This is a genomic window from Micromonospora sp. NBC_01638, assembly GCF_045209745.1.
Lineage (GTDB): Bacteria > Actinomycetota > Actinomycetes > Mycobacteriales > Micromonosporaceae > Micromonospora.
In genome coordinates this window covers 2,517,158-2,571,473 of record NZ_CP109273.1, presented here as the reverse complement: position 1 = coordinate 2,571,473, position 54,316 = coordinate 2,517,158, and the positions used below count along the sequence as shown (strand labels likewise).

Sequence of the window (54,316 nt, the reverse complement as noted above, 5' to 3'; positions counted from 1 at the left end):
ACCTCGGCGGACGTGCCGGGCGACTGGGTGCCGCTGATCGAGCACACCCCCGGCACCCGGCTGGAGGCCGTCGACGCCTTCGCCAATTACCTGGTGGTGTCGCTGCGCACCGACGGGCTCACCGGGCTGCGGGTGCTGCCGGTGGGCAGCGACGACGCGTACGACATCGACTTCCCCGAACCGCTGTACAGCGTCGGGCTGGACGCCAACCCGGAGTACCGCACCGGGCAGGTCCGCCTGCGCTACTCCTCGCTGATCACCCCCGACTCGGTGTACGACTTCGACCTGGTCACCCGGCAGATGGTGCTGCGCAAGCAGAAGCCCGTGCTGCCCGGGCCGGACGGGCGGCCGTACGACCCGGCCGAGTACGAGCAGCACCGTGACTGGGCACTCGCCGACGACGGCACCCGGGTGCCGATCTCACTGGTCTGCCGCGTCGGCACGCCCCGGGACGGCTCGGCCCCCTGCGAGCTGTACGGCTACGGCTCGTACGAGGCCAGCATGGACCCGTGGTTCTCGGTGGCCCGACTGTCCCTGCTGGACCGGGGCGTGGTCTTCGCGGTGGCACACACCCGGGGCGGCGGTGAGCTGGGTCGGCGTTGGTACGACCAGGGCAAGCTGCTGGCCAAGAAGAACACCTTCACCGACTTCGTCGCCTGCGCCCGGCACCTGGTCAAGGCCGGCTGGACGGCCAGCGACCGACTTGTCGCCCGGGGTGCCTCGGCCGGCGGCCTGCTGATGGGCGCGGTCGCCAACCTCGCGCCGGATGCGTTCACCGGGATCGTGGCGCAGGTGCCGTTCGTGGACGCGCTGACGTCGATCCTCGACCCGTCGCTGCCGCTGACCGTCACCGAGTGGGAGGAGTGGGGCAACCCGCTGGAGGACCCCGAGGTGTACGCGTACATGAAGTCCTACACGCCGTACGAGAATGTGGCCGCGGTGGAATACCCCGCGATTCTGGCGGTGACCAGCCTCAACGACACGCGGGTGCTCTACTCGGAGCCGGCGAAGTGGATCGCTCGGCTGCGGGCGGTCGCCCCGGGCGGCGACTACCTGCTCAAGACCGAGATGGGTGCCGGGCACGGCGGCCCGAGCGGTCGTTACGACGCCTGGCGCGAGGAGGCGTTCATCAACGCCTGGATCCTGGACCGCATCGGCTGCGGCTGACCCATCGGGTCGACATCATCGCGCCCGATCCTGGAAGTAGTGGCCTCAATCGTCCGTCGAGGCCACTACTTCCAGGGAGCTGGGCGATCAGGCCACCTAGACTTCCGGCGTGAGCGACGAGGCCGGCAATCGGGACGGATCGAGGACCGATGCGCCGGGTGCAGCTCGGCGCATGTCCGGTTGGATGATCCTCGGCGTGGTCGCCGTCGCGTTGCTCGTCTGTTGCTGCTCCGCGGCCGTCGGGCTGCTGATCTCCTGGTCCGCGGGCCTCTTCCACCCCCCGACCTGATCAGTCAGCCGCGCTCAGGTCGTGCGCAGCTCGTCCACGGCCGTGCTGACGCGCAGGAAGAGCAGGCCGACGCCGACCGTCACCAGCACCGCGACCAACGCGCCGGCGCCGAGCCACGCCAACTGCTCCAGGGGTACGGCAACGGCTCGCTCCATCTCGGGGATCTTCACGAGCCGGGTGTACTGCGCGCTAGTGGCCGGGTCGTCACAGAGTGCCGCCGTGGCGTCGCAGAACGACATCGACGATCCCCCCGTCCTCGCCCTCGGGAAGAGCCCTCGGCCGAGCAGCGTGCCCACGGTGAGCGCGAGCAGGATCGCCGGCACCGCCGGGGCCAACGCCTGCCAGGCCACCGAGCGGCTCAGCGTGGCCCGGGGCACCCCGGTGGCGACCAGTGCGGCGTAGGCGCGTCGACGGGCGACGATCCCCTCGACCAGCGCGACGATCAGCCCGCCTGCCGCGATCACGATGGCCACCGCAACTGCCGCGTCGACCAGCTCCATGGTGGACAGGAAGAACGGGTCGGCTCCGCCCCCATCCGCGCCGGCGAGCCGGCTCTGCTCGCGGTCGAGCTGGTCCTGGGTGGCGAACTGGGCGCGCAGCGCCGCCGCACCGCCACCAAAGATCAGGGCGGCGAGCAGTGCCGCGAACGTGCGGCTGCCCGCCCATGGATCGGCCATCAGCCGGCCCGCCGCGAGCATGGCCGAGGGCCGACGGGCGTGCCGACGCAACAACCGCCCGCAGTGGTACGAGATCCAACCGGTGCCGATCACCACCCCGAGCATCGCCGCGAGTGAGCTCGCCCCGAACAACAGTGGCACCAGCCAGGCCAGCACCTCATCGTTGCCGTCAAAGTTGTAGATCACCGGACGGACCGCTACGAACGAGGCCACGCCGAGCCCGATCAAGATCCCGGCCCACGGCCCTGGACCGCGCTCGCGGGTGGCCTTGCGGCTCACCCCGAGGGGGCTCATGGTGACCGTACGCAGCATCAGGGCGGTGGCCAGCGCCGCGACGACCGGCAGACCGAGCACCACCGCGGCCAGTGCGCCGGTCGACGGCAGCACGTCGGTGGGCAGGGCCAGTTGACCTCGCTCGTCCGGTCGGTGCAGCAGCTCGCGGCCGACCAGATAGGCACCCAACCCGGAAAGCGTGCCGAGCAGGGCGGCCACGCCGGTCTCCAGCACCACCAGCCTGGTGACCTGGCCGGGGGTGGCGCCGGCCAGCCGGAGCGCGGCCAGCCGGCGGTCCCGTGCCGGCGCGCCGAGCCGGGCGCACTGACCGGCCAGCGCCAGCACCGGAATCATCAGCATCACCAGCGCGAACGCCGTTCCGCCGCGCAACCCGGGCTCCCGCAGCAGCGCGTTGCGGTACTGCTCGGACTGCGCCCAGGCGTCACCGGCGGGTTTCTCGATGGCCAGCACGGTGAGCGCCGCGAGCCCGGCCAGGGTCGCCAGCAGCGCGCTGAGCGCGGTGAGCACCACCCGGGCGGTGTCGGTGCGGGTGCCGGCGAGCGCGAGGCGGACCAGCGTCGCCGGTCTCACCGCGCGCCGCCGACCAACGGCACGTCGAGCCCCAGGCCGGTGTGGTCCACCAGGCCGTCGCGCAGCACGATCTCCCGATCGGCGTACGCGGCGATCCGCGGCTCGTGGGTGACCAGCACGACGGCGGTGCGCTGCTCACGGGCGAGCCGGACCAGTTGGGTGAGGACCTGCTCGCCGGTGAGCGTGTCCAGTGCACCGGTCGGCTCGTCGGCGAAGAGCACCCGAGGCTCGGTCACCAGCGCCCGCGCGGTGGCGCACCGTTGCTGCTGACCGCCGGACATCTCACCCGGCCGCACGTCGGCCACCTCGGTCACCCCGAACCGGTCCAGCCAGGTGAGCGCCGCCGTCCGTGCCTCTCGCCGCCCCGTGCCGGCGAGGAGCAGGGGCAGGGCGACGTTCTCCGCGGCGGTCAGCTCGGCAACCAGTTGCCCGAACTGGAACAGCACCCCGAACTCGGTGCGCCGCAGCCGGGACCGGGCCGCCTCCGACCAGGTGTCGATGCGGTGCCCGCGCCAGGTGACCTCGCCGGCGTCCGGGCGGAGGATCCCGGCCAGGCAGTGCAGCAGGGTCGACTTGCCGCAGCCGCTCGGACCGGTGACGGCGACGATCTCGCCCTCGGCCACGTCGAGCGTCACACCGCGCAGCGCCGGTGTCGGGCCGTACGCCCGAACCACGCCGCGAGCCTGGAGTTGCGTCACGGATGCACCTCCCGGTGCCAGTCGGCGACCCGGCCCAGGGTGGCGTGCAGCCACCGCAGATCCGCGTCGAGGTGGGCGGTCGCGAAATCGGCCGCGACCACATCGCTGAGGGTGGCGGCCGGGTCGGCCTTGACGGCGGTCAGCTCACGCAGCCGTGCGGTGTGCGCGGCGCGCTGGGCGATCAGATAGGACCGGGCCCGATCGACGTCGGCGACCAGCAGCGCCACCACGACCTTGGCGAAGAGCGTGCTGGCCACGTACGGCATCGGCGGCTCCACGGTGGACAGCCACTGGTCCAGCGTGGCCCGCCCCTGATCGGTCAGCGCGTACGCCGTGCGGTCCGGCCCGGTTGCGCGGTCCTGCCCGGCGGCGGCCACCAGGCCGTCGCGTTCGAGCCGGCCGAGAGTGGCGTAGACCTGCCCGAAGGCCAGTGGCCGCGCCCGGGGCAGCCGCTCGTCGTGCGCACGCTTGAGCTCATAGCCGTGCCGGCTGCCCTCAGCGAGCAGCCCCAGCAGAACGTGCGGCGTGGACACGCCCCTCACTATTCACCAAGCGAATACCCAAGTCAACAACCCACCCACCCCCACCACACCCCACCCCCCACGCAGTTGATCATGAAGTTATTGCCACGACACGCCGGGCGCGCTGGCAATAACTTCATGATCAGCGGTGGACGGGGGGTGCCGAGGGGCAGTGGGTGGTAGGGACGGTTAGGGGGTGGGCCAGGTGGGGGTGCGGCCGGTTTGGGACAGGAGGTGGGCCAGGTCGGGGGTGGGAGCCGCCGTGGTGGGGGTTCGGATCGGGTCGGCGAAGACGCCCATCTTGCGGGCGGTGGGACCCAACTGCTCGACCAGCTCGTGCAGCTCGACCAACGCCGCCGGGGCCGGGGTGTACGGCTGGCCGGTGGCGACGGCGAGATCCCAGCCGTGCACGGTCAGGTCCAGCAGAGCCATACCGCCGACGACGGTCTGCGGCATGCCCATGCCCGGTGACACACCCTCCAGGGTGGACGGGTCCGACCAGGCGGCGACCAGACGGTCGGTCTCCGCCTCGAACCGGTCCCGCCAGCCGTCGCTCAGGTGGTCGGGCTTCTCGGCCCACTCCACCGGTTGCTTCACGGCCAACACCTGAAAGTTGACCACCACGGCGAAAAGGTGATTGAGCAGGTCGCGGACCACGTAGTCGCGGCACGGCGTGGGCAGGTCGAGCTGGTCGTCGGCGATGCCGCGCACCACATCTACGGTTCGCGGCGCGGCAGCGGCCAGCAGATCGCTAGTCTGAGTGGGCATAGGGCCAGCGTATGAGGGTGGTCTTGAATAAATGCGACAGCAACCGCGTGGCGACAGCCGGGGAATCCTCGATCCCGGCCGCATGCTGCGTGAGGTGCGCTTCCGTCGGCACCTGCCGGCGGAGTCGCTACGCCCGTGGGTTGAGCACTACTGGTTGATCGACTGGGCGTTGAGCACACCGTTCGAGCAGCGGGTCGTGCCGCACCCGGCGGTGAACGTGGTCTTCCGGCGTGACGGCGACGGGCCCGAGTCCGGCGAGGTCGCCGGGGTGTGCCGCGACCTGTTCCGGATAACGCTCACCGGCACCGGCCGGGTGGGCGGGGTGCAGTTCCGCCCCGGTGGCTTCCACGCGTTCTGGCGTCGGCCGGTCACCGAGCTGACCGGCCGCCGGGTGCCGCTGCCAGCCGGGCGACTGACACGCCCAGACTTCCCGGTCTGCGCGGCCACCGACGTCGAGCGCTGCCGCGCGTTGGACGCCCTGCTCACCGCCTGGGAACCGGAGCCGGACCCGTTGGCCGCGGAGGCTGTCCGGTTGGCCGAGGCGATCCGTACCGACCGGATGGTCCTGCGGGTCGACGACTTCGCCGCGCGGCATGGTGTTCCGGTCCGCCGGTTGCAGCGGCTCTTCACGGAGTACGTGGGGGTCGGGCCGAAGTGGGTGATCCGCCGCTACCGGCTCCAGGAGGCCCTCGAACAGGCCGCTGGCAGCCCGCTGAGCTGGGCGGACCTTGCCGCGGACCTCGGTTACAGCGATCAGGCCCACCTGGTCCGTGACTTCACCGCCGTGGCCGGGGTGTCACCCGCCGCCTACGCCCGCTCGGTCCACTGAGGCCAGCAACGCACCGAGTCGGCAACGCACCGAGGCCAACAGTGCGCGTGCGCCGTCGCCAGCACCGGGCTCAGCGGCGGCGCAGGACGACCACGGCGACGTCGTCCTGGATCTCCGGTGGAGCCAGCTCCACCAGCAGTCGGGCGCAGAAGCGGTCCAGGTCCTCGTCGACCGTGGCGGAGATCGCGGCGAGCGCGGCCAGCCCCTCGTCGATGGTGGCGTCCCGTCGCTCGATCAGCCCGTCGGTGTAGAACACCAGCGTGGCCCCGGCCGGCAGGACGAACTCCAGGTCGGCCGGGCGAGGCGCGCGGACGCCGAGCAGCGGCGCGGAGTGCTGCACGAACTCGACCTTCCCGTCCGTGCTGAGCACCGGCGGAAGATGCCCGGCGCTGGCCAGCCGGACCCGCCCGGTCGGCGGGTGCAGCAGCAGTACGCAGAGCGTGGCGATCTCGTTCGGCAGCAGTGTCCGCATCAACTCGTTGACCCGGTGCAGGATCTCGCCGGGCTGGTGGCCCTCGACCGCGTACGCCCGCACCGCGTGCCGCAGCTCGGCCATCACGGTCGCGGCATGCAGCGAGTGGCCGGCCACGTCCCCGATCGCCAGCAGCAGGTGCCCGTCGAGCATCACCAGTTCGTAGAAGTCGCCGCCCACCTCGGTCTGCGCGCTGGCCGGCTCGTAACGCACGGCGAGGTCCAGTCCGGCCACCGTGGGCAGCCCGCGCGGGAGCAGGCTGCGTTGGAGGGTGACCGCGATCCGGTGCTCCTCGTCGAACGAGCGCTGCGCCTCCACCGCCGCCGCCACCGCCTGGGCGAGCTGCACGAGCACCGGGGTCCGAGCGGTCTGGGTGGCGGTCGGGACCACCACGTACAGCGGGGCCCGGTCCTTTCGCAGCTTGGCGGCGGCGACCGTCACCGAGTCGTCCGTCGGCCAGTCCACCAGCGCCCAGTTGGCCGGGGTCTCCACCCGGACCGTGGCGCCGGTCGGCACACCGGTGTCGTCGACGACCCACGGCACCACGGCGGCCACCGCGCCCGGACCGGCGCAGATCCCCGCGAGACAGTCACCGTCGAACGTCTCGGCGATCACCGCCGCCGGGCTCTTGAAGATCTGTGCCGCACCCTCGGCGGCGGCTTCCAACAGGCGTAAGAAGGTAGGCGCGGCGTGCACCGCCACGGTCGTGTCGGCCAGCCCGAGCAGCCGCTCGGCGAGCAGTTCGGCGCGCTGCCGGGCCTGGTAGTAGCGCAGCACCGCCCTCGTGGTGGCGATCAGCTCTTCCGGCTCGATCGGCTCGGTCAGGTACGCGTCAGCACCCCGGGTCAACCCCTGGGCACGGTCGGCCACGTCCACGGCGTGCGCCGACACGTGGATCACCGGCAGCGCCGGATGCCGCGCCTTGATCTGTTCGCAGACCTCGTAGCCGCTCAGGTCGGGCAACCGGACGTCGAGGACCACCAGGTCGATTCGCTCCACCTCGACCCGATCCAACGCCTCAGCGCCGTTCTCGGCCTCAAGCACGGTGAACCCGGCCCGGGTCAGCCAACTGACCAGCAGGTAACGCTTGGTACGGCTGTCATCGACCACCAGGACGATCGCCGGCATGCCGTCCACCCCGTCACGCCCCGCCGGTGGGCAGGGAGACTGTGAACGTGCTGCCCCGGCCCGACTCGCTGCTCAGCTCCAGGGTCCCGCCGAGCAGCGTCACCAACCGCCGGGCGTACGGCAGGCCGAGGCCGGTGCCGCCGACCCGGGTGGCACCCGGCACCTGGTAGAACTCCTCGAAGATCCGGTCGTGCAACTCGGGAGCGATGCCGGGACCGGTGTCGCTGACCTCGAAGTTCCACCGGTCGCCGTGCTGGCGGGCCTGCAGCCGCACCTCGCCGCGCTCGGTGAACTTCAACCCGTTGTGCAGCAGGTTGCGCAGCACCTGGCCGAGCAGCACCTCGTCGCTGCTCAGCAGGGCCGGCGCGGTCGGCTCCTCCACCACCAGCTTCACCTCGGGACGGGTGGCCAGCGCGCGCATTGTGCCGCGCAGTTGGCCGAAGACCGAGCGCAGGTCGACGTCCGCCAGCTCCGGCTCGATCCGGCCGGACTCCGCCTTGGCGAGATCCAGCAGTTCGTTGACCAGACCGAGCAGATCTGCCGCCGAGGAGCGGATCAGGTCGACCTGGCGGCTCTGCTCGTCGGTGAGCGGGTCGGAGGCCGAGTCGGTGAGCAGCCGCGCCAACCCGATGATCGCGGTGACCGGGGCGCGCAACTCGTGGCTCACGTTGGCCAGGAACCGGCTCTTCGACTCGCTCGCCGCGCGGAGTTGGGCCGACTTCTCGTCCAGCTCGGCGTAGAGGGCGACGACGCCCCGGTTGGTCTCCTCCAACTCCTCGGTGAGCTCGTTGTAGAGCGCCAGCACACCGCGGTTGGTCTCGGCCAGCTCGTCGCGCTGACTGCGCACCTCGTCGAGTGCGGCGATGAGCTGCCCGTTCTGCACGGTCAACTCGTCCAGCGCGCTGGACGCCACGGTACGGCCGAGTTCGGTGCGGAACTCGGCGAGCCGCTCCGGCGTCGGCGTCGGCGCGCTGGCCGGGACTCGTCGGGACATCCTCACGACGGTAACCCCCTCGACGGTCGACACGCTCAGTGTGTCGACCAGTCGGGACACCGCGCCGGACTGCGGCTGGTAGCGACCGTCCGGGAGCGGGGTCACCGGGGCCAGGTCGGCGCGCAGGTGGAACCGACTGTCGGCGCCCGCGTCGATGTGGAAGGAGACGTCCGCACCGCCGGTCGTCTGCAGCAGGTCCCGGGCGACCTCGCTGAGCGCGGTGGCGATCCGAACCTGGTCCTGATGTTCGAGGCCGACCACCGCGGCCACCTCGCGGCCCCGCTGGCGGATCACGAAGATGTCCTGCTCGACCCGCAGGGCCATCTGCAGCAGCGGCAGCGCGGCCGGCTCGCCGGTCATGCCCAGGACCTCGCGACCAGTACGCAGGCGTCGTCGCGTCGCACACCGGCGTCGCGCAGGAGGGTCGCCGCCATGACCAGCGGGGATCGCTCCGCCAGGCCCGGGTAGTCGGTCAACCGCCAACGGTCGACCACCCCGTCGCTGTGCATCACCAGTCGGGCCCCCGGACCGAACGGGTAGTCGTACTCCCGGATTGTCGGCCGCTGGTGACCGGCGATGCCGGGCAGCGACACCAGCCCTCGGCGGTGTCCGTCACCCTCGACGACCACGCCGGAGATGTTGCCCAGGCCGGCGTAGCGCAGCACACCGGCCGTCGGGTTCAATTCGGCGACCGCGAGCGCGCTGCCACGGGTGTGCGGCATGCTCCGATGCAGGTGACCGACCACCACCGCCGGTGGGCCGGCCGGGGCGTCACGGAACGCGGTCAGCGCCGCTTCAGTGGCGGCGGCTGCCAGCGGGCCGTGTCCCAGCCCGTCGCTGACCAGCACCTGGTGCCGCCCGTCGGCGACCCGGACTGCGTACCCGTCGCCGCTGACCGTCTCGCCGGTCAGCGGCCGGGAGAGGGCGCCGGCCCAGGACGGCCGCGCCGGCTCCGCCGGCCAGACCTGCACGGCGAGGATGGTGCCCCGGCCGGGCAGGGAGTAGCCGTCGAGCCAGCTGGCCTGCCGGACGATGGCACCCAGACCGATGCCGAGCGTGCCGGTGGTGGAGTGCCCGTCCTGGGACGAGACGGTCAGGTCGGCCATGCCGGGCCCGGAGTCGATGGCCACCAGTTCCACGCCGGCCTCCCCGGCGCGGCGCACCGGCCGGAGCAGCAGGGCACCGTCGTCGGCGTGCTTGACCAGGTTGCTGGTCAGCTCGGCTGCGACGATGGCCAGGTCGGCGATACGCGCCGCACCGATCTCCACCTGCGCACCGAGGCGCTCGGCGGCGCGCCGGACAGCGCTCGCCGCGCTACTGGCCTCCACCCGGAACCAGATGCCACTGTCGGTGACCGCGTCGGCGTTCACCGGGACCACTTGGTGACCGTGATACGCGTGCCGGTTTCCTGGGAGGTCTCGATCTCGAATTCGTCGACCAGTCGGCGGGACCCGCTGAGCCCGAGGCCGAGGCCACCGCCGGTGGTGTAGCCGTCGGTCAGGGCCAGATTGAGGTCGGCGATGCCCGGCCCGGAGTCGGCGAAGACGATCCGGAGGCCCTTTCGTCGGCCGTTGTCCACCGTCGCCACCTCGGCCGAGCCGCCGCCGCCGTACACCAGGGTGTTGCGGGCCAACTCGCTCGCCGCGGTGACCACCTTGGTCTGGTCGACGAGGGACAGCTTGACGGCCACCGCGACGGCACGGACCAACTGCCGGACGCGCACCACGTCCTCGTCGCTCTGGATCGCCTGTGCTTGCGGGTGGGCCAGGTCGACACCCGTGGTCACGGCGTGGCCGTCTCGGCGTCCGGATCGTCGTCGAGCTGGTAGTCGAGCTCATCGGTGTGGGCCGCCGCGATCAGCTCCATGCCGCGCTCGACGTTCAGCGCGGTACGGATGCCGTTCAGCGACAGCCCCAGTTCGACAAGGGTGATGGCGACGGCGGGACGCATCCCGACCACCACCGTCTCCGCGTCGAGCACCTTGGAGATCGACGCGATGGTGGAGAGCATCCGTCCGACGAAGGAGTCGACGATGTCCAGCGCGGTGATGTCGATGATGACGCCGTGGCAGCCGGTGTCCACGATCCGCTCCGCGAGATCCTCCTGGAGCTGGACCGCAGTCTGATCGGACATGTCCAGCTGGATGGAGACGAGCAGGATGTCGCCGATCTTGAGGATCGGTACGCGTTCCATCAGACGCCCCGGCGCGGCTGGCGGTGGACGGTCTCCACCCCGTTGAGCCGCAGCACGTGGCGCAGCGCGTCGGCGAGGCTCGCCTTGGTGGCGATGTCGCCGAACTCGATGCCCAGCGCCACGATGGTCTGCGCGATCTGCGGGCGGATACCGGAGATGATGCAGTCGGCACCCATCAGCCGGGCGGCCACCACGGTCTTCAGGATGTGCTGGGCGACCTGGGTGTCCACCGCCGGCACACCCGTGATGTCGATGATCGCGTACGGGGAGCTGGTGTCGACCAGGGTCTGCAGCAGCCGCTCCATCACGACCTGGGCGCGGGCCGAGTCCAGGGTGCCGACCAGCGGGACGGCGACCACGCCCTCCCAGAGCTTGACCACCGGCGTGGAGAGCTCGAGCAGCTGCTCGGCCTGGTCGGCGATCAGGCTCTCCCGGGTGCGTACGAAGCTCTCGAAGGTGAACAGGCCCAGCTCGTCGACCAGCTTGGAGAAGGCGACATAGTCGTGCAGCGCGTTGGCGCCGCCGGCCTCCTGCACCAGCTCGGCCAGCACGTCCTTCAGCGCGAAGATGCTGATCGTGGTCTCGGTGGCGGAGAAGCCCTGGCGGGCCCGCCCACGAGACAGTTCGGAGAGGGCGGCACGCAGCTCGGCGGCGTTGTCAGCGGACAGGTCGATGTCACCCTGCTCGACGGTGGTGACGATGGCGCTGTGCAGATCCTGGACCTGCCGGCGCAGCTCAGCCTGGCTCAGCCGGCCCCGCAACGAACTGGTGACGATCTCGGTCCACCGAGACATCACCCGTTCGGCCTGCCCGTTGAGCAGCGCGGCGAGCCGATCACTTTCTTCGGTGCTCAACGCCATTTTGACCCCCCTTGACCTGGACCGGGCGGACTCTATCACCGGGGCCCACCAACTACTTGCCCCGTAGCAACTGAATGATGATGGTCACCGGATCCCGGCTCCCGTTCGACGTGGAAGCCCGGTCGTGGGATACCGTTCCCCCGATAACAGCAGGAGGTCTGGCGAATGTCGTTGACGGTGCATACGGAACAACGCGGCGACGTGGTCGTCGTGTCAGTCGCGGGCGAGCTGGACATGGCTACCGCACCGCTACTGCAGGACCAGATCACCGACCTGCTCGACAAGGGTCACAACCGGCTGGTGTTCGGCCTGGCGGACGTCTCGTTCTGCGACTCGACCGGTCTGTCGGTCTTCGTCCGCGCCAAGAACAGCTGCGACGAGGCCGGCGGCGTGGTCCGGCTGGCCGCTCCGCAGCGGGGTGTGCTGCGCATCCTCGAGGTGAGTGGGCTCGTCGAGGTGCTGCACACCTACCCGACGGTGGATGAGGCAGTCGCCGGCAAACCGACGCCGGCATCCTCCTGACCGCTGCCGTTCGTCACTCGTCCTCGACGTAGCGGGGACGAGCGATCGCCAGGCCCGCCGTCGTCTGCACCGCGAGCGCAACCAGCAGGAACCCGATCGGTGCTTTCCAGCCGCCGGTTGCCCCGTAGAGGATGCCGACCATCAGCGGGCCGAGGGCGGCGATCACGTACCCGGTGCTCTGTGCGAACGCGGAGAGCGCGACGGTCCCCTCGGCGGTGCGGGCGCGCAGACCGATGGCGGTCAGGATCAGCGGGAACGCGCCCTGACCGATCGCCAGCAGGGCGACCCAGAGCAGAGCGGCACCGTGCGGGGCGAGCGCCAACCCCAGGTAGGCCAGTGTCGACGCGGCGGTCAGCCCGAGCACCAGCGGGCGCAGGCTGCCCAGTCGGCCGGCCAGGGTGGGCATCACCAGCGCGATCGGCACACCGAGCACGGTCACCCCGGCGAGCAGCAGCCCGGCCGACTCCGGCTGGTAGCCGGCGTCGCGGAACAACTGGGCCAGCCAGCCCATGATCGCGAACCCGCTGAGCGACTGCGCCCCGAAGTAGACGGCCATCGCCCAGCCGAGCCGGGTCCGCGCCGGCCGGATCCGCGTCGGTGCGACCTCGACCGCCGTCGGGGTCGCTCGCCGCGCGGCGGCGCGAGCCCGCAGCGCCAGCGGCACCCACGGGAGTACGGCCACCGCGGCCATCGCGGCCCAGATGCCGAGCCCGGCCCGCCACGAGCCGAAGGCGTGCGCGATCGGCACCGCGGAGGCGGCGGCCACCGTCGTGCCCACGGTCAACGCCATCGTGTACGCCCCGGTGACCAGGCCGGTGCGATGCGGGAAGTGCTGCTTGACGAGCATCGGCAGCAGGATGTTGGCGACCGCGATGCCGGACAGCGCCAGCGCGCTGGTGAGCACGAAGATCAAGGCCGAGTCGGTGACGACCCGGAGCACCTGGCCGACGGCGAGAGCGAGCATGGCGACCACCAGCACCCGGGCCGGCGCCACCCGGCGGACCAGCCACGGGGTGAGCGCGCCGAGGCCGGCGAACGCGATGGTCGGCAGGGTGGTGACCAGACCGGCCATGGTGCCGGAGAGACCCAGCCCGTCGCTGACCTCGTCGAGCAGGGCGCCGAGGCTCGTCACCACGGCGCGCAGGTTGAGCGCGACCAGCAGCATCCCGACCAGCACGAGCGCGCCACCGGTCGCTGGGTGCGTCCGCCGGCCCGCACCGGGTTCGCGCGTCGGGTCAGGGTCGACGGCGATGGGAGCGGGCGGCGCCGGAGCGGCGGTCGGTGGCGGAGTCATGACCTCTAACCTACAATCATGGGATGAATTTGGGTCCGGTGATGTAACCAGTGCCACCGTCGGTTGATTCCGCCTCCCCGCCGCTGGTGCCGCCCCGCGGCCACCGGGTCCGGCAGACCACCGAGCAGCTCCGCGCCCGGATCCTCGGCGGCGAATGGCCCGTCGGCGGGCGCATCCCCACCGAGCCGCAACTGGTCGCCGCGCTGGGCGTGGGGCGCAACACCGTCCGCGAGGCGGTCCGCGCCCTGGTGCACGCCGGGGTGCTCGAGTGCCGGCAGGGCTCCGGCACGTACGTGGTGTCCACCGACGAACTGGCGCCGGTCGTCGCCCGCCGGCTCGGCAACGACCGGATGGCCGAGGTCATCGAGGTGCGCCGCGCCTTCGAGGTCGAGGCCGCCCGGCTCGCCGCGCTGCGGCGCACACCGAAGGACCTGGCGGCGCTCGACGACGCGCTCGCCGAACGCGAGGCCGCCTGGCACGGCGGCCGGGTCGACGCGTTCGTCGAGGCCGACGCGGCGCTGCACACCGCGGTGGTCGCCGCCGCGCACAACGCCATGCTCGCCGAGCTGTACGCCTCGGTCGGCACCGCCCTGCGCAGCACGGTCGCCGAGGCGATGGGGGACGTGCTCACACCTGAGCGCTACGTCGACCACGCCCGGCTGGTCGAGGCGATCCGGGCCGGTGATCCGGGCCGGGCAGCGCTCGAAGCCGGCGCTTTTCTGGAGCCCGGAGGGGCATAGGTTGTCCGCGACAGAAAACCGGACACCTCGGGAGTACGGATGCTCAAGGGCTTCAAAGACTTCATCATGCGCGGCAACGTCGTCGACCTGGCGGTCGGCATCGTGATCGGCGCCGCGTTCACGGGCGTGGTCACCCAACTCACCAAGTCGTTCCTCGAACCACTGATCAAGGCAATCGGCGGGGGCAGCGGCCTCTCGGCCGGGACGTGGAGGCTCGGCGGCCAGGTCTTCGACTGGGCGGGGTTCATCAACGCCCTGATCACCTTCCTGCTCACCGCGGCGGTGCTCTACTTCTTCGTGGTGTTCCCCATGAACAAGCTGGCCGAGCGGCGGCAGCGGGGCGAGGAGCCGCCGCCGGCGGCGCCGAGCGAGGAGGTCAAGCTGCTCACCGAGATCCGGGACGCCCTGGTCTCCGCCGGTCACACCACCCCGGGCCAGCAGCGCGGGGCACTGGACGACGTGCTGGGCCGCCGCACCGAACCGCCGGCGCCGCGCTGACCCCAGCGGATGCACATCGGCCCCTGCGGGAATCCCGCAGGGGCCGCATCTTCTCGTACGTGTGTTCGATAGAGTCCCGCCATGGAGCAGCGAAAGCACTGGTGGAACGGGAAGTGGGGGCGGCTGGCCCGGCGGGACGTCTTCCTGCGGGTGGACGCCGACCGGTGGCACGTCGAGCAGCGGGCCGGCGGCGCCGAGGGCATCTCCCGCTTCTACGAGTACGGCAGTGCGGACGAGGCCGAGGACACCGTCCGGGCACTGCTCGACGGCCCGGACACCTGGCGGGAGTTGTCCCCACGCCCGCCGGGCAGCTGGGCCCTCCCAAACAGCTGACCAGCCGGGTGTTGTGTGCCTCTGGCGTCGGGGTCCGTCGCCTGCCAGCGTTGCTCCGGGCCCCGGAGGCGGTATTGCTCATCACGGTGATGACTCTGAGGCATATTTATGCCACAGAGTCATCACGCTCTCCGGGGCCCATTGCCTCAGGCCGCGGCCGCTGTTGGGCGAGCGGAGGGTCGGACAGGCGGACGGTCGGGCCGGCCGGCGACGGCGTTTAGCGGCGTGCCGCCCCGGGAACCGCAGTGGGATGGACCAGCAGGACGCGCAGCAGGCGACAATCTCGCGGATCACCACCGGGATGCCGGTGATCGACTCCGCCGGCACCGAGATCGGGACCGTGGACCTCGTCCAGCGAGGCGACCCGAACGCGGTGACCGTGCAGGCGCCGGCCGCCGACCCCGGCAGCAGCCTGAACGAGCTGATCGAGGCGACCGCGGTCGAGGAGCCGGACGTTCCGGCCGATCTGGCGGCGCGGCTGCTGCACAGCGGCTACCTGAAGGTCTCCACCGAGTTGACCCGGACCGGCGCGGTCTACGTACCGGCCGACCGGATCGGGTCGGTGGCCGACGGCCGGGTCCTCCTGGCCGTGGGCGTGGCCGACCTGCCGCCGGAGGAGTGACCCAAGCCCGGAGATCCACGCCGGATCAGTGAGGTTGGGGTGTCCGGCGCGGCGGGTGGGCGGCGGTGGAAGAGCAGCAGCATCAGGCAGCCCGCGACCAGACCCCAGAACGCACCGCCCACGCCGATCAGTGTCACCCCGGAGGCGGTCACCACGAAGGTGACCACGGCGGCCTCGCGGGTCGTCGGGTCGGTCACCGCCGAGGCGAGCGCGGCGGCGAGGGCGCCCAGGAGGGCCAGCCCGGCGACCGCCTCGATGAGGATCGGCGGGGCGACCGCGACCAGCGCGGTGGCTACGCCGGCACCCAGGCCGAGCAGGGCCAGCCCGAGGCCGGCGGTGACCGAGGCGACCCACCGGCGCTCCGGGTCCGGGTGCGCGTCGGGGCCTGCGGCCAACGCGGCGGTGATCGCCGCGAGGTTCACCGCGTGCCCACCGGCCGGGGCGGCGAGCAGGCTGGCCAGGCCGGTGACCCGCAGCGCGGCGCCGAACGGCGGCCGGTAGCCGTAGCCAACCAGCACCGCCATGCCGGGTACGTTCTGCGCGGCCATGGTCACCAGGAACAGCGGCAGGGCGAGGCCGACCAGCGCGGACGCGTTCCAGGCCGGTGCCGTCAGCGTGACCGACGGTGTCAGCGCGGCGCCGCTCAGACCGGCTGGCGGTGCGGTCAGCGCGATCGCCACCACCGCCACCACCAGTGCGCCGGGCACCGCCCAGCGGCGGGCGAACCGGTGCAGCAGCAGCCAGCCGACCACCACCGGACCGGCCACCAGGGGCAGCTCGACCAGCGCGCGGACGGGGGCGGTGCACAGCGGCAGCAGCACCCCGGCGAGCATCGCGCCGGCCACCGGCTTGGGGATCGCGGCCACCGCACGGCTGAGTGGCGGGAACAGCCCGGCCGCGACGATCAACACACCGGAGACGAGGAAGGCGCCCACCGCGACCGGCCACCCGCCCGGCGGCGGCCCGGTCGCCACCAGCAGCGCCGCGCCCGGTGTGGACCAGGCCACGCTCATCGGAATGCGGTGCCGCCAGCCCAACCAGGCGGCGGCGAGCCCACACGCCACGCAGAGGGCGAGCAGGCCGGAGGCCGCCTGCGCGTCCGACGCGCCGACCGCCCGGAGCCCGGCCAGCACGACGGTGAACGAGCTGGCGAAACCGACCAGCGCGGTCACCGCCCCCGCCAGCAGCGGTTGTACGCGTCCGGTCATCCCACCCTCTCGACTGTTCCGTTTATGGAACAACAGCGTGTAGCACGATAGTCGGGTGCTGCACCCACCACCAGCCCGCCGTCCGGGCCTCGACGTGGATCCCGCCGTCGTCGGCCGCCGGGTCCGTGCCCTACGCGAGGAGCGGGGGATCTCGCTGTCCACACTGGCCCGGCTCGCCAGCGTCGGAAAGGCCACCATCTCCGGCCTGGAGAACGGCACCCGCAACCCGACCCTGGAGACGCTCTGGGCGGTCACCGCACAGCTCGGCGTACCGCTGACCGCCGTGCTGGCCGAGCCCGCCGCCGAGCCCACCGTGCACGGCACCGCGGTCAGCGCCACCCTGCTGGAGGTGTTCACCGACACCGACGCGACCTACGAGCTGTACCGGTTGCGGATCGCGCCCGGCCCCGGGCAACTCTCCCCCGGCCACCAGCCGGGGGTCACCGAGCACGTCACCGTTTTCGCCGGGGTGTTGCGCGCCGGCCCGGCCGACGCGCCGCTGACCGCCCCGGCCGGCGGTCACCTCCGCTGGGTGTCGGACGTGCCACACAGCTACACCGCGGTGGGTGACGAGGAGGTCGCCGCCAGCCTGCTGTTGCGGTATCCACGCCGCTGAGACCCAGCCGATCGGCCCATATCGCAATCATTTCTCGACCTACGCAGTAGGCGTAGAGACGAATGCGGGGTGTTCTTGGCAAGCTTGACCCCATGACGCTGATCCTCCGCTCGGTCATCCTCAACGACATCGGCCTGGTACGCACCAACAACGAGGACTCCGCCCTCGCCGGTGACCGCCTGATCGCCGTCGCCGACGGCATGGGCGGGCTGCCCGCGGGCGAGGTGGCGAGCGAGATCGTGATCCGAATCCTGGATGAGCTGGCTCCGCCCACCGACCCCGACGGCGCCGCCGACGCCCTGCGTGCCGTGGTCAGCACCGCCAACCAGCGCATCCACGCCGCCATCACCGTCGACCCGAGCCGTGACGGAATGGGCACCACACTCACCGCCGCGCTGCTGGCCGGGGAGACGCTGGTGCTGGCCCAGGTCGGCGACTCCCGCTGCTACCTGCTGCGCGACGGAGAGCTGACCCAGCTCACCCGGGACGACACGTTCGTGCAGGCGCTGGTCGATCAGGGCACGCTCACCCCCGAGCAGGCCCGCCACCACCCGCAGCGGTCCCTGGTGACCCGGGCTGTGCAGGGCGCCGACACCCCACCGGCGGTCGGTGTGCTCACCGTTGCCCCCGGCGACCGGCTGCTGCTGTGCAGCGACGGCCTGTCCGACTACGTCGAGAACGAGGCCATCGCGGCGGCTCTGGGTATGTACGCCGACCGCCAGCAGTGTGGGGAACAGTTGGTGAAGCTCGCCCACCACGCCGGCGCACCGGACAACGTGACCGTCGTGGTCTCCGACGTCGTCGCCCGCTGACCCGCACGGCCCGCTCGGCGTTGCGCGGATCGGGCCAATCCGGTTGCTCCGATCATCCGGGCAGGTTGAGATGGGCGAATGACCATCCGCCGGGTGACCGCCGACGACCGTCTCACCACCAGCTTCCCGCTGGCCGCGTACGCCTTCGAGTCGTCGCCGCTCGGTGCGGCGCGGGTCGAGCAGTTCCGCGACTACCTGCCCTACAACCGGGGCAACACCACGCTGGCCGTGGAGGAGGACGGCGAAACGCTGGCCGCCGTCTCGGCCATCCCGATGCGGCAGAACCTCCGCGGAGTGGTGCTGCCCATGGCCGGCGTCGCCGGGGTGGCCACCCATCCGCTGGCCCGCCGACAGGGGCACGTGCGGACGCTGCTGCACCAGCTCCTCGACGAGATGCGCGACCAGGGCTTTCCGCTCAGCGCGCTCTACCCGTTTCGGCCCAGCTTCTACGCCCGGTTCGGCTACGTCGGGCTGCCCAAGCCGCGCACGGTCACCTTCACCCCGGCCGACCTGGGGTCGCTGCTCCGCGCCGAACTGCCCGGCGAGGTGGGCTGGGAGCGAATCGCCGCCGGCTACCCGGTGTGGCGCGCGTTCACCGAGCGCTGCCTCCAGCAACGGCACGGCTTCTCGACCTTTCCGGACCACCGGGCGGTCGGGTTGCGCGACCGGGACGAACACTGGCTGCTGACCGCCCGGGTGGACGGCGAGACCACCGGCGCGGTCACGTACCGGATCGACGAGCACGGCGGCACGCTGCACGGCAACGACCTGCTCGCCGCCGACCCGCTCTCCCGGACACTGCTGTTGCAGTTCTTCGCCCGGCACGTCGACCAGGTCGAACGGGTCACCGTGCAGGTCCCACCCGACGAGTTGCCGGAGCTGTGGCTGACTGACCTGGACGTGCACGTCGAGGCGCGGGCGGGCCGGCCGGGCTCGTCCGCACCGATGGCCCGGCTGCTGTCGCTGGACGCGTTGAGCGGGCTCCCCGCCGGGCCGGGTCGGGCCCGGATCGAGCTGACCGGGGACCGTTGGTTGGCCGGCACCCACCTGTTGGATGGCACGACCGGCGCGCTGGAGCTGGTCGCCGACCCTGCCGGCCGCGCGCCGACCGCCACGCTCACGGCGGCCGGGCTCTCCGCCCTGGCGTACGGGGTGCTGGACCCCGCCGAACTGCCGTTGCGGGGGTTGGGCGAGGTGCCAGCGGATGCCGCCGTCGAGCTGCGCGGCATCTTTCCCCGCCGGGTGCCGTACCTCTTCGCCGACTTCTGACCTCTCCTGGCTGGGAATGAAACCGGCATGGCGGATTCGTCGCGACGCCGTCAGGGCTCATAGCATCACGGGGTGCGCATGACGTCGCTTGCTGCTCTGCTCGTCCTCGGTGTCGCCACCGCGACCCTGGCCGCCTGCGCGCCCAACGACCCTGCTCCCACCTTCCAGCCCGGCTCGTCCGCCGAGCCGGAGGCGCTGTCGACCGGTGACCAGGGCGACGCACCGGCTGACCGGGACGGCCTCGGTGGCCCGGGGGCCAGTGCGAGCCCGAAGCCCGCCGACAAGGTGCTCGCGGCCGGCAACCCGAATGGCAAGGCCACCGTGCCGGCCGAGGCACGGGCGGTGGACACCTCGAAGCCGACCCGGACCATCGGCACCGGCACTCCGGCGAGTTGCACTTCCGCGGCGGTCGTGAAGGCCGTCGCGGCCGGCGGGGTCATCACGTTCAACTGTGGACCGGCCCCGGTGACGATCAAGATGACCGCCACCGCGAAGGTCCGCAACGCCAACGGGCCGAAGGTCGTGCTGGACGGCGGCGGCAGGGTCACGCTGAGCGGCCAGGGGCAGCGCCGGATCCTCTACATGAACACCTGCGACAGCGCCCAGGGCTGGACCACCTCGCACTGCCAGAACCAGGACCACCCACAGCTCACCGTGCAGAACCTGACCTTCGCCGACGGTAACTCCACCGGCGACAAGGCCGAGGACGGCGGCGGTGGGGCGATCTTCGTACGCGGCGGGCAGTTCAAGGTGGTCAACTCGCGCTTCGTCCGCAACCGCTGCGACCGCAGCGGCCCTGACCTGGGCGGCGCGGCCATCCGGGTGCTGAGTCAGTACGACAACAAGCCGGTGTACGTGGTGGGCAGCACCTTCGGTGGCGCTGCCGGCCAGGGCGGCTCCTGCTCCAACGGGGGCGCGCTGAGCAGCATCGGCGTCTCGTGGGTGGTGCTGAACAGCGTGCTCAGCCACAACGAGGCGATCGGCAGCGGCGCCAACCCGGCCAAGTCCGGCACGCCCGGCGGCGGCAGCGGCGGCGCGATCTACTGCGACGGCAACGAGTTCACCGTGCGGATTGCCGGCACCATCATCGAGAACAACAAGGCCAACGAGGGTGGCGGCGCGGTCTTCTTCGTGAGCAACAACCGCACCGGCACCATGAAGATCGAGAACTCGACCCTGCGCCGCAACCCCAGCGGCAAGTTCGAGACCCGCGGCTTCCCCGGCATCTTCTTCCTGGGTGCCCGCAACCCCACGGTCACCGGCTCCAAACTGAGCTGACGCAGGCGTACCTCAGTAGGGGTTTCCTTGGCCTGGGGGGCGGGCTTGGAGGAGCGCCGCTGGGCGGCCGGGCAGGTGGGGTGCACCGGACAGCGGCGGGCTCGCCGTGTGGTCGCCGTCGGCCATTCCGACGAAGAGTTCCTTGAGCGCGGTGAGCGCGTCGATCTTGGGCTGCCAGCCCAGCTCGGTCTCCGCGCGCTCGCTGGACATCAGCGGGGCGTTCAGACCCAGCTCCACCCAGCCCGCGTCGACCGGCTGCAGCCGCGCCCGCCAGGTCAGCGCCGCCGCCACCCGCAGCACGGGCGCGGCGACCGGCACCGTCCAACCGTGGAAGTGCCGGGCCACCAGCTCCGGGGTGAGCACCGGGTCCGCGGCGACGTTGAAGGCGCCGCGCGCATCACCCAGCACCGCCCGGGTGTACGCATCGGCCACGTCATCGGCGTGCACCGCCTGCATCCGCAGCCGGCGGTTCGTCGGCACCAGCGGGATCCGGCCGAAGCGCAGCAGCCGCACCGGTGCCAGCGGGCCGAGAAAATAGCGGGTGATCTCCGTACCCGCAGCCCGCTGGAAGATCAAGCCGGGTCGCATCCGCACCACCCGTAGCGTCGGGTGATCCCGCTCGACCCCGTCCAACAGCGCCTCCACCTCGGCCTTGTGCTCGCTGTACGACGAGCCGGGCACACCGGTGGCCGGCCACCGCTCGCTGATCGGGTGATTCTTCGGGCCGGGCGCGTAGGTGCCGACCGACGAGGCGTACACCAGTGCCGGCACCCCGGCCCGAACCACCGCGTCGATCACCGCCCGACTGCCCTCGACGTTGGTCCGACGGAGCACCCGCTGGTCGTGGCTGGGCTGGATCTGCCAGGCCAGGTGCACCACCGCGTCCGCGCCCGCGAACACCTCGGCGAGCTGCCCCGCCGCGCCCGGCGTGCCGATGTCGCAGGAGTGCCACTCCACCTGGTCGTACGGCTCGCCAGCGCCGGGGCCAGGCAACCGCCGGACCACCCCGGCCAGCTCCACGCCCCGCTCCCGACGCAGCCGCCGCAGCAGCGCGGTACCGACGTTGCCGCTCGCCCCCACCACCACGATCCGCATGTCCGACCCCGTACCCGCCCAGCCGCAGCTCAACCACCCACCCACGCGCGCCCGATGGCGCGTCCCGCCAGCTCCGCACGTCCGCAGCGCCCGCCCGCACGACCCGCGCGCCTTGATCCACACGACTTCCCGAAAGTCGGGGCATCCGAGCGGCAGGACAGCCCGACTTCCGGTATCGCGAGTCGATCAAGGGCGCCGGGTTCGACTCAGCGCCAGCCGCAGGCATCGGCGGCTGGCCGGAAGCCGAGAATCGTCGACGCTCACCGTCGGGTAACCTGAGCGCGCGGGCCGCTAGCTCAATGGCAGAGCTGTGGACTTTTAATCCATAGGTTCAGGGTTCGAGTCCCTGGCGGCCCACCACAGAACCCCTTTGAGCTGCAAGAACTCTGACCGAAGATCATCCGGCACAGTCAGGGCACAACTCAGGTCGGATCTTGGCCGGTGGAAGGTTCCCGCCGCTTGCCGTCTGCCTTCCGCAGGAGGTCGCCGACCAGGCCGCGCGGGCGATCCTTCTTCGGCAACCAGTGGACGTAGGTCTCCAAGGTGATCCGCAGGTTGGCGTGCCTCAGCGCCTTCTGTACCTCTTGGGGCTCGACGCCGTTGCTCATCAGCGTCGTGGCGAAGAAGTGGCGCAGGGAGTGGAAGGTGCCTTCCTTCGGCCATCCGGCGGCCTCGCGCCAGTCCGCCCACAACTCGGACCAGTAGGTGTCTGTCAGCAGCTTTCCTCTGGACGAGGTGAACAGGACGGCCACCGAACGCGTCAGCCGCTCCCCCGAAGTGATGTCGGGAAGCTCGAACTCGACAGGTCCGACCTCGCTGACGTGAGCGGCTAGTTCCTCGGCGACCACCGCATCCAGGTCCACCGTCCCGGTGGAACCGCTCTTGGGCGTCGAGAGGTAGAAGCCGCCGAAGTGTTCTGGCGAGTGCCGCAACTGCTGGACGACGTGCAGCTCTGCCCGGTCGTAATCCGCGCAGCGCGACCCAGCTTCCATGCCCAAGACCTCTCCGAGGCGAAGCCCTTCCCCTGCCCCCAACCAGATAGCCGCCCGGAAACGGCGCGGCACGACCTCGACAAGCTTGAGCACCTGGTCGCCGCTCGGGACCCACTTCGGTGCCCGCGAAAGACCGCGCAGGATCTGAGCGAGCTTCACGCCGTTACAGGGGTTGTCGGGAATCACCTTGTCGATGACGGCGGCGTTCATGATGGTCTTGAACAGCCCGAAGTACAGGCTCACCGACGACTTTGGGGTGCCGTCATCGAGTAGCCGACTTAGCCAGGCCAGCACGTCGGTCAGGTTGATCGAGCGGATGGTCCTGTCACTGAAGACAGGTAGGAGGTGCTTTCGCAGGTTCTGCGGGATGCGTCGTCGCGTTTCGGTGGCCCAGCCTGACTCGCGCGATTCCCTCCACCGCTGCGCGTAGTCGGCGAAGGTCAGCTGGACCGCTTCCCGCCGTACCCGCACCTCTGGCGCTGCCCCTGATCGGCACTGTAAGTCGAAGGCGTCCGCGTCGCGCTTGAGGTGGAACAGCTTCTCGCGGTCTTGGTTATCGGCGTCGCTGTAGCGCACCCGCCAACGCCGTCCCCGACCGTGCCGCTTCGACGGGATCGGCTTCTTCGTCTCCGAGTCGCGTTCCTTGAGGAACCACAGGTCGTCAATCGGCATGTCAGGCCGCTCGGTCTTGTAGCCAGGCACGAACGTCGGCCGGGTCGTAGCGCAGGTGGCGGCCGACCTTGAAGGCGCGTGGTCCTATGCGGCGGTGTCGCCACTGGTAGAGCGTGCCGACGGGTACGCGGAGGAATGCAGCAGTCTCAATGACCGACCACAGCTCCGACGTTGGGCTCAAGACAGGTTGAGTCGTGGAGCCACCCTCCTGATGGCGGTGGTCTGAGTGCGTCCGTCGCCGGTCGATGCCGGCTCGCGTGTTGCTCATCGGGGTTGGCCTCCTGGGTCTATGCGGCGGGCGTAAGTGAGGACTGGGCAGCGAGTTCGTGGGCGAGTTCTTCGCGGCCGGTGGCGTGTCGGGCGCGGGCCATGGCGGCGGCGGTGTTGGCGAGGAGTGCGTCTCCGGTGGTGTGCCAGCCGACGCCGGCGAAGGTGAGGGTGCCGACGATGAGCGGGGTGGTGTCGTCGAGGTGGTCGGCGGCCCGCAAAGTGGCGGGTTGCTCGTCGGCCTGGTGCTCGTGCTCGTGGCGTCGGAAGCTCACGCGGGTGTCGCGCAGGAGTTGGAAGGTCACCGAGTAGCGGCGGGCTTTGGTGAGGAAGTGACCGCCGTAGCCGAGCATGTGCGCCCAACGGCGTAGCCGGGCATACGGGTTGCCCGTCGTCGGTTCCGCCGGTTCTGCGTCAAGGGTGGCTTGACGCTGCGCGACGCAGACAGGGCAGGCGGCGTAGCGGGTGTGGGTGCCGCAGTCGGGGCACTCCCAGCGCTTGACGAAGCCGGGTGTGGGCCGGTGGTCGCGGGGCCGCTGGGAGAGCGGGATGGGTGTGGTGGTGGGTCGGCCGAGTCGCCAGCAGGCGTCGATGAGGCGGGCGGTGTGGTCGCCGTCGGGGTCGGCGTAGTCGCCGATGGTGTCGGCGGTGAGCCTGACGGAGCGGTGCCCGGTTACCTCGGTGCTTTTGGTGGCGTACTTGGCAAGGTAGCCGGCGACGAGGCTGTCGGTGACCTCTCCCGTGCCGCTGGTGGTGATGGGTTCCAGGTCGAGCTGTGCGCCCCAGGTGATCGGCCAGCCGCCGGCCCGGTCCGGGTGTGCTGGGGTGGTGTAGGCGATCTGCGTGGCGGCGTGGCGCAGCGCGTCGACCAGGTCGTCGACGGTGAACCCGGGCGGCGGGGGGACGATCGCGTCTGGGTCGGTGGGGTTGACGCCGTCGAGGCGGGCGATGGCGTGGAAGTGGACCGCTGCGCGAGCTTGGAGTTCCGCGACCTTGCCGGGTGAGAGCCGGACCGGGGCGACCTTGCGGACCTTTCCGGAGGGGGTGACCAGCTCGACGCGGGGGATGCCGCGCTGGTGGGCGAGGTGGGCGAGGTGGCGTTCCGCGGCTTGTTTGGTGCGGTGCCAGAGCTTGCCGGAGAACAGGTTCCACACGACCTGGTGGTCGTGGTCGTAGCAGTCCAGGCACAGCGGCCGTCCGATCAGCTTGTCGCCGGTTTCGTGGCGTGCCCAGCAGACGGCGGGGCGGTTGTGGGCGCAGAGGCCGGCGGTGGGGTCGGTGGCGCGGCGGGCGTGGCACGGTTCGGCCCGGCAGTCGCAGCGTTTGCGGTTGGCGCAGGTGTGCCGTTTGACCACGCGGGCGTGCACGGTGCCGAAGGTCGGGGCGGTGAACGTGGCGAACACCGCCGGGTGTGCGGCGACCGTTTCGGGGATGCCTTTGCCGCCGACGAGGCCGGCGCGTAGGAGTTGGTAGGCGTCGCGTTGGTAGGTCTGGGCGCAGGCGGGGCAGACAGCCGCGCGACGGTTGCCGCACGCCTTGTAGATCGCGGCGTCAGGCATCGCGTCGGTGTGCCGGGCGTCCAGAAGCCGGCCCGTGGCGGGCTCGACGGTGAGCAGCTGCCCGGCCAGCCGGATCGGACGGGTGCAGCCGGCGGCGGCCCGTACGTGTTCCAGCCACCCGAAGTAGTCGGGGTCGGTAGCGCGGGTGAACGCGGAGCCGGCGGCGGTGTAGCCGACGTAGGGACTGGTGGTGTCGGCGTTCGAGCCCACACCCCGGGCCGAAGCACGGGGTGTGAGGTCCAGCGTCGAATCCATCAGCCGACGACCTCGTGGTGTCGGTTGGTGATGGTGTGTTGGGTGACGATGATGCGGCAGGCGCCGCACTGGCGGTCGGCCGGTTCGTGCCGGTGGCACGCGATGGTGGCGGTCGTGTCGCCGCAGCGGATCGTGACCGGGGTCCGGCAGGGACCACCGGGGATGACGTCGATGACGGTGCGTCGGGTGTCGTAGATGTGTGGCTCGGCAAAGGCCGGGCAGGTGTGGAAGGTGTAGTCGATGTCGACGACGTGGATGGTCATCGGGCACCACCCGTGACGGGGGTGCCGTTGACGGCCGGGGTGTGGCCGGTGATGGTGTGCAGCAGTTCCCGGGCGATGTCCGGGGTGACGGAGAGCAGGCCGGCGAGTTCTTCCGGGGTGATGGGTCGGCCGGTGCTCTGTTCGTGGCGTCCGATGACGAACCGGGCGGTGGGCATCAGGTGCGCCGGGACCTCGGGTCGGGCGACCGGAATCGGGGCGAAGGCAGGTGCCGTGATGACGGCCGGCGCGGGTGCCGGCGGGATGTCGACGACCGGAGCAGGAGCCGGCGTGGTGTCGACGGCCGGCGTAGGGGTCGGGGTGGTGCCGACGGCCGGGGTGTCTGTCGGCGCGGTGGCCGGTGTCGTTTCGGTGAGGTCGTTGACGGCGGCGAGGAGGGCGGCGGCTTCGGCTTGGATGGCGGCGAAGTCGGGTCGGATGCGTCCGGCGACGAGTTCGACGCCGATGACGAGGACGACGACCAGGGCGAAGACCAGGCGGAGGCCGAGGCTGCCTGGGGAGGCGAAGTTGATGGTGGCCGACAGCATGGCGGCGGCGGCGAAGACGACCATGGCTCCGCGTTTGGCGTCGCGGGCGATGCCGCTCGTGCGAACGACGGTCAGCATCGACACCATCGCGGCGTCGAAGATCAGCGGGACGAGGTAGGCGAAGTAGCCGGCGTTCTGGGTCCACAGGTAGTGGGCTTGGTGCAGGTAGCTGGTGAGCAGCGCACCGAGGAGAACAAAGCGGTTGTACCGCTTGATGGAGCCGATCGCCTTGAGCATCGTCGGTACGGCGTTGCGGGCGTACTCGGCGGCGAACTGCTCAGTGACGGTGGCGGGGTCAGTGGTGGCCATGGGGGGTCACCTCCGTGGCGTGGTTGCGGTCGACGAGGTCGACGACGCCGGAGCAGCCGAGACAGAACAGCGGGGACAGACCGAGGACGGCCATGCTGTTGAGGAAGCAGGGCATGCAGGTGAAGTCGGCCGGGAACAGCCCGTCGCCCTCACACACGCGGCAGACCGGCAGGCAGGCCGGGCAGGGCGTGAAGACGGGGCCGAGGATGTCGTGGATGCCGGCAGGGGTGTTCTGCTCGACGCACCACAGGCAGGAGTCCGACAGGTTGAAGCTCACGACGAGGTCCCTTCGTGGCAGTCGAGGCATTCGCCGTAGCGGCGGGGGATGTAGTAGGGCTTGACCTGGGCGCAGACGCGGCAGGTTCGACGGGCGCGGAGCGCTTTGGCGATGGCCTCCCGCTGAGCGGGGGTGGCGGTGCGCTTGGGTGCGGCCAGGTCGAGGCGGTAGAGGTAGGCGACCCGACGCTGTTTGCGGTGCCGCCAATAGATCTGCGCAATGGGGTTTTGGCCGTTGGGGCGAAGGCCGGCGGCGCGGAGTTGCCGCACGGTGGCCAGGCCGTCCGGGGCGCAGTGGTAGGGGAAGGTGGGGAACCCGTAGCGGGTGCCGAGCGGGTCGTAGAACTCGACCCGGATGCCGGAGCGGTCGGCCAGGTTGTCGAGGTCGACGCGTCGCAGGTCGGTCATGGCTTGTCTCCCCAGCGCTGCTGGGCAGCCTGCTTGGAGATCCCCAGCCGGGAACCGATCTCCGACCAGGAGTAGCCGAACGCGCGGAGGCCGATCACGGCCTCACCGATGGCGTCGTCGATGACCGATGACAGGGCGACCAGGTCGCGCAGTGCTTCCACATCGCCGCTGGCGACGCGGCGGCCGTGAGCGCGGATGATCCGGCGGCCGAAGGCGGCGAATTCGTCGTTCTCGACGACGGTGCGGCGCTTCTGCCGAGGGCGGTTCGGTGTCAACGGCTTCTTGACGGTGCTCATCGCTTCTCGCCTCCCTCGGTGTGGAGGGAGTTCCACCGGTCGGCGGCGGCGTTGAGGGTGTGGATGACCTCGGCGACAGTGCGACGCGGGTCGTCGTTCCAGCCGAACAGCTCGGACGAGGCAGTGAAGCCGAGGTAGTCGAGCAGCGCGAACGCGGCGGCGCGGTAGTCGCCGCACTCGGGTCGGGTGGTGAAGAACGGCAGATCAGTGGCCACACCGTAGGCGGCCATGCCGATAGCGCCGGAGACGCAGGCCCGGGGAGCGAGGGCGTCGAAGACGATCGAGTAGTAGTCGCCCTGGGTCCAGCCGTGCCGCTGGAGGTAGAGGGCGGCCATCCGCAGCAGGTCAGCAGGGGTGACCGGTCCTGCGGTGGGTGGGTTGTGGGTAGCCTTCATGGCAGCCACGTCCTTTCAGAAGGGCTTGGTGGGAGGTCGGCAGGACCAGCTCTGCTGCCAGGCGGGATCTGGTCCTGTCGGCCGATCAGTGGGTGCGCAGCCGCAGGTAGCGGCGTTGGCGGTTGTCGTCGCCGCCCATCGGGGTGGGCGAGGACAGGTAGACGAGTCGGCCGCTGGCGGATGCGACTCGGACCATGGCGGCGATGTCCTCGGGACGGCCGATGACCCACAGTTCGGTGAAGGTCGCGGCGTACTGGTTGTTGGCCTTGGCGTAGGCGCGTTCGCGGGTGGTCATGCCGCCATCTCCCATTCGGTCGGGTTGACCGCCGCAGTGCTGGCGGTGGTGGGGCGGCGGGTCCAGGCGGCGTAGTCGGCGATGTTGTAGATGTCGGTGTCGGTGAGGTAGGCGGCCTTGATGCGGCGGGGAACGCCGCCTTCGGCCAGGAGGTAGGCCGCGCCCTGATTCGTCGGGGAGATGTCGGAGGCGGTGTAGCCCTGCTCGGCCCAGCCCTGACCGAGGATGATGTTGGAGCTGTTCAGCGAGGTGCACCGGAACGCGGCCCGGTAGCCGAACAGGTCCCGCAGGCTGGCGGGGATGATGTCCCAACTCGGGCGTTGGGTAGCGGCGATGACGGGCATGCCGCAGGCGCGGCCGAGGGAGACGAGCCCGCGCAGGAGGGTGGAGAACTCTTCCTGCTGTGCCTTGGTGCCGAGGACGGTGGAGAACATGGCGAGTTCGTCGATGATGGTGACGATGACGGACATGCCGTCGCCGTCGGCGAGCTTGCGGCGCCGGTTGGCCAGCAGCCAGGCGTAGCGGTTGGTGGCCACGACCAGGAGGCGACGCAGCACGTCGATGCCCTGGTCGATGTCGGGGCCGATGAACGCGTCGGCGAGGTCGCGCCAGGGGCCGAGTTCGACGAGTTTGGCGTCGAAGAGCACCAGGCGGGTGTTGTCACACAAGGCGGCGTGGCCGCAGATGTTGTTGATCAGGCCGGACTTACCGCCGCCGGGTTCGCCTGCGGTGAGCAGGTTGCGGTAGATGACGTCCAGGTAGACGGGTTGGCCGAACTCGTCGATCCCGATGAAGATCGGGTCGAACATCGACAGGCCAGGACCCACCGGCACCGCATCAGCGGTAGTGGGAATCGTGGTGGTCATGACTGCCCTCCTGGGCGTTGTGGGCGCGAGGAGCCACACGAACGAGCCGCAACGGCTCCTCGCATCCCGGGTTGGGTTGAGGTCAGATCCAGTCGGAGGTGTCGTCGTCCGGCACGGACGACGCCGAGGAAGCCGCGGGCTTACTGCCGTTGGCCGTGGAGGTCGCAGCCGGCTTCTTGCCGGCGGGCTTGCCCTGGGTCGGAAGGGTGATCGTCGGAGCGGTGACGTCCGGCAGGTCCAGGGCAGTGGGCACCGTCAGCGGCGATGCCGAGACGGGCGCGGCCGGGTCGATCACGTCGACCAGCGGGGAGCCGACGTGGGCGGTTAGCACCTCCCGGCGTTTGATGTCGAACCGCAGGTATGCGGCGTTGTTCTCCGAAGCGCGCTCGATGAGCACGGTGGAGGCGTGGCAGGTGACCGCGATCTTGTCGAGGCGGCCTTCCAGGTCCTTGGCGGACAGGCCGGGGCGCAGGTAGACCCAGACCCGCTCACCAATCGGGGTAGGACGTGCCCACAGGATCAGCGGCAGGCTGCCGGACTGGTTGGCGATGATGAACTGCGCGAAGCACACACGCAGCCGATGGCGCACCACGAGGCACCAGGTCCAGGCTTTGACCTGGCGGCGGACCGGGCGGATGGCGGCGGGGACGCCGACGACCAGGGCGACCACGAGCAGGGTCACCAGGGTCGGGGTGTGGTTGGCCAGCTGCACCCACGCGGTGAGCAGCAGGGCACCGAGGATGGTTTCCGGGGTCCACCACCACAGCAGCCGGATAACCGGCCAGACGCGGACGAGCACCCAGACGAGCCCGCCGGTTGGAACGCCGATCAGCGCGCCGACGAACAGGGACACGATGGGGTGCCAGTACGCGGCGGCCACCACGGCCGCCAGGACACCGACGATGACCGCCGTGAGGATGAACGCCATCTTGGCGTTGCGTGCGGAGGAACGGTGGACCTTGGCCTCGATGACCGTCACCGTTCCGGTTGACCTGCCGGCGAACCGGCGGGGGCTAGACTTGGACACGACGAGTCCTCCCAAGCACATTGGGTTGGATGAGTTGGAGGGCACGGGGTCGGCAGATGTAGGAATCGGTACCGACCCCGCGCCAGCTCTTGCGGGGTGCCACCACCGCAGGTGATGACCGGACCAGGAACGTAGGAATCGGAATCGTTCCCGGGCCTGTATGCAGTTGAGTTCAGCGGACCATCAGGCCGCTTCGATTGCTACGGACACCAGGTGGCTCACACAGCACGTCGTGCGAGGGACTACTTGGCCGGAGAACCAGTCTTCGGCTTCAGCGAGACCGCCCGGAACGCGACGCCGTTGCGCCCGTTGGTCGCCCACGGAATGGCCTCCAACTGCTCGACGGCCAGGAAGTCGCCCACCTTCACGCTCGGCTTCTCTCCCGCCGTGGTGATGGTGATGACCTCCCCGCCGTTCTCGTCGAGCACGAAGACCTGGGTAGACCACATGAGCCGGCCCGTGTTCTTCTCGGACTTCTGATTGCCGTTCTGGTCGTTCTTCGGCTCCGGGTCCTTCGACGCCGTCACCTGCTTGCTCGTGGTGTCCACGTACAGCTTCACAACAGACCTCCTGTGTCTGGCCGGTGGTTGAGCCTGTCCCCGGTGGACATTTGCTCTGGCCTCTGTCCATATAGTTCTCCGATCCAGGTGACGACCTCACCGACCTGCTGTACATCTAGGGACGTCTTAGTTATATTGGAGTCGTCCCAGACGTCCCTAGGGGGTTCCTGATGCCGAATCACCGCCTGCGCGATGCGATCCTGCGAAACGGTCTGACGCCGGCAGTCGTGGCAGAAAGACTCGACGTCGATCCGAAGACCGTCGAACGGTGGATCACCCAGGACCGAACGCCGTACCCGCGTTACCGGCATGCCATTGCCGCGATCGTCCGTGAAGGAGAGGAGTACCTCTGGCCGAACGCCGTATCACCTGAGAAGGCTGCCCGGATCGGCCAGTCGGAACTCATCCAGCTCTTCTCCCGCCGCATCGCAGTGCCTCACGACCTCTGGCACCGGCTCATCAACAGGGCTGAACGACACATCGATGTCTTGGCCTATGCCGGACTGTTCCTAGTTGAGCAGGAGCCCAAACTGATCGACACCCTCAGGGAGAAGGCCGCAGCAGGCGTGAAGATCCGGATACTGCTGGGCGATCCCGACTCCGATGCAGTCAAGCGAAGGAGCTTCGAAGAAGGCTCACCCGGCGTCATGGCGGCGAAGGTTCACAACGTGATGCAGTACTACAACCGCTTGCAGGGGGTGAAGGGGATCGAGGTGCAATACCACGAGACGACCCTGTACAACTCGATCTACCGCTTCGATGATGAGATGCTTGTCAACACGCACATACTTGGATTCCCCGCACCACACGCGCCTGTCATGCATCTTCGAAAGCTGGCAGGTGGCGATCTCTTCGGCACCTACGCCGACAGCTTCGACCGCGTCATGTTGACCTCAGAGTCGGTCTGGGCGAAGCAGGTGGCAGCCTAGAGCTATGGCGAGGACTGAGCACTATCACGAGCCGGGTGCCCCAGAGGCCAACAGCATCGTTGTTGCGGTCTCCGTCTTCGTCGTCGACGAGCAGGGTCGGCTGCTACTCATCGAGCGCAGCGACAACGGATTGTGGTCCCTGCCCGGCGGAGGGCAGGAGATCGGCGAGTACGTCGCCGAGACGGCCGTACGCGAGACCCTTGAGGAAACTGGCGTGCTCGTCGAGGTTGCAGGCGTGGTTGGCGTGTACTCCGACCCGGCGCACGTCATCGAGTACACCGACGGCGAAGTACGGCAGCAGTTCTCGCTCTGCTTCCGAGCCCGGCCACTCACCGGCGAGCCGACGCCCAGCGATGAGTCAACCGCAGTGCGGTGGGTGACACGTGACGACCTGAGCCGACTATCGGTCCACCCGTCGACGCTGCTCCGCATCAAGCACGGCTACGAGGAACGCAGCGAGCCCTACATCGGCTGAGAGGCGAACCAGGCGAGCCTGCCCTGAGTCCGCTTCACCGCAGCAACGATTTCCGGCTCGGCACGGGTGATGAAGCGGGTGACCAGGTGCTCGGGTCCGTAGCGTGACCGGATTTCGGCGAGTCTGTCGAGTACTTCGAAGTCTTGGCCGTCCGGTCCGGTCGTCATGTCCGAGAAGCAGAGCGCATCGGTCACCGGCGACTCCTCGCGCGGGAACTCGTCGGCCAGGACGTGACCCAACCCGCGTTCCTCCGCCTCCAACCAGGCGCAGGAGTGGTGAGCCACGAAGGCGGCGATGCGCTCGTCAAGGTGCTCCCGCCTGAGCCATCGGGCACCGTCCAACGAGTGAAAGCCGGTGTCCACTAGGTCAGGGCTGTAACCCACGTCGTGTAGCCAGGCCGACGCGACAAGTACGTCGCGATCCTCAGTGAGTACGGCACCGCTTACCTGTCGAGCCTTAGCGGCCACGGCCTGGACGTGACTCCAACGGCGAGGCAATGCTGCCTCAAGCTTGAGTCGAGCAATCTCCCGAGCAGCATCGACGAGGGCGGACATAGCGACAGCCTACGGAGCGACTGGTCGTCGCACCATGGCTGCGACGGTTAGACGACCTGGCGACGGTGCGGCCGGGCTGCCGGCGATGTTGTGCAAAGTTTCTGTACGTCTTCAAGGCGGCCCTGAACGGGCCGCACGCGCCGCCGCCTGGGCGCGCGTCCGTCGCTCCGCTAGCGCTCCGCCTCCGGCCACGCAACACGCCCGGCGGCTGGCGCGGAAGCGGGAGCCCAGGGGGCCGCCGCAGCACGACAGGCCGTTGACCGGGTGGCGGTGGGTCGGCAGCCGGCCGGGCCGCGCGGCCACGAGCCCGCGCGGCGTAGGGGAGCGCACGCCGGCCGCGTCGGCGAGCTGGCGGGGTCGCGGGGTTGCGGTTACTGCGCCTCCGGCGGGGGCGCTCCGGTTCCAGGATGGCCGGGGGCGCGTCGGCGGGTTACGGCCCGTGGGTGGTTGCGGTAGGCCATCCCGCCTGCCATCGACCCGGGCTAGCCGAGCAGACCGCCGCCTGGCCCGCCAGCGTGCGACCGTGCGTCAAGGCCGTCTTGACGTGGCGAGCCAGGCGGCGGCCCGCTCCCCAGGAGGGCGGGTCGACGGCAGACGGGATGGCGAGGATACGGCGAACTGTCGTTAAACACTCTCGGACATGGGCTTGTCCGCCCCTTCTCGATGTATTCCAAGAACGTAATCACGGTCTTCAGGGGGGATCCCGTTTGGGCCCAGGGTAAGTATGAGCAAGGTCACTCCGGGATGCAGAATGTCCGTCTCCTTCATCGCGTCGCTCATGGTTTCGTAGAACCATTTGAATGCCTTGTCTGCATCGGAGGCTTCTATGAATTTAACAATTTGGCCAAGTGTTAGCAGCCGGAGGATAGCGCAGCCTCGTACAGTCGCAGACACGGCAACATCCGGAATTCTGTCCGGTGGTGAGGGGTCTGTCTTGAGATTCGACCGTTTGCACGCCTCTATCAATGCTTCCAGCGGAAGCTTGCGCCAATGTGATTGAAGGGAAATGGCATCAATGGGCAGGGTTTGCCAATTCTCTTCATCGATGTAGCGCTGCCGCAACTGCTCCACGTCGGTCCTGTAACGTTCGAAGCTATCGTCAGCGCTCTCTAGCAGTGCGGCAATCTTGAACAGGTCGCGGCGAAGTACCGCAGGGACATCGGACTCGGCCTTATAGTCAAGGCTATGACTGATGGATGCCCAGGCGTGTTGCAGAATTGTGCGAATCTGGATCTCGCACTTTAGTCCACGCGACTCTTTCCACTCTCGGAGATTCGAACGAGCGCGGTCGAGCTGCACCACGAGATGATGGCTACGGTATCCGAAGGCTTCTGGGCTTCGGAATTCGTGCTGCGAAGATTCAATAACAGTGAATTCTTTCGAAATTAGATCACCTACAGTCTTCACGTCGCTCTGGTACTTGACGATTATGCGAATGCCCACCAGGTCTGGTATGTCACTGAGGTCAGCATAGTGCTGCTTGCGCTGCAACTTATCTTGAAGGTGAGACACCTCCTTTGCCCTTGATTCGATAGTTACCTGAACCCCTGCACTTTCGCAGAGTCGAGCAATAAGGACGCGCATCGAATCGCAGAAGTGCACGTACTTTTCACGTGTTTCTGCAAACTGCTTAGACAGCGCAGTAGCCGCAGCGATTGCCTCCGATCCGCCGGGAAAGATCATCGACTGCTGGTCTGTGTCCGCCATGGTCCCCCTTAGCCCCCTCCATCTTGGACCACCATATCGCCATGCCATTGGCTGGCGTCTAGATCTTCGCCCATGTCGGCAGGTGTTCGCCGGTCCGAAGATCATCAGGCACAGATCCGGCACAGACGACAGCGAGAACACGTGCGAAATGCCGCGAACTGTCGAGAGGTTCAAGCCAGGTCAGAGCGTCAAGACGTCCACCTTGGCCGGCTTCGCCGCCCCGTCCCGGGTTAGGGGTTCGAGCCCCTGGGCTCCACCAAAATTTTCCCTGGTTGATCTCGGTATCGAGTGCTGCCAAGCGGATCGCGTAGCCCGTCTATCTAGGTCGCTGGCGTCCGAGGATCCTTCGGGCCTCGTCGCGCACGCCAGCGTCTTCATCCATCGCTAGGTCCCGAAGATGCTTGGTCAGACGGTCTGCGCCCTCGGTTGTCATCCAGTCAGGGTTGCAGTCCAGAGCAGCTTGGATCTCTTCGGCGGTGGCTTGTTCGGCGGCGTAGCTACGGGCTAACAGCACCAGGCGTAGGCCCATGGCGTCTTTGCGTTCCAGCAGCGCCTCGGCCGTTTTCCAGGTCACCGCAGTGTCTTGGGGATCTAGGAGAAGGCGGTGGAGGACGTCCGCTACGTTGTCGATCGCGCGAGATTTCGCAAGATGCCGCCCGGCTGCGGCGCGAGCCGACCAGGCAGGAGAGTCGGCATTCCTGATCGCGGTGCCCAGCCCTTGATCGTCGGAGAACTCCATGCCGCCAGCCTGCCAGGCGATCGAGGGGCAAGGCAGGGGTTGGGGTTGGGGTTCATCAAGCCCAGCCTCACGAGCGCGTGCCCGATCCGTGCCCGATACAGAGGTCAACATCGGCCAGTAGAGGCCCGCCACCCCGCTTGATTCGGTCATCTGCCGCTTCACCACCAGCAGGCACCACGCTCCCCGGCCCTGACTCAACCCGATTCCCAAGCTGACAGTAATCCCCCTTCCAGCACGACTCCGTGACAGCGCGAAGTGCAGCAGCGGAGGCCGTGATCCGCGCCTCACGGCAATTGACTAACCCGCCTGACGCCACGCGACCGGATCTGATCCAGTCGGCCGCGAGTTGCGAACTAGATATCCTCGCTCGTGGTCCACCATGCCGGCGGCCATCCCGGACTGGGAGACGCGGTGCCGACATGATTCGCCACTTTCCATGAGTTCTTGTCTTTGTGGACCACGAAGGTATAGGCACCCCGGACAATCGTGGCAGACTGCACAATGTACCCATCGGTTTCGCCGGTTGGAGCTAGAATCACTAGTTCAAAGTTAGGCCCGATTTTCCGCTGCGCACTTCCCGCACCCAACTTGTCAATGTCTACGCCTTGCCACAGGTCCTGCAAGTGCTTTCGTTCGTCAGTCAAGAAACTTTCCCAGGTTTCTCTTGGTTGCCCCTCCCTCGCAAGCAAATCAGCAAGTTTATCCATGCGCGCTAGGTCGCCATCGGAATGATCAACGTTTTCCCACAGCCAAGTTTGGACCCGGCAATGGATCCAATTCTGATCTACAGCAAGGAGCCAATCCTCATGGCGGCCCTCTTGGGCGGCCGCGAGGAATCTATAAACGACTCCGACTGGACCGTTGTCGGCGAATCTTTCACTCATTCCTTCCTCGGAGAGGGTCATTCTTCTAGCAATCTTCTCCCCTTCGTCCATTGCTGCCACAGGAGTTGCGCCAGGAGGCAGGGTGGGATCTTGGGCTGGCGGGAGCTCCCGATTCATGAACATCCCCATTATCGAGATGAGCATTAGGGCGGACACGACGCCCGGAAAGACGGAGTACCATTGAAATCCGTTGCGTACAATGAAGTAAGTCCAAAGGCCAAAGCCGACGCAGGTTATGGCGGCCAAGATGAGTGAACTGACAGGTACCGGCTTCTTTGGAGTTCCGAGTTTTTGTCCAGTTAGGCGCGCAACGTCGAGTGTAATTCGCCCGTGGATCCACAGCGCTGCCGGCGTATGTTCTCGTAATGTGTCGTTCTTTTCTATTTCCTCAGCCAGTGAGAGATTCTCGCGGATATCCTTCCGAAGGCGCTGACGTCGACTTAAAACTGTTGCCACGGCAGCCAGAGGGGTGGCAATCGCCGTCACAGCCTGCACGATCGCGTTAATATCCACCGCAGCAACGTACCCGAAACTCCATATGGGAGCGATGCCAGATGACGCCTTGGCGAACCCCTGGGAGCGTGCCGTTCGACGGCGAACTTGAACGCAGAAGGCTCAGACAGCACGTCAGGCCGAACAGTTGAGCGTTGACAGCGACGGTGACAGCAACCAGCCCGGATGGTGAGGACCAGGGGCAACGCAGCGCTGGACGGTCGTCCGAGGCCAGGCAAAGACGGACGAGGCCCGGATAGCTCGCCGAGGACTCGTAAGTGAGGTGTCAGGCAGCGAGGCAGCAAGAAGGCAGCGCGAGCCTTAACGCGGGCCGACCACGAACGTCAGCGAACGATGCCGGGCACCTGCTGGTCGACGCGAATCGGCACCAGCCGGCAGTAGCCGCTAGCCCGAGACCGCATCCCCCCGACGGGGGTCAGAGCGCCCGGACGTGGCATCAAGTCCGGAGCTCACGGGCGCAAGGATCTTCACGTATCGCGATAGTGTCGGTACTCTTCGCACTCATGGCAGCCCGCAGCAAGCCGAGCCTCTGGCGGTATTGGGGGTACGGCGTCCTGGCTGTACTCCTCCTGTCCCTTGGTAGCAACGCGTTCGGGCCCGGCATCTACGCGGTTCTCGTCGGCCTCTTGATCCTCTTCGTGCTGTTCCAGGCGCCGGTGTACTGCGGCGCGATCAACCGGAAGCGCGGCGGCGCCGTGGAGTTCTGCCGCAACAACTCGACCGGCCTGGTCATGGGCTGTCACCTTCGACAGCACAAGTGGCAGAAGTTCGGGCGTGATTGGTGGTCTCTCGGCTGGCGCGAGAAGTCCAAGGGCATCTGGACCGGGGCCTCTGCGAAGCTGGCGACCGCCAGTGGCCTTGTCGGCACGGTCACCGGGATCATTGGGGTTTTCAAGTAGGTGCCGGCCTGCCGCGCGGGGCAGAGGCAGCGGACAGTGGCCGCCAAGATCGTCGGGCACAACGTGGGCACAACTGACGCCAACAAGTGCCGTCAACCGCTGTAAGGCAACGGAAGACTTCGCCCAGGTCAGCCGACCGATCCGCCCGATTGGAGATGGTCGATGCCAGGCGAGAGGGATTCAGGGTTCGAGTCCCTGGCGGCCCACTCTGTTGCAGCTCAGCGGCCCTTTGTGGGCCGCTGTCTTTGTCAGCACGGCTCGTACAGCAGCGAAGTACAGCAGTAGCGCCTTACCGGTCCAGCGCGCTGCCGAGCCGCTGTCCGCCCGCACGCCAGTTACCGGCAGAGTGAGCCGATCATCTCCTCGAAGCCGGGGAACTCTTCCCGGGCTGCGGTAATGACCTCATCCGCCGACCTGCGATGCGACAGTGCCCAGCGCGAACGCGGACGGACGAGGTCGGAGGACCTGCACAGAGCTTGTAAGCGAGGCGTCCTGACTCAGCGAATGCCCGGGGCTATCGGGGAAGCGGGTTGGCGACGTAGACGCCTTTGCCCTGCCGCCCGTCGATCAAGCCCTCGGCTTTGAGTAGGAGCATGGAGGCGCGGATCACCGTGTTGCTGACCTCGTAGTTCTCGCACAGGGCGGCGAAGGACGGCAGCTTGTCGCCCGGCTTCAACTGGCCGGAGCTGATCTGCTCGCGGATATCTCGGGCGACCTGTAGGTACGCAGCTTCAGACATAGGTGGTGCTCCCAGCTTGGCGGCTGGTGCAAGCAGACCACACCCCAGGCTCGACTTACAACGCTATGTGTCGTAGCTGTTGACCCTGCGCACATTGCGTCCTAAGTTGCTTGTGGGGCTACCCAGCTTGGCGGCCGGGTCGTCCTGCCGTGGGTGCCCTGTCTCTGGACACGGCTGACCGGGTGCCCACGGGACCCCACGCGTCTGCGGGAGACATTGTGACCAGGCCGAACGATGCAACTACCTCAACCGCAGGTGCCGGCCGCGCGGCTGAGGATTCCGGCCATTGGCAGCGAAGGTCGGAGAGCAATCGGCGGCGCGTGTCATACGACGAGTACGTCATCGCAGTGGCGCTCACCCTGGCTCGCCGCCACCGGCCGATCTGGTCCTGGCGGCACTGGCGGCGCGTCTGCCACTGCGGAGCCGACCTGCCATGCAGAAGCCGCCATCTCATCCCCATCAACCGCGGCCACTGGCCAAGTCAGGACGGCCCGCAATGACGACCCACCTCCCGATCACGCCGGCCTGGACCTGCAGTGGCTGCGGTGCCGACTGGCCCTGCCACACCCGCCGCCGCGAGCTGCAAGCGGAGTACGACCGAGCCCCCGTGTCACTTGCCCTCTACCTGGCCGCCCAACTCGTCAACGCCACCCAGGACCTGGCCCACGTCCCCGCCGGCCACCCACACCACCGCTTCCTCGGCTGGACCCGATGAGCATCCTGCGACCCGGCGACGAGAAGTTCCACTACAGCGACGGCTCCCACAAGTGGATCCCGCCCGACCCCGACTACGACCAGGAGGTCTGGAACGAGCAGGTCCGCCAGCACAAGCACGGCCACCTCAGGAACGAGCGCCCGAAGGTCCGCATCCAACGCCTCGCCTGACGCCAGCAGTGTGCCGGTATCACTACGTCGACCGGTAGCTGACTGGACTGGAACCAGGGTCATCGGCCGTCCCGACCGAAATCAGTACGTCCTACCGGTCCAGCGCGCTGTCGAGCCGCTTGAGCGCGGCGCGGATGGCCACCGAGGGGACACCACCGTGCAGATCTCCATGGTGATGGGACGCTCCGAGCGTTCAGCCGCTGCCGGACGTGTGTGGACACCATGCACAGAGCTTGTAAGCGAGATGTCGCGACGGAGGCCAGCGCGTGCGTGCCCGATCGAGCGGGTCACCGACGGGCAGCGGATCGGTCAGTTCGTCGAGCGAGTCAGGCGCCCAGGTCCGCAGCGTTCATGTTCCTGAAGGCATCGGCCACCGAGGGGTTGGACGCGATCATTTCGGCGGCGAACTGATCGCCGGTCACCCGGAACTGCTCAAGCTCGACGGAGTCGGCCTGGAGCTGGTCGGCCATCTCGGCCCACTCCTCGACCGACCCGTCCTTGACGAAGACGCGTGGAAGGCCGGAGAGCACAAGCCGGCCGGCGTGGTTGCCGCCGACCTGGAAGAAGTCGCCGTGCACGGTGGTGTCCTGATGGGCCAGGTAGGTGATGAACGCAGCGACCTTCTCGGGACCCATGGTGTCGCGCAGGGTCGAGATGATGTTCGGATCGCTGTAGGCGTTCTCCGTCATCGGCGTCCAGGCGGTCGGCATGACCGTAGTGACTTGCACGCCGACCCGGTCGCCCTCCATGGCCAGGGTGTTGCCGAGTGCCCAGATCGCGCCTTTGGCGGCGCCATAGGCGGCCGCGCCGGGGTTGGCCAGCACGCCGCTGGAGGAGATGAGGATCAGCCGGCCCGAGCCTGACTTGATCAGGTGTGGCCACGCGGCGTGGGCCAGTTCGACGGTGCCCTTGAAGGAGACGTCGACGACCTTCCAGAACTCGTCCTTGGGCTGCTCGCCGAACAGGCCGACCCGGAGAATGCCGGCGTTGGCGACGACGACGTCAAGCTGGCCAAAACTGTCGATCGCGGTCGTGACGATGCCCTCGGCGTCCGCCGCGACGTCGTGAGTGTCGGCGACAGCCTTCCCGCCCGCGTCAGTGATCTCCTTGATGACAGCCTGAACGTTGGCCTCCACCACGTCGTTGACCACGACGCGCGCACCCCGAGAGGCCAAGACCATCGCATGGGCCTTCCCCATGCCCTGCCCGGCGCCCGTGACAATCGCGACGCGACCATTGAAGTTCAACATGAGGATCCTCCTCTTTGAACCCTGACGGAGCACGGTGCGAGGTGCAGGCGCCGCCGCCAGGTAGTTGCAACCGTTACAACCGAATTGGGCCGCACACTTTCCCATACGTCCGTATCGTCGCATTCTAGAACGCGCAAAGAGCGTGATTGAGCCCAGTTGGAACCTCACCGCCAACTGCAAGATCCCCCAGTGCCTCCCGGCAGGCTGCGAAGGATGCGGTCTGGCCGGCGAGCAGAGAGATCAGTTGTGCGCGTTCCGCCCGGCGCCAACCGTCGAGGGTGGGGAAACCGCCCGCTGCGTGCCGCCGGGGGGTCGGCGGCACGCAGCGGCGCCAATCAGTTGTTCCGGTCGACGATGAACGTGTACTCGTTCCAGCCCGAGAGCGTGCCGTCCACACTCCGGCTGCGGATCTTCAGAGTGTGGTAGCCGGACTGGCTGGGGGTGTAGCTGAGCGAAAGCTTCCCGTCAGCCCCGGCCGCGACCGTCGTCTCCGGCCCATCCGCGAATGACACCCGGAACTGGTAGATGTACTCAATGACGTTTGGCATCTGCGGCTCCACGTCGAAGTTGCCCTCGACGCCGACCCCGCCGCTGGTCCGCCACGCGGGATAGACCGTCGATTTCACCTGCGGCGCGCTCGTGACGTAGAAGCTCGTTCCTGAACCGCCGGAGAGCGCGCCGGTGGCGTTGCGGGCCTGCACCCCGAGGTAGTAGCTGCCGTCCTCGGTCGGGGTGAAGGTGAGGCGACCGACGCCGTCCGGTCCGGCCGGCAGGACATGCTTCTCCTCGCTCGGGGCGAGCGACCAGACGTACTCGGTTACGCCGGGCATCCGGGAGCTGAACGTGAACGTCATCGGCTGCCCCGGCTTGCCCTGCTCGGGGCCGGTGACCTCCGGATTCACCTCGTCGGGCCGGACGTACGGCTCCGCGATCGCCGACAGGATGCCGCCCGTGCTGCGGCTGCGCACCTTGAGCTCCAGCGGCCACATCGCCATCGACGGCACCCAGGTGAAGCTCGCCGTTCCGTCGGCGGACGCCGGCACCGTCGTCTTCTCCGACTCGTCGTCGTTGAACCAGTACTCGTACTCGGTCACCTCAGGCATGCCCGGGCTCAGCGAGACCGTGCTGACCTGGCCCATCATCAGATTCCCGTCGAACTGCACCTGCGGCGCGGTGTCGACGGTGAAGGTGTAGGCCCGCCAGGCGCTGAGCGTGCCACTCGCGTCACGGGTACGCACCCGAAGTGTGTTGAGCCCGCCCACACTCGGCGTGATGCTCACCGTGGTCGGTCCCTCCGGGGCGACCTGAGCGGTCTGGTTCGGCCCCTCGTTGACCTGGTAGATAAACCGGGTCGCGCCGTCCTGGTTGCTGGTGAAGCGGAACTCACCGAGCACGCCGATCCCGCCGGCCGGCCCCCAGGGGGTGTAGAGCCATGACTCGACCGTGGGTCGGCTCTCCCGTACCCAGTAGGAGTGGTAACTGACGTCGGACGTGTTGCCGGCCCGGTCGACGCTCTGCACCGTCAGGTACTGCTGGCCCGCCTCTTCCGGTCGCAGCGTGATCGTCGCGGTGCCGCCCGGACGGTCGGCCTTCACGTCGGTGTCCGGCCAGTACCGGCCCCACCGGAAGGCAACCACGTCGTCGTCGTTGGCGGTGAAGGTGAACTTCCCTGCGACGCCGACGTCACCGGTCGGTTGGTCGGCGTTGGGGTACTCCGGCGAGGTCACCGTAGGTGTGCTCGGCGATGCTGTGTCGACGGTGAAGTAGCACGTCCGCGACCATGGCGACTGTGCGTCGCCGTCGTCGGCCTGGAGTTGCCAGGCGTACGTCCGGCCGTGCTCGAAGCGCAGGTCCAGGTAGTAGGTGTTGAAGCTGACGTTGGGCCAGTGCGAGTAGGTCCGGCTGACCCGCTCCTGACGCTGGCTCTCGTCGTCCACCGGCCAGACAGCCAGTCGTCCGAGCTTGTCCTCTTCCGGGCCGTCGGCGTCGTCCGGCAGGGTCGCGTAGATGTCGGTGCTGGTCGCCGGCAACCAGATCCCTGGTGCCGAGGTGGCGCAGGGACGGCCGGCGAGGACCATCCCGGTTGGCCGCGGCGGCGGGGTGTTGTAGTGGACGGCCAGGGAGGGGGCAGCCTCGTACCGTCGGCCATACCGCTCGTCGGTCTCCTTGTTACCGGCCACCCGCAGGGCGAGGGTGAGGGTCTCCTGGTCGTTCTTCGCCGCCCAGGTGAGCGCCTTCGCGACATCGAACCGCGCGTCCGTCACCGCGCAACCCGACTCGGGTACGCCGGCACTGGCCACCCGGAACTTCTGGGCCGGCTGGTAATCCCAGCGGGAGTCCTCGGTGTAGGGGTCGGTAACCCACACTTCGACCGCGCGGTGCGCACAGTCGTTCGCGTGCGTCTCTTTGGCGGCGAGGGTGGCGGTGACGATCTGCTTGCCGCGCAGACCGGCGACGTCGAAGGTGAAGTAGGAGCGGGTCACGTGCTTTCCGCTCGGATCGACGCGGGCGCCGACCGGAAGATCACCGGATGGGTTCGGGTACGTCTCGTCCGGCGTGGCCCGGTCGACGTAGCCCTGAAGCTGCGGCTCGAGGGTGGCCGTCGGTTGGTAGGTGTTCGCCTCGGCCGCCTGAGCCGGGCCGGCCGGGACCAGCAGCCCCACGGACAGGCTGCCGACAACCACCACACTGAGCGCGGCCCGCCCGATTCGGCTGTTGTTCCGGCTTCGCAGGACCGGCGGCCGGAGCCACCGGCGCCGGTGATGATGCGTCAAGAGTGCCCTCCTCTGTTGTCGCCCGGTGTCGGGCGGCGGCCCGAATCATCGCAAGGTCCACGACATCCGTATCTGCATTAGAGCGAGGGTCGGAAAGGCCCCGACGGGGCTTGAGCAGCCATCTGGGCACGACGGGTCGAGCGAGAAAGGGCTGAAGGGGCGAGCGGATCCAGCCGTCCGGCGGATAGGCGTCCTGAGCCGGTCGTCAACGCAGAACGCGCGGCGGTGACGAGTTCGGAAACTGGCACCGGGGGCTGCCGTAGCTATCCTCTTCAGGTGCTGGCCCGTGTGGAGATTGTTGACACGAGTCCGGCACTTCGAAGGGACTATCGACATGCCCCGTGTGGTACCGGCGGTCATCCGCGCACTCGACATCCTCGAACTGTTCCTGGACTGCCCCCAACTGTCGGCCCGCCAGGTGATGGAGCGGCTCGACCTACCCCGCACCACCGTCCACGAACTGCTCGTCACGCTCGAGGCTCGCTCGTACCTGATCTCCGTCCCGGGCCAACCGGTGCAGTATCGGCTCGGCATGCCGCTGTTCCAGCTCGGTGCGGCGTTCGCCGGCCGGCTTGACCTGGTCCGCGAGGCGCAGTGCGTCGCGAGGGACGTGGCCGCGGCGTGCAACGAGGCGGTCCACGTGGCCGTGCTCGATGGCGCCGATGTCATCTACCTCGTGAAGTTCGACAGCACGCACCCCGTCCGGATGGTCTCTGCGGTCGGGCGACGGCTGCCGGCGCACTGCACGGCGGTCGGCAAGGTACTGCTGTCGGGCCTCGATCAGGCGGGCCTGGACGCCGTCCTGTCGAAGGGCGACCTGCCCGGCATGACACCGGACAGCATCACCGACCCGGACCGCCTACGCGCACATCTTGAACGTGTCCGGGCGGAGAGCGTCGCGGTCGACATCGGCGAGTCTGACAGCGCTATGCGCTGCGTCGCTGCGGCGGTCCGCGACCATTCCGGCGAAACCATCGCCGGGATGAGCTTGTCCGCGCCGATCATCCGCTGGACTCCTCAGGCGCACGTGGAGTGGGCCGGGCTGGTTCGCGAGGGCGCGGCTGCGCTGTCCGCCCGCATGGGCTACCGGGCCCAGCCTCGATAGCCCCGGCTTGCCGTTTTCAACCCGAACCGCATCGAGACATTGACATTCCTCGTGATGTTGCTCTAGCGTCGCGAGCACTCAATACGGTATCTCGAACACAATTCGAGATCTCGAACGGCGGTGGTCCACCGTGACCCGACCGAACTGGAACGTCAGCGCTGCCCTCTCCACCCGGTCGCCGGCCGCCTCATGCTCGTCACGCCACCCAGCGGGCGGCACGCGGGATCTCTCGCGCCACCGCAACGCCACCGTGGCAACCCCACCGTCGAGTACGCGAGCGCACTGACCGATGCGGTCGACGGGGCCGCCGTCGCCCGCATCGGGACACATCTGGAGCACGAGCATCGCAGTCTTCGCCGGGAACGCCTTCGGCGTGCAGCGGTGCGGGGAGATACAAGGAGGCGAATGTCCATGGAGGACAACCCGGTGTGGTCCCGGCGCGGCTTTCTGGGGATGGGGGTGGGGGTGCTCGGCGCAGCCGGTCTGGCCGCGTGCGGGGGCGACGCCGAATCGCCCACCAGGGTGCAGCCGGAAGTTCCGCAGGAGCTCATCGACGCTGCGGCAGCGTTGAAGGGCTCCTCGATGGGGATGCTGTCGCAGAAGCTGTACTCGACGGCGGCGAACGAAGCCCTCGACAGCTCGATCAAGAAGTTCGCCGACACCACCGGGACGAAGATCGAGAACAGTCTGGTCCAGGCCGACGCCGGTGATGTGGTGGCCAAAATCGACGCCGAGGTCAAGGGCGGGGTGGCGCGTGACCTGGCGTTCATGACCGACTCACGGTTCGTCGCGCAGTTTCAGGCGCTGGGCGACCTGGAGGACGTGACGGACGTCGTCCAGGCACTGACGGCCAAATATGGCGAGCCCTGCGCTGAGGCCAAGAACTTCTGCGTCTTCGACGGCAGGTGGTTTGCGATCCCCTACCACTTCATCGGGATCGGGTCGTTCCTGCGCAAGGACTGGATGCAGGACAAGGGCATCGCCCCCAAGGACATCTACAGCTGGGAGGAGCTGCGGGATCTGTGCCTGGAGATCTCCGATCCGACCAAACGCCGGTTCGGCTGGGGCATGACGGTGAATCGGTCCGGTGACGCCAACGGCATGATCGAGGCACTGATCAACGCCTACGGCGGGTCGATCGCCTCCAACGACGGCAGGAAGGTCACGTTCGACTCTCCCGAAACGGTGCAGGCGGCGACCTTCCTGGGCGACATCTACACCAATCCCAAGTACAAGCGGATGCTGCCGCCGGGGGTGGCCAGCTGGACCGACACCAGCAACAACGAGAACTGGCTCGCTGGGGTCCTCGGCTACACCCGCAACCAGTTCAGCGTCTACGCGGACTCCCGGACCAAGAAGAACCCGGTCTACGCGAACACCCACGTGTTCTCCGACTGCATCGGGCCGGCGACCGCCAACCCTCTGCTGCTCGGCCAGTCGCAAGGTTTCGTTGTCTTCAAGGGCGCCAAGAACCCCGCGCTCGCCAAGCTCCTGGCGCAGTACCTGGTCAGCGCGCCCGCGCTGCTCGGGGTGGCGAAGGAGGCACCCGGCCTCGTCATGCCCGCCTGGGAGAAGGTCTGGGACGCCGACCCGTTCTTCACCAGCGGCGACCCGGCGTTCCCCATGCTGCGCAAGATCACCCAGCTGTCGCTGCCGCTGTCCACGAAGAACGGCCTGGCCTTCCCGCAGAAGGCCAGCGCGGGCCAGCAGGCCGCCGGCGCGGCCTACGTCCTCACCGACATGATGCAGCAGGTCGTCCAGGGAACAGCGCCGGCACAGGCCGTGACGGCCGCCCACGCGAAGATGGTGCAGATCTTCAACCAGCAGGGGCTGCCGCAGTGAAATCGGTCCGTCCTGCGCGGGTCCCGGCGGCGAGGATTTCCCCGCCGTCGGGACCTGGCTCTCTCACGGCGACCCAGCGACGGCTGGGTCGTGACTGGCGGCTGGCGGCACTGTTCCTGGCACCGATGGCCGTGCTGGTCGGCGGTCTCGTTCTCGTGCCGATCGCCCGGTCGATCGTCACCAGCACCACGGAACGGCACGGGCAGGACACCGTGTTCGTCGGCCTGGACAACTACCTCGCCCTCGTCAGCGACGAGCAGTTCCACACGGGCGTGGTGAACTCGTTCGTCTTCACCGCGTACGCCGAGGTTTTCAAGGTGGTGCTGGGGCTGTCCGCGGCCCTGCTGCTGCATCAACGACGCCGTGGGCGGGCCGTGCTGGCCGGGCTGCTCCTGGTGCCGTGGGTGGTGCCGACGGTGGTGACGGCGTTCAGCTGGCGCTCGCTGCTCGACCCGATCTTCGGCAGCGTCAACACTCTGCTCACCGTTACGGGGATCGGGCCGCTGCTGGCCAGCGCGCACCTGGTCGACAGCTGGCCCGCGGGCTGGCTGTCCGATCCGTCGCTGGCCATGCCGTCGGTGATCCTCGTCAACATCTGGAAGGGGGTGCCGTTCTTCACCGTGTGTTTCCTCGCGGGGTTGAAGGCCATCCCGGCGGACCTCTACGAGGCGGCGACCATCGACGGCGCGTCGTCGTTGCAGCGGTTCACCCACGTGACGCTGCCCGGACTGCGCCACGTGATCACCGTGACGGTGACCCTGTCGTCGATCTGGACGTTCAACAACTTCGACCTCGTCTGGTTGCTGACGCAGGGCGGCCCGGGCGACGTGACCGCGCCGTACGTGCTCATCGCCTACTCGAAGGCGATCTTGCAGTTGCAGTATGGCGCGGGGGCGGCGGCCACGCTCGTCATGCTGCCGATCATCGGCGGGCTGGTGTTCGTCCTGGTCCGGTTGTTGCGCCAGGACGCCGGCAGCAAACTACCCCGACGGCGTCGGGCAGCGCGGTGGATCGGGACGCGGCGGTGGACCGGGACGGCGCAAAAGGCGCTGCCCTGGGTCGTCGCCGCAGGGGTCACCGGTCTGCTGGCCTGGGCATCGCCACAGATCTTCTGGAAGGCGGCGGTGGTCCTCGGGGTGATTCTGCTGGTCGCGGCGGCGGTCGGCCGGGTGGTCTCGGGCCTCCAGTCCCGGGGCGATCGCCGGGCGTCGTCCCTGGTGTCGGGCCTGGGGTCCGGTGTCGCGCTGGCCGGGTTGCTCGTCTTCACGCTGGGCCCGCTGTACTGGATCGCCGTCACGGCCTTCAAGTCCGAGGGCCAGGTCGTCATGCGCACCGACGACCTGTGGCCAACGCCGTGGACCCTGGAACAGTTCGGTGCCCTGTTCGACAACCAGCCGTTCGGCCGCTGGTATCTCAACACTCTGCTGGTGGCCGCGGCGTCCACCGCGGTGGCGCTGGTCTGCGCCGCCCTGGCGGGCTACGCGCTGGCCCGGCTGCGGTTCCGTGGGGCGCAGGGCTTTACCGTCACGGTGCTGCTCACCTACGTGATGCCGGGGGCGCTGCTGTTCATCCCGTTGTACCAGATGCTCATCGGCGCGCGGCTCACCGACTCGTTGTGGTCTCTGGTGGTGACGTACCCGACCTTCACGCTTCCGTTCGCCACCTGGCTGCTGGTGGGGTACTTCTCGTCGATCCCCGTCGAGCTCGAGGAGGCCGCGCTGGTCGACGGCTGCACCCGCGTCCAGGCGTTCGGCCGGGTGGTGCTGCCCCTCGCCAAGCCAGGGCTGCTGGCAGTCGCGCTCTTCACCTTGACCAACGCCTGGAACGAATTCCTCTTCGCCTTCGTGTTCATCACGAAGGACGAGTACAAGACCCTTCCCGTGGGGATGCAATCGATGATCGCCGGAGACGTCGTGCCGCAGGGACAACTCGCCGCGGCGTCGCTGCTCGTCAGCATCCCCGTGGTGGTCATGTACGCCTTCGGGCAGCGCTTCCTGACCGAAGGGCTCACCGCAGGCGCGGTGAAGGGCTGATCGGGTACGGCTCGACTCCCGACAACTGACCTCAGTCAGGCTTCTCGACCAGCGCCAGATCGGCGACGGTGGGAGAGGACGCCGGCATGGTCCAGAAGGTGGGCGCCGGCGAAGAGCACCCGGGGGGCGACGACCCGCTGACCCCTCGTGTCGTTGATCCAGCTGCGCCCATGGTCATCGCTGACCACGGTGGGGGCACCGACTCAACGAGGAGGTACGCCGATGACCACTCAGCGGGAAACCGTGCAGGTCGATCACGACCTGTTCCGCGCCGTGTACGACTCGCCCGCGGCACTGCCCGGTCGACACCGCTGGACCACCCCGGAGTCGGACGTCCGACGGCTGGAGAAGCTGCTCGGCATGCCGGCGCGCAGCATCGGCGCTCCGCTCTGGGTCAGCGGCGACGAACCGGACTGCCCGAAGTGCGGCCGACGGGTCACCTGGTACGACATCGTCTCGTCGGCGCTCTCCGGACTGCATGACAAGGCCATGATCGCCACCGTCATCCTCGGCGAGCGCAAGTACGTCAACACCGAGGTCCCGGATGCCATCGCCGGCGTGCGCTGCGCCGACTGCCACACCGCGATAGCCGGCCTGCGCAGCTTCAAGTGCCACAACTGGGCGTACGCCTTCGAGGCGCTGGAGGCCGTCCGCGAACGAATGGCCGGCGGTCCCGCGCCGACCTGAGCGAGCCGGCGGCGCTCCGGCACCTCTCACCCGCCCGACCTTCGGCAGCTGCGGTGCCATCTGCCGCGTTCCTGGGGTGTCCGCGAGATGAAGAAGGTATGAACGTGAAGTGAGGTGATGCATGGCCGCCAACGGCAGCATGGACGTTCCGGAGATCAGTGCTGAGTGGTACCGCGACGTCGTCGACGCCGCCGCCGCCAGCCCACATCCGGTGCAGTGGTTCGTCGGGCACGCCACCGGGGGTGTGATCCTGCTGCTCGGCGCGCTGCTGCTGATGGCCGCGCTGAGCCGCCGGTCCGGAGGTCCGCACGACCGGGCACTCGCCCTGATCGCGCCGGCGCCGGCTCTCCTGGCGTTCGCGGGCAGCGAGTGGTTCAAGACCGTGGTGGACGAGGATCGCCCCTGCCGGACTGTCGGTCGGGCGATCATCGCGGGCGCCTGTCCACCCCCGGGTGACTGGTCGTTCCCCAGCAACCACGCCACCGTGGCCGGCGCGCTGGCGGTCACCACGCTGCTGCTCTCCCGCCGACTCGGCCTGATCGCGCTGCCACTGGCCGCGCTCGCCGCCTTCTCCCGAGTCTTCGTAGGGTTGCACTACCCACACGACGTGCTCGCGGGTGTGCTGTTCGGTGCGCTGGTCGCCGTGGTGGCAACCCCGTTGCTGGCCCGCCCAACCGCCGAGGTGCTGCGCCGCCGGGCCGACCGCGCCAACAGCCCAATCCCCAAACTGGCGGGCCGCTCCCGTCCCTGACCCCGCGACGCGCGTCAACTGGCCAGCAGGAGCGCGCCCACCGTGCCAAGCAGCAGGAACGGGCCGAACGGCAGGTGCGTGCTCCAGCGGGCACGGCGCACGGCCAGCAGGCCCAGACTCACCAGGGCGGACAACCCGAATGCCAGCAGCAGCCCGAGAAGCAGCACCGGCCAGCCGTACCAGCCGAGCAGCGCTCCCGCGCTGAGCGCCAACTTGGCGTCACCCAACCCGAAGCCACGGCGGCCGAGCAACAACGTGCTGCTGGCGAAGAACAGCGCCAGTCCCGCGCCGGCGATGACGGCCCGCAGCCAGTGCCCCGGCTCGGCATCGAGCGCGGCCGCGCCGAGCAGCAGCCAGGACCCGGCCGCCGCTGGCAGGGTGAGCCGATCCGGTAACCGGTGCACGGCCAGGTCGACGAAGACCGCCGGGATCGTCCAACCGAGCCACCAGGCCAGCGCCGGCAGCGCCCCGCCCGGCGGCCCGGCCAACGCCAGCAGCACCACCGTCGCAAACACGGCCAGCTCGACCGTGCCCGGCGGCGGACCGACCCGTGCCCGGCATCGACCGCACCGGGCTGCCGGCCCCAGCGCCGGCCAGGGCCGGGTCAGGCCGACCGGGGCGCCGCAGGCGTCGCAGCCGGTCCGGCTCGGCATACCCGGGGGTACGGCGTAGCGCAGCGCAGCCACCCGCATCAGCGGGCTGACCGCGAGGATCGCGAGCACGGTCGAGAGCCGGGTGCGAGCCACAGCCGAGACGAGCGCCGCTCGTGGACGCCAAGGAGGCGTGGCCTGGCGGGCGGGTTCTGTCGTGCCACCGGACGGCGGGGGCGCCGGGCCCCGGTCGGGTGGGTCTTCCCGACCCGGGACAGCTGCCGGGGGGCCGGTCAGCGCCATGTCGCCTCCCTCGTGCCCCAGCGGTTCCCCACAAAGGTGAACACGGATCGTAACTGAACGATCGCTATGGTGTAGCGGATGGCGCAGAAAGCGACCTGCCCGCTCGACCGCCGGAGAGCCCTCCCGGCCACGTCCAGGCCCAGCGCCCCGTTGGGCGAGGCACTCCGTCGACCGGTTGACAACTCCGCTCGGATGCCGGGATGAGGCCGCGATGTCCCAGTCTCGGGACCGCCGACGAGGCCGGTGCGCCCCTCGCCGACCCGGCGACGCCCAATCATTGACGACCCCTCGCTCGGCCATTGCCGGGGGCGCAGTGCGGACACCCGCCACCACCACCTGTCATCACGCAGAGTGTTCACTTGAATTGCCTCTGTTGCATCGGCGAGCGTCAGCCTATGCTCGCCCCTTGGGTGTGACGCAAGCCTCACCTTCACAACGAGCGACACAGGACCTTGCATTTGTAAAAGATCCGTAACGGTGAATGCAGAAGCGCAATGAAGGGCTCCGGATGTGCTGATCCGGGCGCGCTTCTGCATGCCCGACGGCGGTGACCCGTCACCGCATCGGGCGACCACGAGGAGGCTCGACGGTGCGCGGACGGCAGCTCAGACGAGCGGCAATCTGCCTGCTGGTGGTCGTGGCGGCGGTGCCGGTCGCCGCCTGCGCCAGCAGACGGGAGGCGGTCGAACGGCCGACGGCAGCCCGTGACGACGGACAACGGACCGATCCCGATGTCGAACGGCGAGCTGCCGAAAAGGCGGCACTTGACGCGTACTCCGGTTATCTCGCGGCCTCGCGTACGGCGAGCGGGCGCAGTGATCCGCGCGCGCCGGAACTGTCCCGGTTTATCGCTGATCCGCTTCTGACTCGGGTCCAGTTGTCCATTCGCGACGCTAAGGAGCACGGCGCTATGCGTACCGGGACGTTGAAGTCCGACCCGACCGTGACCGCCGTCAGCCTGGACGCGAAGCCGGCCACCGTCCAGATCCAGGACTGCCTGGACACGACCGGCTACCGGCTGGTCTTCGCCAAGGACAAACGCGTGGTCCCGGGCAGTGGGGGTGGCAGACACCTCTCCACCGCCACCGCGACCCGATATCCCGACGGCCGCTGGCTGATCAACGCCGGCGTGACGCACCGGGACCAGCCGTGCTGACCTGGGGAGGCAGGGGCGCTTCCGCCCGTACCTCCCGGGCCGGGGCATCCCGGCGGGCACTCGCCGGGATCGGCCTCACGCTCCTGCTGGTGGTCGGCGCAACCCTGCCGGCCGCCGCCGCTCGACGCGCCGACCCGGGGGCCGGCTGCCCGCCCGACCAGCCCGACTGCAGCGTCTGGGACGACGAACCCGGCACCCCGGGCGGTGGCGGCGACGGCGGGAACAACGGCGGCGGGGACAACGGCGGCGGTGGCGGTGGCGGCGGCTGCCGATGGAACGGGCGGGTCATTCCCTGCTACGACGATCTGCTGGGCTGGTTCAACAACAGCGACGGCTGCTACTACAAGCTTGAGCAGCCCCAACCGGCCAACACCCCCGAAGGCCAGCAGTGGTACCTGCTGACCTGCAACGGCGGCGACCAGGGCAGTCAGCGCGAGGAACTGCGGGACGGGCCGCCGCCCGGTTACGGCGCGCCGCCCGACCCGGAGGAGTTGGCCCGTCGCGCCCTGGCGTCGATCAAGCTGCTGCCGGCACCGCTGAAGGTCGCACCCCGCAAGAGCATCGGCCCCGGCCTGGTCGGCCTGCCCGTGTGGATGTGGGCAGCACCGAGCAAGAGCTACTTCGGCCCGCTGACCGCGTCCGCCTCCGACCGGGGCGTGACCGTCACCATCGAGGCGAAGGTCGACCGGATCGTCTGGGACATGGGCAACAAGCAGGAAGTCACCTGCGATGGTCCCGGCACGCCGTACGACGCGAAGGGCGATCGTGCCGGCAGCACCTCCCCGGACTGCGGCTACGACAAGGGCTACCAGAAGGCCGGCACCTACCGCGTGGGCGCCACCACGCACTGGACGGTGCGCTGGAGCGGCGGTGGCGAGAGCGGAGTGATTCCGGTGACCCGGACCAGCGGCACGGTGCAGATCCAGATCAACGAACTCCAGGTGGTGACCCGATGAGCCTCGCGACACGCAACGGGACCGGATCGGTGGACGCGCCGGTCAGCCCGCCCAAGGTGGTCCGACAACGGCGGGTCCGCCCGGGGCTGCTCGGTCTCGCCGTCCTCCTGATCGCCCTGGGTGGGCTGGGCGCGGCGTTCGCGGTCACCTCGGTCCGGGCCACCGGCAGCTACCTCGCCGTGGCCCGGCCGGTGAAGGTGGGCCAAGAGATCAGCACCGCCGACCTCAGCACCGTGCAGGTCGCCGGTGGCCAGGGGCTACGCCCGGTGCCCGCCGGCCGGCTGGACGAGGTGGTCGGCAAGCGGGCCGCAGTGGCGCTGGTCCCGGGCACCCTGCTCACCCTGGGGCAGGTCACCGACGATCCGCTGCTCGGCCCCGGTCAGCAGCAGATCGCGCTCGGCCTGAAGACCGCCCAGGTGCCGGCCCGCGAACTGCACCCCGGTGACAAGGTCCTGCTGGTGAGCACCCCGGACCGCAGCAGCACCACCGGGGACACGGACGCCGCCGGCACCAGGTTCTCGGCCACCGTGATCGACATGGTCAGCCCGGCCAACGACGACAAGGTGCTGTACCTGGCGCTACCCACCCGGGACGTGCCCGCGGTGGTGGCGCTCGCCGCGCAGGCGCGGATCGCCGTCGTGCTGACCGAGGCAGCCTGAGTATGGCGATCATCGCGCTGGTGTCCGCGAAGGGTTCGCCCGGCGTCACGACCTCGGCGCTGGCCTGCGCGCTGGCCTGGCACCGACGGCTGGTGCTCGCCGAGTGCGACCCGGCCGGCGGCTCGATCCTCGCCGGCTACCTCGGCGGCCAACTCGACGGCCCGCGCGGCATCGGGGAACTGGCCGTCGGAGAGCTGCGCGACGGCAACCTGGAAACCGCATTCTGGTCGCAGCTGGTCGACCTGGACGCGCCCCGCCGGGAACGGCTGCTGCTGCCCGGGCTCGTCGACCCGACCCAGGGTGGCAGCGTCACCCCGCTCTGGCAGCGCTTCGCCGACTATTTCAACGCCCTGGACCGGGGCACCCCCGGCTACGACGTGGTCGTCGACTGTGGGCGGCTGCACGTGACCGGGCCGCCATGGCCGGTGCTGCGGGCCGCCTCGGTGGTGCTGCTGGTCACCCGGGCGCAACTGCCAGACCTCTCCGGCACCCGTGCGGTGGTCACCGCGATCGAACGGGACTTCGCCGAGCACCGGGTGCCGCCGGGCACCCTGCGGCTGCTGCTGGTCGGCGACGGGCACGGGCGAGCCGAGATCAGCCGTGCCCTGAAGCTGCCGGTGATCGCACGGCTGCCGCACGACCCGCGTACCGCCGGGGTGCTCGCCCTGGGCGGGACCGTCCGGGCCGGACGGCCGCTGCTGCGCGCGGCGGCCGCGCTGGAGGTGCCGATCGGCGCGCTCCTGGAGCGGCGGCGGGCCCGGCTGGCGTGGCCCGTGCAGCAGGGGGTGCCCGATGCGATTTGAGCCGGTCTCCACCGACCCGCGCCAACAGCCGCCGGGCGTCACCTCCACCGCGCCGCCACTGGTCGTGCCGAACGGCCGGCACCACCAGTCCGCGCCGATGCCGCAGCAGGTGCCCGCGGCCACGCCGCCGCCGGAGTCGTCGCCCCGGCCCCGGATGGACTTCCAGGTGGTCCGGGAGCTACGCCGGGAACTCACCGAGCGGCTCACCCTGTGGCAGCGCGGCCGGGAGTTCACCGTCGACGAGGAGGACACCGAACGGGCCCGGCTCGCCGTCACGGTGGTCGCCGAGTACGCGGACGCGGTTCGCCGGGCCGGCACGCCGATGGCCGCCGGTGAGGAACGCCTGCTGCT

Annotated in this window: 61 protein-coding genes and 1 tRNA gene (2 of these 62 cut by a window edge); 28 read left to right on the top strand and 34 right to left on the bottom strand. The window is 69.2% G+C overall.

What is annotated here, in order from left to right:
• Nucleotides 1-1,167: the 3' portion of a S9 family peptidase gene (locus OG811_RS12195; protein WP_406074224.1), read on the top strand. The gene continues 930 nt to the left of window position 1, outside the view; 1,167 of the gene's 2,097 nt are visible here — the last part of the coding sequence; its start codon lies off the left edge, out of view; it ends in the stop codon at nt 1,165-1,167.
• Between the two features lie 109 nt (nt 1,168-1,276).
• Nucleotides 1,277-1,456, top strand: coding sequence for a hypothetical protein (locus OG811_RS12190; protein WP_406074222.1), 180 nt, complete (start codon nt 1,277-1,279; stop codon nt 1,454-1,456).
• A 14-nt stretch (nt 1,457-1,470) separates the two neighbouring features.
• On the opposite strand, the gene OG811_RS12185 is transcribed toward OG811_RS12190, so the two are convergent.
• The 4 genes from OG811_RS12185 to OG811_RS12170 form a co-directional block, all read right to left on the bottom strand.
• Nucleotides 1,471-2,997, bottom strand: a complete 1,527-nt coding sequence (locus OG811_RS12185) for an FtsX-like permease family protein (protein ID WP_406074221.1) — start codon at nt 2,995-2,997, stop codon at nt 1,471-1,473.
• Nucleotides 2,994-3,695: an ABC transporter ATP-binding protein gene (locus OG811_RS12180; RefSeq protein WP_406074219.1), complete on the bottom strand. Its 702-nt coding sequence runs from the start codon at nt 3,693-3,695 to the stop codon at nt 2,994-2,996. Before OG811_RS12180 ends, OG811_RS12185 begins: the two co-directional genes overlap by 4 nt.
• A complete protein-coding gene (locus OG811_RS12175) occupies nt 3,692-4,228 on the bottom strand; it encodes a PadR family transcriptional regulator (RefSeq protein WP_406074218.1) in 537 nt (178 codons plus the stop codon). Before OG811_RS12175 ends, OG811_RS12180 begins: the two co-directional genes overlap by 4 nt.
• Before the next feature lie 177 nt (nt 4,229-4,405).
• The gene (locus tag OG811_RS12170; RefSeq protein ID WP_406074217.1) at nt 4,406-4,984 is read right to left on the bottom strand and encodes a TIGR03086 family metal-binding protein; all 579 of its coding nucleotides are present in this window, start codon (nt 4,982-4,984) and stop codon (nt 4,406-4,408) included.
• A 31-nt stretch (nt 4,985-5,015) separates the two neighbouring features.
• Between OG811_RS12170 and OG811_RS12165 the strand changes: the two genes are divergently transcribed.
• Nucleotides 5,016-5,813, top strand: a complete 798-nt coding sequence (locus OG811_RS12165) for a DUF6597 domain-containing transcriptional factor (RefSeq protein WP_406074215.1) — start codon at nt 5,016-5,018, stop codon at nt 5,811-5,813.
• 70 nt (nt 5,814-5,883) lie between these two features.
• Here OG811_RS12165 and OG811_RS12160 read toward each other — a convergent pair whose 3' ends face one another.
• The 6 genes from OG811_RS12160 to OG811_RS12135 are packed head-to-tail and all read right to left on the bottom strand — an operon-like array spanning nt 5,884 to nt 11,460.
• Nucleotides 5,884-7,413, bottom strand: coding sequence for a SpoIIE family protein phosphatase (locus tag OG811_RS12160; protein WP_406074214.1), 1,530 nt, complete (start codon nt 7,411-7,413; stop codon nt 5,884-5,886).
• A 13-nt stretch (nt 7,414-7,426) separates the two neighbouring features.
• Nucleotides 7,427-8,767 carry a sensor histidine kinase gene (locus OG811_RS12155; RefSeq protein WP_406074212.1) on the bottom strand — a complete coding sequence of 447 codons (1,341 nt, stop codon included), beginning with the start codon at nt 8,765-8,767 and terminating at the stop codon, nt 7,427-7,429.
• Nucleotides 8,764-9,777: a SpoIIE family protein phosphatase gene (locus OG811_RS12150; protein WP_406075680.1), complete on the bottom strand. Its 1,014-nt coding sequence runs from the start codon at nt 9,775-9,777 to the stop codon at nt 8,764-8,766. The genes OG811_RS12155 and OG811_RS12150 overlap by 4 nt, the downstream gene beginning before the upstream one ends.
• Nucleotides 9,774-10,193 carry an ATP-binding protein gene (locus tag OG811_RS12145; RefSeq protein ID WP_406074210.1) on the bottom strand — a complete coding sequence of 140 codons (420 nt, stop codon included), beginning with the start codon at nt 10,191-10,193 and terminating at the stop codon, nt 9,774-9,776. Before OG811_RS12145 ends, OG811_RS12150 begins: the two co-directional genes overlap by 4 nt.
• Entirely contained in the window at nt 10,190-10,600 is a 411-nt protein-coding gene (locus OG811_RS12140; RefSeq protein WP_406074209.1) for an STAS domain-containing protein, read from the bottom strand. Before OG811_RS12140 ends, OG811_RS12145 begins: the two co-directional genes overlap by 4 nt.
• Nucleotides 10,600-11,460, bottom strand: coding sequence for an STAS domain-containing protein (locus OG811_RS12135; RefSeq protein ID WP_406074207.1), 861 nt, complete (start codon nt 11,458-11,460; stop codon nt 10,600-10,602). The genes OG811_RS12140 and OG811_RS12135 overlap by 1 nt, the downstream gene beginning before the upstream one ends.
• 165 nt (nt 11,461-11,625) lie before the next feature.
• On the opposite strand from OG811_RS12135, the gene OG811_RS12130 reads away from it, so the two are divergent.
• Nucleotides 11,626-11,982 (top strand): STAS domain-containing protein, encoded by a 357-nt coding sequence (locus OG811_RS12130; RefSeq protein WP_406074206.1) that lies wholly within the window; start codon nt 11,626-11,628, stop codon nt 11,980-11,982.
• A gap of 13 nt (nt 11,983-11,995) precedes the next feature.
• Here OG811_RS12130 and OG811_RS12125 read toward each other — a convergent pair whose 3' ends face one another.
• On the bottom strand, nt 11,996-13,147 hold the full coding sequence (locus OG811_RS12125; RefSeq protein WP_406075679.1) for an MFS transporter: 1,152 nt from the start codon (nt 13,145-13,147) through the stop codon (nt 11,996-11,998).
• A gap of 179 nt (nt 13,148-13,326) precedes the next feature.
• Here OG811_RS12125 and OG811_RS12120 point away from each other — a divergent pair, with 179 nt between their 5' ends.
• The 4 genes from OG811_RS12120 to OG811_RS12105 all read left to right on the top strand — a co-directional run bounded on the left by OG811_RS12120 (nt 13,327) and on the right by OG811_RS12105 (nt 15,469).
• Nucleotides 13,327-14,016 (top strand): FadR/GntR family transcriptional regulator, encoded by a 690-nt coding sequence (locus tag OG811_RS12120; protein ID WP_406074204.1) that lies wholly within the window; start codon nt 13,327-13,329, stop codon nt 14,014-14,016.
• Between the two features lie 39 nt (nt 14,017-14,055).
• On the top strand, nt 14,056-14,514 hold the full coding sequence (gene mscL, locus OG811_RS12115; RefSeq protein WP_406074202.1) for a large conductance mechanosensitive channel protein MscL: 459 nt from the start codon (nt 14,056-14,058) through the stop codon (nt 14,512-14,514).
• Between the two features lie 81 nt (nt 14,515-14,595).
• Entirely contained in the window at nt 14,596-14,847 is a 252-nt protein-coding gene (locus OG811_RS12110; protein WP_406074200.1) for a hypothetical protein, read from the top strand.
• A 250-nt stretch (nt 14,848-15,097) separates the two neighbouring features.
• The gene (locus OG811_RS12105; protein WP_406074198.1) at nt 15,098-15,469 is read left to right on the top strand and encodes a hypothetical protein; all 372 of its coding nucleotides are present in this window, start codon (nt 15,098-15,100) and stop codon (nt 15,467-15,469) included.
• Here the strand turns inward: OG811_RS12105 and OG811_RS12100 are convergent.
• Nucleotides 15,382-16,677: a benzoate/H(+) symporter BenE family transporter gene (locus OG811_RS12100; protein ID WP_406074197.1), complete on the bottom strand. Its 1,296-nt coding sequence runs from the start codon at nt 16,675-16,677 to the stop codon at nt 15,382-15,384. The genes OG811_RS12105 and OG811_RS12100 overlap by 88 nt on opposite strands.
• Nucleotides 16,678-16,732: 55 nt before the next feature.
• On the opposite strand from OG811_RS12100, the gene OG811_RS12095 reads away from it, so the two are divergent.
• The 4 genes from OG811_RS12095 (at nt 16,733) to OG811_RS12080 (ending at nt 20,652) form a co-directional block, all read left to right on the top strand.
• Nucleotides 16,733-17,293: a helix-turn-helix domain-containing protein gene (locus tag OG811_RS12095; protein ID WP_406074195.1), complete on the top strand. Its 561-nt coding sequence runs from the start codon at nt 16,733-16,735 to the stop codon at nt 17,291-17,293.
• Between the two features lie 92 nt (nt 17,294-17,385).
• Entirely contained in the window at nt 17,386-18,105 is a 720-nt protein-coding gene (locus OG811_RS12090) for a PP2C family protein-serine/threonine phosphatase (RefSeq protein ID WP_406074193.1), read from the top strand.
• A gap of 78 nt (nt 18,106-18,183) precedes the next feature.
• A complete protein-coding gene (gene eis / locus OG811_RS12085; protein ID WP_406074191.1) occupies nt 18,184-19,374 on the top strand; it encodes an enhanced intracellular survival protein Eis in 1,191 nt (396 codons plus the stop codon).
• Between the two features lie 78 nt (nt 19,375-19,452).
• Complete coding sequence (locus OG811_RS12080) at nt 19,453-20,652, top strand: hypothetical protein (protein WP_406075677.1); 1,200 nt, start codon at nt 19,453-19,455, stop codon at nt 20,650-20,652.
• Nucleotides 20,653-20,664: 12 nt separating this feature from the next.
• Here OG811_RS12080 and OG811_RS12075 read toward each other — a convergent pair whose 3' ends face one another.
• A complete protein-coding gene (locus OG811_RS12075) occupies nt 20,665-21,747 on the bottom strand; it encodes an NAD-dependent epimerase/dehydratase family protein (protein ID WP_406074190.1) in 1,083 nt (360 codons plus the stop codon).
• A 285-nt stretch (nt 21,748-22,032) separates the two neighbouring features.
• Between OG811_RS12075 and OG811_RS12070 the strand changes: the two genes are divergently transcribed.
• Nucleotides 22,033-22,107 (top strand) — tRNA-Lys (locus tag OG811_RS12070).
• Between the two features lie 62 nt (nt 22,108-22,169).
• Here the strand turns inward: OG811_RS12070 and OG811_RS12065 are convergent.
• The 13 genes from OG811_RS12065 to OG811_RS12005 form a co-directional block, all read right to left on the bottom strand.
• Nucleotides 22,170-23,411: a tyrosine-type recombinase/integrase gene (locus OG811_RS12065; RefSeq protein ID WP_406074189.1), complete on the bottom strand. Its 1,242-nt coding sequence runs from the start codon at nt 23,409-23,411 to the stop codon at nt 22,170-22,172.
• 1 nt (nt 23,412) lies between these two features.
• On the bottom strand, nt 23,413-23,592 hold the full coding sequence (locus OG811_RS12060) for a helix-turn-helix transcriptional regulator (RefSeq protein ID WP_406074187.1): 180 nt from the start codon (nt 23,590-23,592) through the stop codon (nt 23,413-23,415).
• Between the two features lie 106 nt (nt 23,593-23,698).
• A complete protein-coding gene (locus tag OG811_RS12055) occupies nt 23,699-25,492 on the bottom strand; it encodes a replication initiator (RefSeq protein ID WP_406074186.1) in 1,794 nt (597 codons plus the stop codon).
• Nucleotides 25,492-25,755 (bottom strand): hypothetical protein, encoded by a 264-nt coding sequence (locus OG811_RS12050; protein WP_203122998.1) that lies wholly within the window; start codon nt 25,753-25,755, stop codon nt 25,492-25,494. The genes OG811_RS12055 and OG811_RS12050 overlap by 1 nt, the downstream gene beginning before the upstream one ends.
• Nucleotides 25,752-26,609 carry a DUF2637 domain-containing protein gene (locus tag OG811_RS12045; RefSeq protein ID WP_406074184.1) on the bottom strand — a complete coding sequence of 286 codons (858 nt, stop codon included), beginning with the start codon at nt 26,607-26,609 and terminating at the stop codon, nt 25,752-25,754. The genes OG811_RS12050 and OG811_RS12045 overlap by 4 nt, the downstream gene beginning before the upstream one ends.
• Nucleotides 26,596-26,886, bottom strand: a complete 291-nt coding sequence (locus OG811_RS12040) for a hypothetical protein (RefSeq protein WP_406074182.1) — start codon at nt 26,884-26,886, stop codon at nt 26,596-26,598. Before OG811_RS12040 ends, OG811_RS12045 begins: the two co-directional genes overlap by 14 nt.
• Nucleotides 26,883-27,293 (bottom strand): RRQRL motif-containing zinc-binding protein, encoded by a 411-nt coding sequence (locus tag OG811_RS12035; RefSeq protein ID WP_406074181.1) that lies wholly within the window; start codon nt 27,291-27,293, stop codon nt 26,883-26,885. The genes OG811_RS12040 and OG811_RS12035 overlap by 4 nt, the downstream gene beginning before the upstream one ends.
• Entirely contained in the window at nt 27,290-27,589 is a 300-nt protein-coding gene (locus OG811_RS12030; protein WP_406074180.1) for a hypothetical protein, read from the bottom strand. The genes OG811_RS12035 and OG811_RS12030 overlap by 4 nt, the downstream gene beginning before the upstream one ends.
• Nucleotides 27,586-27,984 (bottom strand): hypothetical protein, encoded by a 399-nt coding sequence (locus OG811_RS12025; protein ID WP_406074179.1) that lies wholly within the window; start codon nt 27,982-27,984, stop codon nt 27,586-27,588. The genes OG811_RS12030 and OG811_RS12025 overlap by 4 nt, the downstream gene beginning before the upstream one ends.
• A gap of 85 nt (nt 27,985-28,069) precedes the next feature.
• Nucleotides 28,070-28,279, bottom strand: a complete 210-nt coding sequence (locus OG811_RS12020; protein ID WP_406074177.1) for a hypothetical protein — start codon at nt 28,277-28,279, stop codon at nt 28,070-28,072.
• On the bottom strand, nt 28,276-29,145 hold the full coding sequence (locus OG811_RS12015) for an FtsK/SpoIIIE domain-containing protein (protein ID WP_406074176.1): 870 nt from the start codon (nt 29,143-29,145) through the stop codon (nt 28,276-28,278). Before OG811_RS12015 ends, OG811_RS12020 begins: the two co-directional genes overlap by 4 nt.
• Nucleotides 29,146-29,227: 82 nt before the next feature.
• Entirely contained in the window at nt 29,228-30,124 is an 897-nt protein-coding gene (locus tag OG811_RS12010) for a hypothetical protein (protein WP_406075676.1), read from the bottom strand.
• 290 nt (nt 30,125-30,414) lie between these two features.
• Nucleotides 30,415-30,732 carry a hypothetical protein gene (locus OG811_RS12005; protein WP_088951025.1) on the bottom strand — a complete coding sequence of 106 codons (318 nt, stop codon included), beginning with the start codon at nt 30,730-30,732 and terminating at the stop codon, nt 30,415-30,417.
• 170 nt (nt 30,733-30,902) lie between these two features.
• Here OG811_RS12005 and OG811_RS12000 point away from each other — a divergent pair, with 170 nt between their 5' ends.
• Complete coding sequence (locus OG811_RS12000; protein WP_406074174.1) at nt 30,903-31,661, top strand: XRE family transcriptional regulator; 759 nt, start codon at nt 30,903-30,905, stop codon at nt 31,659-31,661.
• 4 nt (nt 31,662-31,665) lie between these two features.
• Nucleotides 31,666-32,136, top strand: coding sequence for an NUDIX hydrolase (locus OG811_RS11995; RefSeq protein ID WP_406074172.1), 471 nt, complete (start codon nt 31,666-31,668; stop codon nt 32,134-32,136).
• Here OG811_RS11995 and OG811_RS11990 read toward each other — a convergent pair.
• The 4 genes from OG811_RS11990 to OG811_RS11975 all read right to left on the bottom strand — a co-directional run bounded on the left by OG811_RS11990 (nt 32,124) and on the right by OG811_RS11975 (nt 36,533).
• Nucleotides 32,124-32,690 (bottom strand): HD domain-containing protein, encoded by a 567-nt coding sequence (locus OG811_RS11990; RefSeq protein ID WP_406074170.1) that lies wholly within the window; start codon nt 32,688-32,690, stop codon nt 32,124-32,126. The genes OG811_RS11995 and OG811_RS11990 overlap by 13 nt on opposite strands.
• 624 nt (nt 32,691-33,314) lie before the next feature.
• Entirely contained in the window at nt 33,315-34,397 is a 1,083-nt protein-coding gene (locus OG811_RS11985; protein ID WP_406074168.1) for a GTP pyrophosphokinase family protein, read from the bottom strand.
• 316 nt (nt 34,398-34,713) lie between these two features.
• Nucleotides 34,714-35,136, bottom strand: coding sequence for a hypothetical protein (locus OG811_RS11980; protein WP_406074167.1), 423 nt, complete (start codon nt 35,134-35,136; stop codon nt 34,714-34,716).
• Nucleotides 35,137-35,489: 353 nt separating this feature from the next.
• The gene (locus OG811_RS11975) at nt 35,490-36,533 is read right to left on the bottom strand and encodes a hypothetical protein (RefSeq protein ID WP_406074165.1); all 1,044 of its coding nucleotides are present in this window, start codon (nt 36,531-36,533) and stop codon (nt 35,490-35,492) included.
• Between the two features lie 503 nt (nt 36,534-37,036).
• On the opposite strand from OG811_RS11975, the gene OG811_RS11970 reads away from it, so the two are divergent.
• On the top strand, nt 37,037-37,432 hold the full coding sequence (locus tag OG811_RS11970; protein WP_406074163.1) for a hypothetical protein: 396 nt from the start codon (nt 37,037-37,039) through the stop codon (nt 37,430-37,432).
• Nucleotides 37,433-37,946: 514 nt separating this feature from the next.
• Here the strand turns inward: OG811_RS11970 and OG811_RS11965 are convergent.
• Nucleotides 37,947-38,171: a winged helix-turn-helix domain-containing protein gene (locus tag OG811_RS11965; RefSeq protein WP_406074161.1), complete on the bottom strand. Its 225-nt coding sequence runs from the start codon at nt 38,169-38,171 to the stop codon at nt 37,947-37,949.
• A gap of 496 nt (nt 38,172-38,667) precedes the next feature.
• Between OG811_RS11965 and OG811_RS11960 the strand changes: the two genes are divergently transcribed.
• Together OG811_RS11960 and OG811_RS11955 are read left to right on the top strand one after the other, a co-directional pair.
• Complete coding sequence (locus OG811_RS11960) at nt 38,668-38,886, top strand: flavin reductase (RefSeq protein WP_406074159.1); 219 nt, start codon at nt 38,668-38,670, stop codon at nt 38,884-38,886.
• Entirely contained in the window at nt 38,883-39,056 is a 174-nt protein-coding gene (locus OG811_RS11955; protein WP_406074157.1) for a hypothetical protein, read from the top strand. Before OG811_RS11960 ends, OG811_RS11955 begins: the two co-directional genes overlap by 4 nt.
• Before the next feature lie 326 nt (nt 39,057-39,382).
• Here OG811_RS11955 and OG811_RS11950 read toward each other — a convergent pair whose 3' ends face one another.
• Complete coding sequence (locus OG811_RS11950; RefSeq protein ID WP_406074156.1) at nt 39,383-40,306, bottom strand: SDR family NAD(P)-dependent oxidoreductase; 924 nt, start codon at nt 40,304-40,306, stop codon at nt 39,383-39,385.
• Nucleotides 40,307-40,641: 335 nt separating this feature from the next.
• On the bottom strand, nt 40,642-42,990 hold the full coding sequence (locus OG811_RS11945) for a hypothetical protein (RefSeq protein ID WP_406074154.1): 2,349 nt from the start codon (nt 42,988-42,990) through the stop codon (nt 40,642-40,644).
• A 424-nt stretch (nt 42,991-43,414) separates the two neighbouring features.
• On the opposite strand from OG811_RS11945, the gene OG811_RS11940 reads away from it, so the two are divergent.
• The 5 genes from OG811_RS11940 (at nt 43,415) to OG811_RS11920 (ending at nt 49,498) form a co-directional block, all read left to right on the top strand.
• Nucleotides 43,415-44,185: an IclR family transcriptional regulator gene (locus tag OG811_RS11940; RefSeq protein WP_406074153.1), complete on the top strand. Its 771-nt coding sequence runs from the start codon at nt 43,415-43,417 to the stop codon at nt 44,183-44,185.
• Between the two features lie 405 nt (nt 44,186-44,590).
• Nucleotides 44,591-46,027, top strand: a complete 1,437-nt coding sequence (locus OG811_RS11935) for an extracellular solute-binding protein (RefSeq protein WP_406074152.1) — start codon at nt 44,591-44,593, stop codon at nt 46,025-46,027.
• A 125-nt stretch (nt 46,028-46,152) separates the two neighbouring features.
• Nucleotides 46,153-48,060, top strand: coding sequence for an ABC transporter permease subunit (locus OG811_RS11930; RefSeq protein WP_406074150.1), 1,908 nt, complete (start codon nt 46,153-46,155; stop codon nt 48,058-48,060).
• 222 nt (nt 48,061-48,282) lie between these two features.
• Entirely contained in the window at nt 48,283-48,747 is a 465-nt protein-coding gene (locus OG811_RS11925) for a hypothetical protein (RefSeq protein ID WP_406074148.1), read from the top strand.
• A 121-nt stretch (nt 48,748-48,868) separates the two neighbouring features.
• Entirely contained in the window at nt 48,869-49,498 is a 630-nt protein-coding gene (locus OG811_RS11920) for a phosphatase PAP2 family protein (RefSeq protein ID WP_406074146.1), read from the top strand.
• Between the two features lie 14 nt (nt 49,499-49,512).
• On the opposite strand, the gene OG811_RS11915 is transcribed toward OG811_RS11920, so the two are convergent.
• Nucleotides 49,513-50,220, bottom strand: a complete 708-nt coding sequence (locus OG811_RS11915) for a prepilin peptidase (protein ID WP_406075675.1) — start codon at nt 50,218-50,220, stop codon at nt 49,513-49,515.
• Between the two features lie 790 nt (nt 50,221-51,010).
• Between OG811_RS11915 and OG811_RS11910 the strand changes: the two genes are divergently transcribed.
• The 5 genes in view from OG811_RS11910 to OG811_RS11890 are tightly spaced (at most 2 nt apart) and all read left to right on the top strand, a layout consistent with a single transcriptional unit that may run on beyond the window.
• Entirely contained in the window at nt 51,011-51,547 is a 537-nt protein-coding gene (locus OG811_RS11910; RefSeq protein WP_406075673.1) for a hypothetical protein, read from the top strand.
• Nucleotides 51,541-52,503 (top strand): hypothetical protein, encoded by a 963-nt coding sequence (locus tag OG811_RS11905; protein WP_406074145.1) that lies wholly within the window; start codon nt 51,541-51,543, stop codon nt 52,501-52,503. Before OG811_RS11910 ends, OG811_RS11905 begins: the two co-directional genes overlap by 7 nt.
• Complete coding sequence (locus OG811_RS11900; RefSeq protein WP_406074144.1) at nt 52,500-53,162, top strand: SAF domain-containing protein; 663 nt, start codon at nt 52,500-52,502, stop codon at nt 53,160-53,162. The genes OG811_RS11905 and OG811_RS11900 overlap by 4 nt, the downstream gene beginning before the upstream one ends.
• A gap of 2 nt (nt 53,163-53,164) precedes the next feature.
• On the top strand, nt 53,165-53,965 hold the full coding sequence (locus tag OG811_RS11895; protein WP_406074142.1) for a ParA family protein: 801 nt from the start codon (nt 53,165-53,167) through the stop codon (nt 53,963-53,965).
• Nucleotides 53,955-54,316, top strand: partial view of a CpaF family protein gene (locus tag OG811_RS11890; protein WP_406074141.1) — the start only. 1,186 nt of this gene lie beyond the right edge of the window; only the first 362 of its 1,548 coding nucleotides appear in the window; its start codon is at nt 53,955-53,957; the stop codon falls past the right edge of the window. Before OG811_RS11895 ends, OG811_RS11890 begins: the two co-directional genes overlap by 11 nt.

What these genes read in the sequence shown, in the direction of transcription:
- OG811_RS11900 (WP_406074144.1), top strand. Translation starts at nt 52,500, where the DNA reads ATGAGCCTCGCGACACGCAACGGGACCGGATCGGTGGACGCGCCGGTC.
- OG811_RS11940 (WP_406074153.1), top strand. Translation starts at nt 43,415, where the DNA reads ATGCCCCGTGTGGTACCGGCGGTCATCCGCGCACTCGACATCCTCGAA.
- OG811_RS12035 (WP_406074181.1), bottom strand. Translation starts at nt 27,293, where the DNA reads ATGACCGACCTGCGACGCGTCGACCTCGACAACCTGGCCGACCGCTCC.
- OG811_RS11925 (WP_406074148.1), top strand. Translation starts at nt 48,283, where the DNA reads ATGACCACTCAGCGGGAAACCGTGCAGGTCGATCACGACCTGTTCCGC.
- OG811_RS12015 (WP_406074176.1), bottom strand. Translation starts at nt 29,145, where the DNA reads ATGACCACCACGATTCCCACTACCGCTGATGCGGTGCCGGTGGGTCCT.
- OG811_RS12170 (WP_406074217.1), bottom strand. Translation starts at nt 4,984, where the DNA reads ATGCCCACTCAGACTAGCGATCTGCTGGCCGCTGCCGCGCCGCGAACC.
- OG811_RS11970 (WP_406074163.1), top strand. Translation starts at nt 37,037, where the DNA reads ATGGCAGCCCGCAGCAAGCCGAGCCTCTGGCGGTATTGGGGGTACGGC.
- OG811_RS12160 (WP_406074214.1), bottom strand. Translation starts at nt 7,413, where the DNA reads ATGCCGGCGATCGTCCTGGTGGTCGATGACAGCCGTACCAAGCGTTAC.
- OG811_RS12125 (WP_406075679.1), bottom strand. Translation starts at nt 13,147, where the DNA reads ATGCTGCTGGTCGCGCTCAACCTGCGCGCCGTGGTGACGAGCCTCGGC.
- OG811_RS11990 (WP_406074170.1), bottom strand. Translation starts at nt 32,690, where the DNA reads ATGTCCGCCCTCGTCGATGCTGCTCGGGAGATTGCTCGACTCAAGCTT.
- OG811_RS11965 (WP_406074161.1), bottom strand. Translation starts at nt 38,171, where the DNA reads ATGTCTGAAGCTGCGTACCTACAGGTCGCCCGAGATATCCGCGAGCAG.
- OG811_RS12030 (WP_406074180.1), bottom strand. Translation starts at nt 27,589, where the DNA reads ATGAGCACCGTCAAGAAGCCGTTGACACCGAACCGCCCTCGGCAGAAG.
- OG811_RS12065 (WP_406074189.1), bottom strand. Translation starts at nt 23,411, where the DNA reads ATGCCGATTGACGACCTGTGGTTCCTCAAGGAACGCGACTCGGAGACG.
- OG811_RS12000 (WP_406074174.1), top strand. Translation starts at nt 30,903, where the DNA reads ATGCCGAATCACCGCCTGCGCGATGCGATCCTGCGAAACGGTCTGACG.
- OG811_RS12110 (WP_406074200.1), top strand. Translation starts at nt 14,596, where the DNA reads ATGGAGCAGCGAAAGCACTGGTGGAACGGGAAGTGGGGGCGGCTGGCC.
- OG811_RS12045 (WP_406074184.1), bottom strand. Translation starts at nt 26,609, where the DNA reads ATGGCCACCACTGACCCCGCCACCGTCACTGAGCAGTTCGCCGCCGAG.
- OG811_RS12155 (WP_406074212.1), bottom strand. Translation starts at nt 8,767, where the DNA reads ATGACCGGCGAGCCGGCCGCGCTGCCGCTGCTGCAGATGGCCCTGCGG.
- OG811_RS11950 (WP_406074156.1), bottom strand. Translation starts at nt 40,306, where the DNA reads ATGTTGAACTTCAATGGTCGCGTCGCGATTGTCACGGGCGCCGGGCAG.
- OG811_RS12140 (WP_406074209.1), bottom strand. Translation starts at nt 10,600, where the DNA reads ATGGAACGCGTACCGATCCTCAAGATCGGCGACATCCTGCTCGTCTCC.
- OG811_RS12135 (WP_406074207.1), bottom strand. Translation starts at nt 11,460, where the DNA reads ATGGCGTTGAGCACCGAAGAAAGTGATCGGCTCGCCGCGCTGCTCAAC.
- OG811_RS12100 (WP_406074197.1), bottom strand. Translation starts at nt 16,677, where the DNA reads ATGACCGGACGCGTACAACCGCTGCTGGCGGGGGCGGTGACCGCGCTG.
- OG811_RS12105 (WP_406074198.1), top strand. Translation starts at nt 15,098, where the DNA reads ATGGACCAGCAGGACGCGCAGCAGGCGACAATCTCGCGGATCACCACC.
- OG811_RS12130 (WP_406074206.1), top strand. Translation starts at nt 11,626, where the DNA reads ATGTCGTTGACGGTGCATACGGAACAACGCGGCGACGTGGTCGTCGTG.
- eis (WP_406074191.1), top strand. Translation starts at nt 18,184, where the DNA reads ATGACCATCCGCCGGGTGACCGCCGACGACCGTCTCACCACCAGCTTC.
- OG811_RS12050 (WP_203122998.1), bottom strand. Translation starts at nt 25,755, where the DNA reads ATGACCATCCACGTCGTCGACATCGACTACACCTTCCACACCTGCCCG.
- OG811_RS12075 (WP_406074190.1), bottom strand. Translation starts at nt 21,747, where the DNA reads ATGCGGATCGTGGTGGTGGGGGCGAGCGGCAACGTCGGTACCGCGCTG.
- OG811_RS12055 (WP_406074186.1), bottom strand. Translation starts at nt 25,492, where the DNA reads ATGGATTCGACGCTGGACCTCACACCCCGTGCTTCGGCCCGGGGTGTG.
- OG811_RS11895 (WP_406074142.1), top strand. Translation starts at nt 53,165, where the DNA reads ATGGCGATCATCGCGCTGGTGTCCGCGAAGGGTTCGCCCGGCGTCACG.
- OG811_RS11955 (WP_406074157.1), top strand. Translation starts at nt 38,883, where the DNA reads ATGAGCATCCTGCGACCCGGCGACGAGAAGTTCCACTACAGCGACGGC.
- OG811_RS11930 (WP_406074150.1), top strand. Translation starts at nt 46,153, where the DNA reads ATGGCCGTGCTGGTCGGCGGTCTCGTTCTCGTGCCGATCGCCCGGTCG.
- OG811_RS11920 (WP_406074146.1), top strand. Translation starts at nt 48,869, where the DNA reads ATGGCCGCCAACGGCAGCATGGACGTTCCGGAGATCAGTGCTGAGTGG.
- OG811_RS12080 (WP_406075677.1), top strand. Translation starts at nt 19,453, where the DNA reads ATGACGTCGCTTGCTGCTCTGCTCGTCCTCGGTGTCGCCACCGCGACC.
- OG811_RS12025 (WP_406074179.1), bottom strand. Translation starts at nt 27,984, where the DNA reads ATGAAGGCTACCCACAACCCACCCACCGCAGGACCGGTCACCCCTGCT.
- OG811_RS12090 (WP_406074193.1), top strand. Translation starts at nt 17,386, where the DNA reads ATGACGCTGATCCTCCGCTCGGTCATCCTCAACGACATCGGCCTGGTA.
- OG811_RS12020 (WP_406074177.1), bottom strand. Translation starts at nt 28,279, where the DNA reads ATGACCACCCGCGAACGCGCCTACGCCAAGGCCAACAACCAGTACGCC.
- mscL (WP_406074202.1), top strand. Translation starts at nt 14,056, where the DNA reads ATGCTCAAGGGCTTCAAAGACTTCATCATGCGCGGCAACGTCGTCGAC.
- OG811_RS11935 (WP_406074152.1), top strand. Translation starts at nt 44,591, where the DNA reads ATGTCCATGGAGGACAACCCGGTGTGGTCCCGGCGCGGCTTTCTGGGG.
- OG811_RS12165 (WP_406074215.1), top strand. Translation starts at nt 5,016, where the DNA reads ATGCGACAGCAACCGCGTGGCGACAGCCGGGGAATCCTCGATCCCGGC.
- OG811_RS11985 (WP_406074168.1), bottom strand. Translation starts at nt 34,397, where the DNA reads ATGGCGGACACAGACCAGCAGTCGATGATCTTTCCCGGCGGATCGGAG.
- OG811_RS11980 (WP_406074167.1), bottom strand. Translation starts at nt 35,136, where the DNA reads ATGGAGTTCTCCGACGATCAAGGGCTGGGCACCGCGATCAGGAATGCC.
- OG811_RS11960 (WP_406074159.1), top strand. Translation starts at nt 38,668, where the DNA reads ATGACGACCCACCTCCCGATCACGCCGGCCTGGACCTGCAGTGGCTGC.
- OG811_RS11995 (WP_406074172.1), top strand. Translation starts at nt 31,666, where the DNA reads ATGGCGAGGACTGAGCACTATCACGAGCCGGGTGCCCCAGAGGCCAAC.